Genomic DNA, 57,671 nt, shown 5'->3' on the forward strand with positions numbered 1-57,671 from the left:
GAGTCTGGGAGCGTTCACTCTGGCACTGAACTACAATCCCACTTGGCAAGTGGGTAATTCTAATAGCAGAATCCGTCTTATTAACGTGCTGTCCGCCTGCCCCGCCTGATCGATAGGTATCTACCCTTAGATCTTCAGCGTCAATAGCTATCTCCTCATTATCCTCAGCAACTTCAGGAATTACATCCACAGAGGCAAAAGAGGTATGGCGGCGACCAGAGGCGTCAAAGGGCGAAATCCTGACTAAACGATGTACGCCCTTTTCAGATTTAGAATACCCATAAGCATTTTCCCCGCTGAAAGACAGGGTTGCGCTTTTAATCCCAGCTTCTTCACCAATTAAAAGGTCTAGGGTTTCCACCTTGAACCCATGACGCTCTGCCCAACGTACATACATACGGTAAAGCATTTGCACCCAATCTTGAGCTTCCGTTCCCCCCGCTCCGGCATGAAGTGTTAAAATGGCATTGTTCCGATCGTATTGCCCGGAAAGCAATAACTCCAGTTCCAAAGCTTCAAACTTTTGGAGAAGAGTTTTTATCCCTTGCTCAATCTCTGACTCCAAACTTATATCGTCTTCCTCTGTAGCCAGTTGCCATAGAGTAGTCGTTTCCTCGAGTTCTTGCTCAAGGCCTTCATACAGTTTAACCTTATTCTGATGTAAGGACAGTTCCTGCATGATTTTCTGAGCATTTACCGGATCATCCCATAAATCCGGTCGGTGGAATTCTGTTTCTAGAGCACTAATCTTGTCACAACGTTGATCAACGTCAAAGAGAAACCCTCAAATCTGCCAAAGACATTGATAATGTTTCCAGATCCTTTTTCCAATCAGAAAGCACCCTATTCACCCTTTCCAAAATCCATTAGCCTTCCAAGCTATGGTCTGTTTTACTTCTTTTTCTTGGCTCCGCAACACTTCTTATATTTCAGCCCACTTCCACAGTTACAAAGGTCATTGCGCCCAATCTGTTCTTCATTGTGAACAGGTTTACTTGGTTCGCCTTCATAGCGGTTTTCTGTAACATTACGAGGCTGTTCAGCTACTTCTTCTCGAACCTGTGGACTCACTCTCATAATATAGCGGATAATATCATCTTGTATGGATTCAATCATCGCTTGGAACATCTCATAACCTTCACGTCTATATTCAACGAGGGGGTTTTTCTGTCCATAGGCACGCAGTCCAATTCCCTCTCTCAGCATATCCATAGCGTCAAGATGATCCATCCATTTACTATCAACCACTTGCAGCATCACTGCTCGCTCAACTTCTCGCATTAAATCGGATCCAAATAACTCTTCCCTGCTCTTGTAAAGAGCTTTTGCTTTGTCTTCCAGCATCTCTTCAATTTCTTCCGCGGAAAGATCAGCTAACTCCTCAGGAGATAAGTGAATTCCCGGCAGAAAGAAACCTTCTGCATATTCAACTAAGCTGGTTAAATCCCACTCTTCGGGAAATGTACTTTCACCGCTAAACATAGTGATAGTATTAGAAGCCGCCTTCTCTATCATATCCATAATATTGTCATGCAGATTTTCTCCCATGAGTACAGCACGCCGCTGGGCATAAATGACCTCCCGCTGCTGATTCATGACATCATCATAATCCAATACATGTTTCCGAATTTCAAAGTTTCGATTCTCAACTCGACGTTGAGCTGTTTCAATGGAGCGTGAGATCATTTTGGATGTAATAGGTACGGAGTCATCCATCCCTAGTTTATCCATGATTCCCATGATATTATCTGCACCAAACAGCCGCATTAAGTCATCTTCTAATGAAATGAAGAACTGGGTTGAGCCGGGGTCACCTTGACGTCCCGCACGTCCTCTCAATTGGTTGTCGATCCGTCTGGACTCGTGGCGCTCTGTCCCGATTATATGCAAACCACCTAAGTCACTCACTCCATCACCAAGAATAATATCTGTTCCGCGACCAGCCATGTTAGTAGCGATAGTTACCATTCCTGCCTGCCCGGCCTGAGCAACGATTTCAGCTTCTTTTTCATGGAATTTAGCGTTAAGAACCTGGTGAGGCACCCCACGTCTGCCCAGCATTGTACTTAAATGTTCAGATTTTTCAACAGATACAGTTCCTACCAACAGTGGTTGTCCCTTAGCATGGCGTTCAATGATATCCTCAACAACCGCTAAGAACTTCCCTTCCTCCGTTCGATAAATGACATCAGAATCGTCTTTACGCAGCAAAGGCCTGTTTGTAGGGATTTCTACAACGTCCAGTTTATATATCTTGCGGAATTCCGGTTCTTCTGTCATTGCAGTTCCTGTCATACCAGATAGTTTTTCATACATTCTAAAGTAATTCTGGAAAGTGATGGTGGCTAACGTCTGAGATTCCTTTTCAATCTTTACGCCCTCTTTAGCCTCTATAGCTTGATGCAGTCCTTCACTATAGCGGCGCCCAAACATTAAGCGTCCGGTAAACTCATCGACAATAATAACTTCTCCATCTTTGACGACGTAATCACGATCTCGTTTAAACAGCATATGTGCTTTCAAAGCCTGGTTGACATGATGAGCCAACTCTGTATGAATGTCTTCATACAGATTGTCAACGCCTAACATACTTTCAACTCTGCTGACGCCTTTTTCTGTGAGAGTTACAACCCGTTCTTTTTCAATGATTTTATAGTCATCCTCGTTCTTTAAGCGTGGAATAATCATGGCTACCCTGAAATATAGCTCAGTAGGCTTGTCTGCTTCACCGGAAATAATCAGAGGGGTGCGGGCCTCATCTATAAGAATCGAATCCACTTCATCCACAATGGCATAATGTAGATGACGCTGGACTAAGGCTTCGGGCCTTGTCACCATATTATCTCTAAGATAGTCAAAGCCAAATTCATTGTTGGTTCCGTAGGTAATATCTGCGGCGTAACTGTCCCGGCGTTGCTCATAGTTCAGGCCATGGACTATGAGTCCCACGGATAAACCTAAAAACTTATAAATCTGACCCATCATTTCACTGTCACGACGAGCTAAGTAGTCATTGACAGTAATAACGTGAACCCCTTTTCCGGTCAAGGCATTCAAATAGGCCGGCAAAGTAGCTACGAGGGTTTTTCCTTCCCCTGTACGCATCTCAGCAATCCGGCCGTCATTGAGAACCATTCCCCCAATTAACTGAACATCATAGTGGCGCTGATTAAGAACTCTTCGGCCAGCCTCTCGTACAACCGCAAAGGCCTCTGGCAATAAGCTGTTGAGACTTTCTCCTCGTTCCAAACGGCCTCGAAATTCTGCAGTCTTACCAGTCAATTCATCATCGCTCAATGCTTGGATTGCTGGTTCAAAGCTATTAATCACTGCAACACGTTTTTGATACTTTCGTATTTCGCGTGCATTATCATCAAAAAAATCTAAAAGCCCCATTATGTCCACCTTTCTCAATTTTATATATTCATTAATTCTAACATCCTTGGCATACGTCTGCAACCAAGCATGCCGAATTAGCCATGGGATATTTTTCCTATGTATTTTTGAAAAACCGTATAAGACCGATCTTTGCCTCGTATAAGCACATAGAGAGGCCCGCCTAAGCGGGCCTCTCGCTTGAATATCAAAAGCGACAGATCTCTCCGGGTACAATATCCGATTACCCGGCTTCTCTTATTATGTCTGAGGTTGCAGCAATCCATAATCTCCATTGTTACGCAGGTAGACAACATTCATTTCTTGGCTTTCCGAATTTGTAAACACAAAGAATGAATGCCCTACCAGATTCATTTGCATAATAGCTTCTTCTACAGACATTGGCTTTGCTGAAAACTTCTTATGACGAACAATCTCTTCACGCGGTTCTTCCGCGGCTGTCGACTGCTTAGGATCATGATCCTTCAATACTTTTGTGCGCATCCGCCTATTAATGCGAGTCCGATATTTATCAATTTGACGTTCTAACTTCTCAACGACCATGTCAATAGACGAATACATGTCTTCAGTCTCTTCTTCGCCTCGTAAAATTATGCCATTGAGCAGAGCTGTAACTTCCACCCGATGACGGTCGCGCTCCACAAGTAGGGTTACTTGAACGTCCATAAACTCATCCGAGTATTTGGCCAATTTACCCACACGTTTCATTACGTACTCTTTAAGGGCGTCTGTAAGTTCGATATGTTTTCCACGAATATTAATGTTCATTAATTCAACCCCCTTCTATGCTGGTATATAAGTAATATTCCCGATTTACATAAAAAATCCTGCTTAATATTAATATATTGTTTCTAACTTGATTTTTTTCTACGAATTCCCCAAAGAGAGAATCGCCGATTGCCATCAACGATTCTCTCTTAAACAAATATCCTCTTTATGGATTAGCGGACTGTTACATTAGATGCTTGTTCTCCACGCGGCCCTTGCATAACATCGAACTCCACATTTTGTCCCTCTTCAAGGGTACGAAATCCATCACCAACGACAGATTGAAAATGCACAAAAATATCTTGCCCATTTTCTTGCTCAATAAATCCGTAACCCTTTTGTTTACTAAACCATTTAACTTTACCTAACACTTAAAAAAACCCTCCTTGAATTGTCAAAGTTCAGAAGCTAACCGCCTCTGCTCGACTATTACAAAGAGGATACCCAACATTACCTAACTTTAAACCTGCAGTAAAGCTCCTTTTAATACACTTCAAAGAGTGTCAAAAGAACCGTCACCACAACACGACTCAACGTCTAACCATACCAACGTAACTCAGCCCAGAAGCGCCTTTCTACAAAGCTACTACAGTCTCTCTTATGCCAAAGGCCCAAGCCCAAGGAGCTTGTTAGTAATGACTTATTGACCCCCAACGGCCACCCCAGAGGAGCGGTTTCTGCTAAGCGGATGCTTTAGTGAAGCCGCGGTACTGACGAGCGCTGACGGTTCGCGCCCTCGTAGCGCGCCACTGGTTCACATTCATCGCGCCCTGAGGTTTGGTGCGCTCGCGAACCGTCCAGCTCGTCAGCGGCGTAACGAGCAGACGTGTGCAGAAACCGCTCCTCCCAAAAGCCGGGCATATAAAAAACGCTCCCCTTCCCCAAGAAAGAGAGCGCCAAAAACGCGTGTACAAAAAGCTTATAATATTTTACTTAAAAAGGCCTGTGTTCTTGGATTTTTTGGATTCTCAAACACCTCGTTCGGCTTTCCCTCTTCCATGATAATCCCTTCATCCATAAAAATCACTCTATCTCCTACTTCACGGGCAAATCCCATCTCATGTGTTACAACGACCATAGTCATTCCTTCCCGAGCTAGATCCTTCATAACGGATAAGACCTCTCCCACCATTTCCGGGTCAAGAGCAGAGGTAGCCTCATCGAAAAGCATAATCTTAGGTTTCATGGCTAGTGCTCGAGCAATAGCCACCCGTTGCTGCTGTCCGCCAGAAAGACGATCCGGATATTCGTTGGCTTTATCATACAAGCCCACTTTAGCTAAAAGTTCCATTCCATACTTTCGGGCTTCCGCTTTATTGGTTTTGCGTACGACTTCAGGCGCCAGAACAATATTTTCAAGGGCAGTCATATGGGGAAAGAGGTTAAAGCGTTGAAAAACCATGCCAACCTCCCGCCGAATTGCATTCACATTGACATCGGAGTTCAGTGGAATTCCATCTACGGTTATTTCCCCTCTGGTGGGCTCTTCTAATTTGTTTAAGCAACGTAAGAACGTACTCTTGCCAGAGCCACTGGGGCCAATGACGACGACAACTTCCTTTTCTTTGATATGGCAATTAATCCCTTTAAGAACTTCTAGCATCCCAAAATATTTGTGCAAATCCTTAACCAAGATCATTCTTACCCAACCTCCTCTCCATATAGGCAACCCATTGAGCAATTAACTGAGTCATTACCAGATAATACAAGGCTACCGCTAAATACATTGGAAGGGGTTGATAAGTTCGTCCAACGATAATCTTTCCCGTATAAAAAAGCTCTTGAATCGCTATTATGGATAATAGTGAAGAATCTTTAAGCAAAGCAATAAACTCATTGCCCAAAGGAGGAATTGTTCGTTTAAAAGCTTGGGGAAGAATAACATAACGCAATGCCTGAGCTTGTGTCATCCCTAAAGACCTGGCTGCCTCAGTTTGGCCCCGGTCAATAGACTGAATACCTGCTCTAAAAATTTCTGCAATATAGGCCCCTGAGTTAAGTCCCATCGCCAATATACCCGCGGTGTACTGATAGTTATCAGGCATCGTCTGCCATTTAAGGAGCATTGGGATTCCAAAATAAACCAAGAATATTTGAACCAATAAAGGAGTTCCTCGAAAGAAATCTATATAAGCAATTGCCCCCGCACGAACCACCTTTCGTTTGGATAGCCGTGCCAAAGCCATAAATAAACCAATGACAACCCCAATAGCAACCGCACCTGCCGTAAGCTCTAAAGTTAGCAGTGCCCCTTTAGCAAGAATAGGCATATTATCAACAACCACATGCCAGTTCATTCCCATATTATCCTCCTATCGATTAATCTATTTTTGCAACTATCATAAATGAAGTGAATAGCTTCATTTGAGACACCTTTTTGCCACTTCATATAACATCGCTAAAATTATATATTTTACTGCAATTTTTTACAAGTAGAAACATTTTAGTAATATCTATCAGAAAAGGCTTTTGTGTTGTTAGGGATGCTCCTCTGCCTCAGAAGTCCCTTACTAATTATTAAAAAAATTAATTTTTAGATTGAAGAAAAAAGTATAACTGCAATTCAGAAGCGAACCCTGCGTTTGGATGAACAAAAATTGATTATACCCATCATAAGAACAATAATCAAGAAGTAATTTATCCCTTGTTAGTAACGAATTTGCTTTAGGATGACAGCCTTAATAATATTTGAACCAACCATGTTACTCATAAACTAACTCCAAGAAAACTAAAGGAAGGCACTATATATTCAAGTGCCTTCCTTTAATTAAACAAACCAGTTAAAATTGATCCTTAAAATTTGGGAGCATCCTCTTTGAACCACTTCTTGTAAATCTCATTGTATTTACCGCTATCCATGAGTTTTTTCAATGAAGCATTCATTTTATCCGCTAATTCCTTATTGTCAAGCTTCATAGCTATACCATAATACTCTTCTCCTGAGTCTGCGTTTATAGATTGAATTTGGGCATTAGGGTTTTGAGCTTGGAACCAAAGTACAACCGGAGAATCAGCCACAACTGCATCAACACCACCGCTGATTAAGGCATTCATAGCGTCCGGGGTAGTGTCATATTTGTTAGTTTCCATACCTTTTTCTTCAACGGCATATTGTCCTGTAGTATTGAGTTGAACTCCAATTTTCTTTCCTTTTAGGTCATTCAAGGATTTGAAATTAGCACCCTTTTTCATAGCGATGTATTGGCCACTTAAAAAGTATTTGTTACTGAATTGGACACTTTTTGCTCGTTCCTCGGTAATTGTCATAGCAGAAATAACACAATCATACTTTCCTGCTTGTAAAGCCGGAATTAAGCCATCAAATGCAGCTGTCTCAATATTAACTTTTGTATAACCCATATCTGCGCCGAGAGCCTGGATAAGCTCAATATCAAATCCCGTAGCTTTTTGGCTTTCATCCATAAACTCAAAGGGTGCATAGGCGATATCGGATCCAACTCTTAAAACCTTTTCTTCGGGAGCAGGATTAGACGATGGAGCAGGTGTGCCGGTACTTCCGCAACCAGTGAGTGTCAAAAGACTTAAACTAAGTAGTCCCGTTAAAATAAAACGAAATTTTGACTTAAACATTTATATTCCCCCTCTTTTGGATGACCTAGCATACTCTCCTGAAAGCTTTTTCGAAAAGCTTTATTGTTATGCATCAGCTCGTCCTTCTTTCTTTCGATTATACTTATTTGCGAATAATTATACAACCCTTTTTTCGTCTTTATCTAAGATCCGATTATTTATCCAGTCACTTTATCCCCTTAAGTTACACACAGGCTCCTGTGGATAATGTGGATAAGTATTGTATTTTGCCTATTTGGCGGGAAAATCGGTGTGCATAACCCTGTTAATACTCAAATTAAATTTACGGTCTCTTATAATTATACTTATTTAATCTAACTCATGAAGAAGTATTGTGATTGAACGAATGCTATAGCTAAATTTGGCAGGTCAAGCTTATATATTTATTTTCCAATTATTTTCATCTATGCAACCTGAGCAAAAATATAATAAAAAGCACTGGCCGACTCATAGCCGACCAATGCTTGTCAATTCTAAGTATGAAATATTAATGCCTAAGATTAATATTGATCGCGAGCTGGACGATGATGCTGATAGCACTCACGGCAGTATACTGGACGATCAGATGTAGGTTGGAAAGGTACTTGTGTCTCAACTCCGCAGTCCCCACAAACAACCGTAAACATTTCACGTGATCTTCCTTCTTGGGAATTACGGTTTTGTTTGCGAATGTTGCGGCATTCACGGCAACGCTGAGGTTCATTTTCGAAACCTTTCTCAGCATAGAATTCTTGCTCCCCAACTGTGAAAATAAAAGTCACTCCGCAGTCTTTACACACTAGATCTTTGTCTTCAAAGGCCATGAAAGATATTCCCCTTACGTAAAAAAATGTAATAGGCGGTGCCCATCCATTTACAATTATAACTCTTATCATACAAAGGCACAAGTCTTTTTTCTAGCCCTTTTCAAGGCCTGCGGCCAAACACAAGCCATAGACAGCTTCCACTCCGCTTGTCCTTAAAACTTCTGCAACAGCTTCAAATGTTGCTCCTGTAGTGGTTACATCATCGATCAACCAAACACTTCGGCCTTTTAGGTACCCGGGGTTACTCACCACAAAAGTACCTTCTAAATTGCGCAGTCGTTCCTGACGAGAAAGCAATACTTGAGAAGATCTTTGTTCAATTCGTTCAACACCCCTAAGAATCGGTAAACCTAATTCCCAATGCAAGGCAGAAGCTATTACCTCCGCCTGATTGTAACCTCGTTCAGTTAATCGTGCCTTATGCATTGGTACTGCAACTAAACCATCCACTGCTGGAAGTTGTCTAATGGCCCATTCTGAAAAAGGGCGGGCAATCTTGCTAATAAGTCGAGGATGAGTATTGTATTTAACTGTGTGAATAAAATCCTTCAACCCTCCCGAATAATGCCCCCAAGCAGTAATTTGATCTAATTGTTTGGGGCCTCTGCCGGACACACAATCAGAGCAATAAGTCTTCTCAGTTAAAACCAGCTTTCCACACCCTCTACAACGTCCCAATTCAGGATGAAGGAGGTCTGCCCTGCAACTTGGGCAAATAGGGCCATGCTTATCTCCGCAGAAGACACAAATCTGTTCAGCTTCATACCATAGAGTTCGCGTGGCTTTAGCCAGTTCTTCGAATATGCTCTTCAATCCTTCTGCCTTCTTTCTTCGGTTTGATACACTGGTGTAAAGTACAGTAAGCCAAAAGAAATATCAAAGTTGGATCAACCTCAATTTTAAGGCTAATTTATTCTGTTCCTTAATCCAGCTCACCGCAGTCTTTATAGCCGGTGTCATGTTCTTTGATACAAAAACCGCTTCTCCGTCTGGATATTCTGCAGATCTCCCTACCCTTCCCGCCATCTGAACCAATGCTCGCTCATCAAAGACTGGATGGTCTGCCCCGAAAACTACCACTTGGATCCCGGGCAGGGTAATTCCTCTTTCTAAGATGGTTGTACTTACAAAAATATCATATTGGCCATTCTTCAAATTTTTAAGTTTTGGGCCACGCTCAGAATCCGAGCTGTAGCTTCCTTCAACACTCCAATATGGAAACTGTTTTTTCAAACTCTTAATCCAGGGAGCTACCCAGGAAATTTTGGGCACAAAAATAAGCAATGGGCCGCTTCTCCTTAATAATTCGAGCCTTTCTATTAGAAAACTTGTACACTCATTACGTTCAAAAGAACCACTGTACTTTGCCCAAATCGGAACAGGCAGAGGCTTTCTATGATGCCTAGCCGGTAGCCGAATAAGCAACATTTCACCTTTCCGAACAGATTCCAGGGCTTCAGTTGAGGGGGTTGCCGTCAGATATAGAAATTTACCACCTGGGCGCAGGGCATGGTTTAACCCCCAGTCTAATGCTCTATTTCCTCGATAGGGAAAGGCATCCATTTCATCAAGAAAAATAATATCAAAGCATTGCCAAAATCTTAGTACCTGATGGGTTGTTGCTAATACCATATTTCCTACCTGGAATCTATTTGAAGTGTTACCTGACAATACTTGAACTGGATAATCAGGAAAGTCTCTTTGGAATCTTGGCGCTATATCGTATATGACATCTTGTCGTGGTGCAGCGAAAAGGACGGATTTCCCCTGTTCTAAGGCTCCAGCAGCTGATGGGAAACAAACCTCTGTTTTACCCGCTCCACAGGCTGCCCATAAAAGTGCTTTATCAGAGGTTCCTCCAATGAATTCTGCTACCTGTTCACTAGCTATGTTTTGTGCCTCTGTCAGACTCCAACGAGGCTGAAATCGTACTTTAGCCGAGGTATTCAAAAGCAAACGCTGATCTCTATAAAGCACATCCAAAGATGTGCTCGGCCCAATACTCCCACAACTTCCACAGGTTGCGGCTAAGCCATAAAAGCTGGGCCACTCTTCTACATCTTTTTCTCCACACCGCTGACATTGCCATCCCTTTGAATTTCTCTTCACAGAGGGAACCCATTGCGCTGTTCCCTGGAGTACATTATTATGCACAAGATCTATGATTTCCCGATCTTTCAGGCTAAAATCTTTGGCCAAGGCTCGTAAATCCCTAACCGAAAGTTGCTTGCCGCTGACCAGTTGATTGATTGCATGCCAAGTTTCGTTACCGTTTCCAACCTCCTTTCCAAGCGTCATGGAGTCTTCAGCCGAGGAATATCTTTCCGGCACTTTCCATTTCAAATCTAAACCAGAGCTATACTCATTTAAGACTTTAGAGATACGTTTTTTCATGACCTCCAGATTCTCGCCGCAAAAATCCCTTGCTTGTCCCCTAGTCAATTGTTCAGCAGCCCATTGAATTATTGCTAACGGGAGAGGGGCACTGAGATAGCAAACTACTCTCGAATCAAAATTAGCACTTTCTTCAAAGGGCCTAAATCTCAGTATATACTTGTCTTCTATGGTCAGAAAAAAGAGCATATAATCCCTCTCACCCGCAAATATTAATATGCGTCATTTCAGCCATTCATTTAAACCTGTTATTCTAATGGATACCTAATAATCAAAATGTCCGAAAACCTATTTTGCAAGAATTTTATGTACTGTCGATTTTGCTTCATTGACCAATCCGAGCAAATCTTCACCTCTAAAAATATCGGAATTTGAAAGCGCTTCTGGAGCATGGGCAACACTCCCTTAAGAAGCCATAGGCGATTCTCAATCTCTGTGTTAAAAAAATCCATCTCCATCATCAAGGATACCGATTGATTTTTATTACCTAGCCGTTCCAGCCATGTACTTATTGACATCTGTAATTTCTCCGGCATAACCCACTCATAACGAGCACTGAATATCCACAAAAATACTGCCAGTAAAAGTATTACTCCTATCATTAATGTCATTTTATTCTCCCCCCTGCTTACAACTTATGTTTTGGCAGGAGTTGTGTGAGTTGTCTTTGTCGGGCGTTATCTGCCAGCATCTTTATATGTTCCGTTGGCAAAAAATCCTTGTGCCCTGGCCATAGCTTACGATCTAACTCGCTAAGTCTAGCTGCTCTTCTCTCAATAGTAAGGGGTACGCTCTCCACCCAACGATAAAGGGTTATGGACATTTCTGGTTGCGCCTCTCGATTAAGTTCGGCCGCCGCCCAAGCAACAGACTGAGCCCATTCATAGGCCATAATCTCAAATGGTTGCCATGAAATTACGCTATTTATGGTATCTAACCCAGAATCCAGATCCCCTTGTTTGAGTAAATGCTCGGCCAACTCTTGACGGATCTTAACTTGAGTTTGATCCCATTTTAAACTGGTGGTCCATAATTCTATACTTGTATTAGGATCCGACTTTTTACACTCCACAGCTTGCAAGTTCCATATTTGGTTTCTCTCTGCTAACTTAGGATCTAAAAGGATGCCGCCAAAAACCAGACAGAGGGTTATTCTTAAGCTAACTATTCCTATGGTTTTTAGATAGACAACGGATTTTTTCTGGGTTAGAAGCTGAGCTCTAACACTATTTTTTGAGTTATGGAGGGTTCCGACTAGCAACCAAAATAAAACACCTAAAGCGCCAAACGAAAAATCCGCATCTAACAAACTGTGCATAACTAAAAAAATCAAGGCCGTAACAATCTTGAATTTTACTATTAACCTTTCTAGCACTATCTCTGAAAGGGTGTTGAAATTACTTTTAACCCAAGTCTTACAAAGCGAAACCAGGGAAAACATCCCCCAAACCCCTATGCCGATAATTCCCAGGACTCCTTGGTTCAACAGTACATGAATGAAACTGGAATGTGGATCTGCTGTCCAATAGGGAAAATGCTGAACTGTTGGAAAAGCCCACCATCCCCCGGCTTGTGGAAGACCCCCAGTATTCCAGGCTAATAAAATTCCATCTTTAAAATAGACAATCCTTTCTTGCCAGCTCGAAGAAGTAAAACCCCAGGCGATTAAGTTTTCCCAGGCTGATTTATAATAGAGAGGAACAAAGAAAATTCCGGCAATCCCCAGTACCACAATCCATAATTCTTTAAAGTATCTATGAACTATTCCCAGTTTCTTAAAGTTATGGATTAAACCATTTCTGCTTAAAGTCTTGAGCCTTATCAAAATCTGCTGTAATCCGAAAACTAATAAGAACAATCCTACCCCAGCTCGTGAACCCGTCCCCAATAAGGATATAAATAAAAATAAAACAACTGGTTTCTTGTGCTGAGACATTAAGAGGACCGCCCCCAAAAATGCTGCAGTAGCGTTAGGGTAACCAAAGACTGAGCTCAGGCGCCCCCCTACTTTACTTACCCAGGGCAGCCAACCAATGAAGGCAACACCAACTGCAAGCCATTCAATATAGTTTAAAAGATGCTTTTTAGCGGTATCATCTAAAGCAATCCTCATTCCCAGCCGATAGCAGAGCCAGAGGACTGCCCAATGCAACCCTTCAAATATGCCCTCTAAAAATTTGACAGGATGCAGCAACCCCAATAATGAAAGGAGAACTAGTCCTAAAAGGATAGCATCCGTCCGGTTTGGGCTCAGGTACCGCTGAGCTATGTACTTACCTTTTCTATTTAATCTTTTAAATAGGTTATGTAGGGAAAGGATTAATCCCAATAAAAGCCATTCTTGAGGATAATAAAGGCCATGGGCAATTAAACTTAGTCCTAAAAAAAGAGCTAGGAAGCTTACTGTGTTGCTCCTAGCTCTGATGTCTTGTTGTAAAGATGCACCAATCACTGATTCGAAGTCTTCTTCTCGAGGAAGAATTTAAGAGTTCCTTCTGCCGCCAATTCATCTCCTACATAGGCAACGCCCTTAGCAACCCCATATGTCTTCCTCAACTTGATAAGCTCAACCACCAAACGCAGTTGATCTCCTGGTATGACTTGTCTCTTAAACTTAACATCATCTAACCCGGCGAATAAGCCTAAGTAACCTTCATACTCCGGCTTTTTGAGAATAGCTACAGTTCCAACTTGTGCGAGTGCTTCTATGATCAAAACTCCGGGCATAATAGGATGCCCGGGAAAATGCCCCTGAAAGAAGGAGTCATTTATGGTGACATTCTTAATTCCTACAGCCTTTTTTCCTTCTTCTAATTCAATGATCCGATCAACCAGAAGAAAGGGGTAACGATGTGGAATAATCTTCTGGATTTCTTGGCTTTCTAACACTGAAATTCCTCCTACTTTTCGAACGTTAAACATCAAGGTTGACTTGCAGTTATCTCCCATGATGTCATATGATTAAGGTAATCCTACAAGAATTTTACTGCATGCAAACAGTATAACCAAGTTTAGGCCTGAAGGGAAGACGCAAGGGTATGAAAAAAAAGTCCAAGATTCTACATATTATTGGTGGCGGAGAAGTAGGCGGAGCGGAGAAGCATGTATTGTCCGTACTCCAAAACTTAGATCGAACTCGTTTTGATCCTCACCTTATCTGCCTTACTAATGGCCCTTTTTCAGACATTGTCAAAGAAAATCATATCCCCGTATCTACTTTCCCAATGCGCTTCCCAATTGATCTTACCCCTTTGCCTTCCTTAATCAATTGGATAAATAGGCAATCTATCGACCTAATTCATACCCATGGTTCTCGGGCTAATCTTCTGGGACGCCTTAGTGCTAAATGGTTAAGTCTTCCCTGCCTGACCACCATTCACAGCTCCCTAGCTCACGACTATCTCTCTCCCTGGTCTGCACGGATAGCTCTTGGCCTTGATCGCTTAACTCTGCCTCTAACATCAGCAATCATTACTGTTTCCGACTATCTAGGAAGAGAAGTTAAATTACGGGGCGGACGAAATCTAAAAACTATTTATAATGGTTATTCATCTATTTCCTTCAATAAGCCAGAATCAGATCGTCTTAACTTTCGTAAGAAATGGGGGATCCCTAAGGATGCTCTTGTTCTCGGAACAATCGGTCGTCTTCATCCGACAAAAGGACAAATTTATCTAATTCAGGCAGCTACTCAACTACTTTTGAAATTTCCAAACTTGCACCTATTAATTATTGGAGACGGACCTTTAAGAGGAGATCTGGCTTCAGAGCTTCAGCGACATACTATTCCCCACACCTTTACCGGCTATCTGCCGACAGCATATCAAGCTCTTCCGGCTATGGATTTATTTGTCCTCCCCTCTATCAGTGAGGGCATGGGGCTGGTTCTGCTGGAAGCAATGCAAGCTGGGATCCCAATTGTAGCGAGTGCCGTCGGGGGGATCCCCGAAGTCATCCGCAACGGCAAAGAAGGACTGCTCTTTTCCGCTGGGAATGTAACAGATTTAACAAGCAAATGCTTAACAATTTTCGAAAGTCAAGCTTTAGCCCAATCCCTAGTTCAAGCAGGTCAGAACCGCTGGCCCATGTTTTCCATAGATAGTATGATCAAAGAAACCGAACAAGTATACATTAGTGTCTTAAACCAAGCAAACACGTCCACTATGGCTTAACTTTTCAGGTATGCCATAATCGAAAGAACAGCATTGTCGGGATCACAAAACACAATGAGATCTAATAAATACCTAAAAGGTTGAGCTTATGAGCTCAACCTTTTAGGTGCAATCACCTATTACCATTACTATCTAAATTACCCTTTTCTTGTTGGTCCGCTTTTTTATTGATACTTTGATAGTTTCTTTTTACATTGGAAGATAATGATGAGTCTTCTTTTTCTTTACTCTTATCATAATTATTCTTTGTCCCATGTTCCCCAATATCTTTCTCTAACTCTTTTTCTTTACCTTTATCATTAATACCTCTGCCTTGATTAATTATATCTCCGCCAGCTTGATTCTTCTTATTCTCTTCAGTCTTATCATTTAAGTTATTATTCAGGTTTTCGGTATTGTTCTTTGGTTGATTATTCTTTGCATCTTCTTTATTGCTCTTGTCAGGCATACTACCCTTAATTGATGATGCTGATTGCTGATCCTTCTTACTCTCATTTACTTGTACCTGAACTTTGGGATTTTCCAGCAAATTAACTCGTTCTCTTGTATCCCTTAATTTCTCAGCAGGTGTAACAACTCCCGCCTTTATAGCGTTCTGCCAAAGGGCATATTCTCCTAGTGTAAGATTTTCCTTTTGGGCTAGCTCACGATCTTCAGCAGTTACTGCAAAGACAGCAACTTGTGGAGTAAACCCTTTTTCTTCAAAATCAGATCTGAGCCTGGACATAATTCGCTCTTCGTTTAACTTCTCTTCCACTTCTACAGAGGGGTTGGTTGAGAGTGGCGAATAACCTACAACTACCCAAGACTGTTCAGGCTTTAGAAAGTTTTGATTATAAGCCTCAATGACAAACTCTTCTAAAATACTATCCAACGGTCTTCCCTCAAAATCGATATTTTTAAGTAAACCTTCGGCATCCTCATTTTTAGAGTTTATGTTGAGTAAGTTCCCTTGGTCATCGATAGTAAATTGTACGCTAGGATTAATATCAACGGAGAGTAAGGCGACGGCAGTCGGTGCCTGGTATAAGTTCCAAGCAAAGATCGTTGTTAAAACTAAAAAGAATAATGCCGCTACTCCTGCCCATGCCCTTAACTCTCCAAACCACTGTATTGAAGGCACTTGAATTTCTATTTCTTCACCTATCTCAGCGGTTTGACGTCTATGAATATGGCGAAAGGCTCCATCCTTATCAAGAACCGTATAGCGAAATCCAGACTTTTCTAAAACAACCGCCTTTATCTTATTCATCCTTTCGCCCCCCTTTCCCGCGGGAGAACATACTCCCGTAGATATACATAGTCGTTTTGGTTTGCTAAAAGCATGGCAACTGCAAGAATATACTTTCTTCCTCGCTCTAAAACCTTTGCATGGATTTGTGTTTTTATTCCTAAAGCTTGCATGGGTATTTTCCCTTTGCGTTCAACTTGCTGCCACAACTCAGGATCAAAGGCCAACTCTTGAGCAGCTCGGAGTAAAGTTTCTCGAGAATCTCGATGTTTAGGGGATACTTCTACCAAGTCCTGAAAAGTCAGTTTAAAGGTCAACAATGCTTTAGAGAATTGCCGAATTTCTTCTGCCCTTTCAAGGTTTTGTTCTTGCTCCCGAAAATCATCCAGACCAAGATGGACATCAATACGTCGTCCCAGGTCGTCTTGATCTATAGATATTGACTGACGCAATCGCTGTTTGCGATGATAATCAATCAATCTTCTTTTTATTAACACACGGGCATAAGCCAAAAAAGGTACTCCTTTATCCTCTACAAACAGGTCTATGGCTTCATTAAAAGCAATCAAAGCCTCAGATAGCTCGTCATCTCTACCCCATTCCAAAGAGCGAAAACAAGCTTGGCTTGCCACATGACGAATAAACGTTTGAGACTCTGCCAAAAAGCTCTCTCGAGCTGTTAAGTCGTCCTTCAAACGCTGCCAAGAATATTGTTTTTCCCATTCTGGCATGCTTTCTTCCTCCTAATTTCTAATACGAAGCCGGCTCTCGCTATTAGGGGGTTTATGTAATTATTTTTTGCCAAAGCACTTTTATCACAAAACGAGGCAAAACAGTTTGACGTTTCCAACGCCAAGGTTCTTTCCAAAGTCGATAAAGCCACTCTAATTTTAACTCTTGGATACGTTGGGGTGCTCGATCAACGATTCCAGCAAGGGCGTCAAAGCTGCCACCAACCCCTATACTCACCCTTGCTAATTCAGGATGCTCTGCATTCCAATATTCTTGGCGGGGAGCCCCAAGCCCGACAAGGAGAATATCCGGCTGAAAGGTAATGATCTTCTCTAGAAGATCTACCTCTTCTTCCTCATTAAAGTAACCATGGGATTCCCCCCAAACTATTCCAGGATATTTCAAAGCAACCTGTCTAGCTGCCTGAAGAGCTACACCCGGTTTCCCTCCTAAGAAAAAAATTCGCCATCTCTGTTGGTCTGCCACAGGAAATAAAGATTGAACCAAGTCAATCCCAGTTACGCGTTCCTGAACTGGAGTCCCTAGTCGTGCAGCAGCCCAAACAACTCCAATGCCATCAGGGGTTACTAAATCTGCGGAATTAATCAACTCACGCAGCCGAGGGTTTTTTCTGGATTCATAGATCATTTCCGGATTAGCCGTAACCACACGCAGACTTAACTGATCTTCTATGGCTTTTCTTATTTCAGCAACCGCCTCTTGCATAGAGTAAGAATCAATGGTAATCCCAAGCACATTAACTCGCATAAACAACCATTCCTTTGTAACCAAAAGATAACTCCAAGAACTCAAACTTTTGTCCCAGTAGAATATGGAACACCCACTTTGAGAGTGGGTGCTTATCTTGGATTAGTTCTTAATTTTACAGATAATTATCCTCGTATCCTAAATCCTATGGACTTAATTCAAGTATTAGAACTTTCCGGTTAACACCTTACCTGTTCCTAAAGCTACACAAGAAATAGGATCCTCAGCTAAGCTCACCGGCAGGCCCGTTTCTCTGGCCAAACGAGTATCAAAGCCATACATCATAGCTCCCCCACCAGTCATAATAATTCCTTTATCCAGGATATCTGAGGATAATTCAGGAGGGGTACGTTCTAGAACCTCCTTAACTCCGGCTACAATTGCATCAATAGATTCCTCAAGTGCAACAAAACACTCTTGAGAATTGACATTAATCGTTTTAGGTAACCCTGTAATTAAATCTCGTCCTCGAACATCAATGAAGGCCGAAGGTTTGCCCTCAACAACTGCTGAACCAACAGCAATCTTGATTTCTTCAGCTGTACGTTCTCCGATCATCAGGTTATGCTCGCGACGAATGTACCGACTTATTGCTTCATCGAACTTATCTCCGCCCACACGCAGACTTCTTTTCGCGACAATACCATTAAGAGACAGAACCGCAATATCCGTTGTCCCTCCACCTATGTCAACGACCATACTCCCAGTCGGCCCAGAAATATCTAACCCTGCTCCTAAGGCTGCGGCATACGGCTCTTCTACCACTTTGACATGCTTTGCTCCGGCTTGGTATGCTGCCTGTTTAACTGCCCTTTGTTCTACTTCGGTAACTCCTGAAGGAATACAGACAACTACTCGAGTTCTAAAGAAAGGCCATCTTTTGGCGCCTGCTTTCTCTAAGAAGTACTTCAACATAAGTTCTGTCGTTTGATAATCTGCAATTACACCATCGCGCATAGGACGTACTGCAACGATATTTCCGGGGGTACGACCGATCATCAGTCTAGCTTCCTCACCCACTGCAATTCGTTTATTTGAGTTTCGATCAATTGCTATTACTGAGGGTTCGTGCAAGACGATTCCTTTTCCTTTAGCATAGACCAAAACACTCGCAGTACCTAAATCAATTCCTAAATCTATCCCAAAATCAATTCCAAACATTATCGGAGATACCCCTTTCGTTACTCAATAGCTTGTCCATCTCATTAATACTATAAACAAATAGCATAATCTCCCTCTCGGGAGATTCGCTATTATTGTCTTGATAAGAAATTATTCGTGATAAAATCGCTAATCCCTTTTGATATCTCAGTTTTTTTCAAATTCCCCTCAACTTCGCCCTTCTTCAACCATTTTTACCGACCTCTAGTTTTCTTGGTATTTTTTTCTGGTAGCCTCTCCGCCTCTTATGTGGCGCTCTGCTTTATTGGTTTCAAGAATATGCTTTACCTCCATTGATAACTTTTCATTCACTAATGGCAAGCGTTCCGTAACATCCTTATGAACTGTACTTTTAGATACTCCGAAGACATCAGCCGTTTGACGAACGGTTGCACTCGATTCTAATATGTAGGTTCCAATATCGAGCACCCGTTTTCGTATATATTCTTGCACGCATAGCCCTCCTTCGTCCACGAGTTTAGTACATTTATATGCGTGCTCAACAAAAAAAGACATCCGTAAAAGGATGTCCTCTGCTGGTAAATACTGTGTTCTTTATTATTGTTCACTCATCTTACAATTGGGTTATTTTTTGCCAAGCTTTTAGGCCGCAGTATCAACGTTCTATACCCTTAAAATCTATCCTTTGAACCTGTCCATTATGCCATACCTCATAATGCAGCTGTGGTTGTCCATTTCCTTCAGATCCGGAAAACAATCCTACTTGCCCTAATGCCCCTTGGGCCTCGATATCCTTGCCTTCCTGAACACGCAGGTTGTCTAGTCCTCCATAGGTAACTAACCAGCCTTCCCCACAATCTAAGGTCACCTTCTGGCCTAAGATCGGATCTTGTCCGGCCTTAATTACTTTGCCGCCGTGGGTTGCACGAATTACGGTTCCTTCCGCCAACGCATAGTCTATACCTGCATGATAACTGTAGCTTCCATACTCCTCAGAATAATAATTGCCTATATTTCTAATAGGCTCTCCATTAACCGGACTTGGGAAATCCTCTAATCTCAGCTTATCCTCGACTAATCCAAAGACTAATTTTAGTTCTTCTTTAAAATCTTCATCTACTTTTGTTTCTATTACTATCTGTTCCGTCGAAGGCTCAATTTGGTTACTCGTTGAACTTACTCTTAAGCTTGTATTCTTTAAAGAAGTATCCACCGTAGCCTGAGTTGCCTCATTAGAGATCTCGTTTGGCCTTACCGTGGAATTATCGGTTTCAATATTGATATAGCCAATTGCAATAATCAGTCCACTAATTAAAAAGGTAACCCCCCATACTAAAATCCAGTCTTTAGATAGTTTATATCCTTTCATTCGACTCACCTCTAGATCTATTTTTGCCGAATGCTACTTCTTTTAGACAAGATTTTGATACGCAGGATTCGCTGCTAAATTTTTATCCGATGACTACCAGCCGTAAGACTCCCATCTTCTATAAGTGGGAGATAACGGCTGCTACGTCCCTGGATAAGTTCTTCTAAGCTTCAGATGGAGTAAGTATTCCTCTTAGGCAAACTCCATCTGAAGCTAAGAATCACTTGATTCCACCAATCTTTGTTCCGGGAAAATAATGGTTTAAAATTTCTTCAGCCTTATAACTCTTTTTTGCTAAATCATTGGCTCCCCATTGGGACATTCCTACGGCATGGCCATTCCCATAAGAAGTTATCGTCAGTCGATCTGCTTGAATGCTGTATTCGATGTCAGTTGAAGAAAAACCCAACAGAGAGCGCAGTTCGGTTGCCGGATACATTTTACCTAATACACGAAGGTTCTTAGCTCTTCCCACTGAGGTTCTATCCGTTATTTGAAAATCACTCGAGTTTAAAGATCTCGATAACTCTTTTAGACCCAGCTTTTTACATAGTTCTTGTGTTGTATAAACGTATTTCTTAACATATCGTTGTTGGTTCTCCTCTCCCGAATTCACATTTTGTAAATAGGGTCTTGAAGAACTCCATACTTCCTCTGATCGTTCAGTTGCCTTTCTTCCACTACTGCTATGATATAGAGCTTCGATATATTGTCCATTGAATGTTAGTATGAGTCCTCTGGTTTCCTGGACTGCTTTTTCTATTTTATTTCTATAACGCCAATAATTAAATAATCCCCAATTTTCTTTCAGCTTTGCATCTGATAACCACGCTTGAGTTTGGACTGTGGTGTCAACATCATACCCTACATCCGCAGAATTTTTTTGCTCCAGTCTCTTTGCTGCATAAGTACGTGCTGCAACTGCCTGAGCCTTTAAAGCCTCTAACTCAAACTCTGCAGGCATTTCTGCCGCAACTACTCCTACTAAGTACTTTTCAAGGGGCAATCTTACAATTTTCTTATCTGGCATTAAGACTCTAATTTCTTGATCATCAATAATCATTTTTTCCTTATGCCAACGAACGACGCTCCAAGGAATTACAAATACAATACAAAGTGATAATGCAATGAGCCATATCCAATCTTTTTTCATTGAACCCTCCTGCAGTACAAGCATTTTGCTTAAATCTATGCAGTGACCTTGGAGAATATGGCTTAACAACGCAAAAAGAACAAGAGCGATCTGATCAACTCTTGTTCCTAGTTACAACATTTCATTTCTATAAATGATAAGACCCCTTTTATGACACTTCTTCTTCCTCACGAATTATATTGGCACCTATGCGAGACAGTTTCTTCTCTATCATTTCATACCCTCTGTCAATGTGATGAATTCCTCGGACACTTGTGGTACCTTCTGAGGTCAGTGCTGCAAGGATTAGAGCTGCTCCCGCACGCAAATCTGTTGCCGTCACCGGTGCAGCATTTAAGCGATTTATTCCTTGGATGATAGCACTTCGCCCTTCAATTTTTATATCTGCGCCCATACGTTTGAGTTCATCAACGTGCATAAAGCGATTTTCAAAGACGGTTTCAGTTATTAAACCCGTACCCTTGGCTCGAGTCAGAAAAGCCATAAATGGAGCCTGAAGGTCAGTTGGAAATCCCGGGTGAACTTGAGTCTTAACATCAACAGCATTATAAATGCCGTTTCCACTTACTCTGATTCCATCATCCTCTTCAAGCATATGTATTCCTGCCTCTTCCATTTTGGCAATCAATGGCTTTAAATGATCTGAAATAACATTCTGAACTAAAACATCTCCTCCTGTTGCCGCCGCCAAAAGCAGATAGCTTCCTGCCTCTATACGGTCAGGAATTACAGTATGCACTGTACCATGGAATTCTGGAACACCCTCAATATAGATTATACTAGTTCCTGCACCTCGAACTTTACCACCCATTTCATTTAAGAAAGTAGCTAAGTCAACGATTTCCGGCTCTTGCGCTGCATTTTCTATAAGTGTAGTTCCCTGGGCCATCGATGCTGCCATCATAATATTTTCTGTAGCACCAACACTTGGGTAATCTAAGTAAATGCGTGCTCCTTTCAATCCCTTTGTTGACACATCTAAAAACCCATGATCCATTTTAACTTCTGCACCTAATGCTTCTAGTCCTTTTAGGTGCCAATTAATTGGGCGTGATCCAATGGCACACCCACCGGGATGAGAAATTCGAACGTGACCTTTTCGAGCAAGTAAAGGGCCCATGGTGACTATAGATGCTCTCATTTGAGAAACTAAATCGTATGGGGCTTCAATACAATCTATGTCACGAGCTTGGATACTCAGAGTTGAACCGTTGCGTTCCACTCTCGCACCCAACGCCGAAATAACCCTATTCATTACATTAACATCTAGTAAGTCTGGAGCGTCGTCTAGTTGTATCGGCTCTTTACATAACAAACTTGCTGCTATAATCGGAAGAACAGCATTTTTGGCCCCACTTACTGTAATTGTCCCTTCTAATGGTTTACCACCTGTAACTGTAAGCTTACTCAAAATTCTGAAGACACCCCCTATCCAAGGTTTGCAATAGTAGCTGACTTGATAATATTCTCGTTGAGCTGGTAGTTTTCCTGCATAAATTCGACTTTTTTCTTAACATATTACTAAAACTCTTTTAGCAAAACAGGAATAGCCAAAACCGAACGTCCGTCTGATCCCTTCCCCCGACTCAATATTTGTATGTTGACCTGATCCTGACCAGCCATGACAGTTGTTTCAATATTTTTCTGATAAGCTGCGCTAGATATCATATTATCTATGAGCATCCACTGCATCGGATCCGCATTAGTCTGGCTCAGATAAGCAGATATATCAATAGCTTCAGGTGTACGTTCATCCAAATAAATCTTACCGCCGGCTTTTTCAATCAGCGGAACCATATTAGTATACCATGCAAATAGTTTTATTTCCTCTTCCTTGTTTAATATATCTTGTCCGGTAAGCATTCTTGCTACTTTTCCATTTTTCATCTCTAATTCTTTATAGTTCCATTTCCAATTTTCTGTTGGCATATTACCCAAAATCAATGTTGGAAGCTCAGTATTTTCAATCCACAGGATAAGGGTTGCCTCAGCTTCATTGCCCTCTAAAAACCCCGAATTAAGGAGCAAGGGCGTCTTTTTATTTGATGCATCTATGTTTTTATGGTTATGGGTTAATACGTAATTACCGATCCCAAAGCTAATCATTATTAGCCCGGCAAAGCAGCAGACCAGTATTATTTTTCGGTATAAAATCAGCATACCTTTTGTCTTCATAATTGATCTCAACATATTATAACCTCTTCCTCATCTTCTGGCTCCTATTCTAGTTTTGCCAAATAGTGAGAAAGCTAATATACCTCTTATAAATATATAGATCTTTTTATGTATCGAAACAAGAAAAAAGCCCTCAATACTGAGGGCCTTTCACCAATACAGAATAATTCATTAGCTATTTTTTGTCGCCATAGGCACTGATCCGTGCAGCAGCTCTGCGCAGAGCTAGCTCAGCTCGTCGAACATCAATTTCATTTGTCCGAGCTGACAAGCGTTTTAATGCCCGTTCCTTAGCTTCCATTGCACGCTTAACATCAATTTGTCCACCAAGTTCTGCAGTGTCTGCCAGAACAATGGCTGAATTATCAACAACTTCGACAAAGCCGCCGGCTATTGCTGCATGTTTAACAGTACCATTGAGAGTATAACGAATAACGCCTATATCCAGGCCAGCAATTAAGGGCGCGTGATTTGGCAATATACCTAACTCACCCATTGCGCCGGGAAAAACAACAAACTCAACATTTTCTTTCAATAAGTCCCCTTCTGGAGAGACAATGCGTAGAGAGAATGTTCCTGCCATGGCTTACGCCCCCATTTTCTTGGCTTTTTCAACGACCTCTTCAATGGGGCCCACCATAAGGAAGGCTGCCTCTGAAATGTCATCGTATTTCCCATCCGCAATTTCTTTAAAGCCACGAATTGTGTCTTTCAAGGGTACATACTTTCCTGGAGTCCCTGTAAATACTTCAGCAACGCTGAAGGGTTGAGACAAGAAACGTTGGATTTTACGAGCTCGCGCTACGATAAGTTTTTCCTCTTCAGAAAGCTCATCCATACCTAGAATTGCAATGATATCTTGCAACTCTTTGTACTTTTGCAGAATTTGCTGAACTTGACGTGCAACAGCATAATGCTCTTCACCAAGTACTAACGGTGAAAGAATCCGTGAAGTGGAGTCCAAGGGATCCACAGCAGGGTAGATTCCAATCTCAGTGATGGCACGAGACAAAACTGTTGTAGCATCCAAGTGAGCAAATGCTGTAGCAGGAGCAGGGTCTGTCAAGTCGTCAGCAGGCACGTAAATGGCTTGAACAGATGTAATAGATCCTTTACGAGTAGAGGTAATCCGCTCTTGCAATTGACCCATTTCTGTTGCCAGTGTCGGTTGATAACCAACTGCCGAAGGCATCCGGCCAAGCAGAGCCGAAACCTCAGATCCAGCTTGTGTGAAGCGGAAGATGTTGTCAATAAAGAGCAACACGTCCTGACCTTGTTCATCACGGAAATACTCAGCCATGGTTAATCCTGTCAGACCGACACGGAGACGAGCTCCAGGTGGTTCGTTCATTTGACCGAACACCATAGCGGTCTTATCAATAACGCCTGACTCTTTCATTTCGTGATATAGGTCATTTCCTTCACGAGTCCGCTCACCAACACCAGCGAATACAGAGATACCACCGTGTTGTTTAGCAATATTGTTAATAAGTTCCATGATCAATACTGTCTTACCAACCCCTGCACCACCGAAGAGTCCGATCTTTCCACCCTTAGAATAAGGTGCCAGTAGGTCAATAACTTTGATACCGGTCTCCAACATACGGGTCGAAGGCTCTTGATCTTCAAAAGCCGGAGCCGGACGGTGAATAGGATAACTGGTATCGGAATTAACATCTCCTGCATTATCAATTGGCTCTCCCAAGACACTAACCATCCGTCCAAGGGTCGCCGATCCGACAGGTACTGTAATTGGAGCACCAGTGTTTATAGCCTCAATGCCTCTTTGCAGACCATCCGTCGAGGACATAGCTACACAACGTACGGTGTCATTTCCGAGATGTTGTGCTACTTCTAAGGTAATGTTAATATTCTTCTCGGGAACAATAACTTTAATAGCAGTATATATCGCCGGCAGTTCATCGGGCGCAAACGCAACGTCAACTACCGGTCCCAAAACTTGCAAAACCTTGCCGTTTTTCACAGGCGAGAAACCTCCTTATTGGGTATTTCCGGCAGCTTTAATCTAAGGCAGCTGCTCCCCCGACAATTTCAGATATTTCCTTAGTAATCGCCGCTTGTCGGGCTCTGTTCATGGCCAGCGACAATCGATCAATCATATCCTTAGCATTATCCGTTGCTGAGCTCATAGCTGACATCCTGGCCCCTTGCTCACTTGCTTTTCCTTCAAGTATTGAACGATAGACCTGTGTCTCAACATACTTTGGCAACAGACTTGCGAGGATCTCATCAGGCGACGGTTCAAAAATATATTGTTTACTTTGTTTACCTTCAGGCTTTTCGATGGGAAGTAGTTTGATTTGCGTAGGTCTCGAGTTAATTGCGCTTACGAATTCGGTATACATGAGATAAACCTCATCCGCTTCGCCCTGCTCATAAATTCTCACTACTTCCTGAGCTATTTCTTTCGCTTGACTATAACTTGGTTCATCTCCAAGTGCTACAAACTCAGCCAAAAACTCAATTTTTCCGCGTCGGAAGAAATCCCGACCCTTGCGGCCCACCGTTACCAGCTTAACGTCTTGCGGCGTTTCGGCAATCAAGGTAGCGGTCTTCCGAATGAGGTTCGCATTGTACCCTCCGCAAAGACCACGGTCTGACGTAATTAACACATAAACCACCTTTTGAACAGGCCGCTTTACTAGAAGCGGGTGAACTGTATCTCCAGGAGCCTGTGCCAGTCGTTCCAGAACCCCTTGTAATTGGTTGGCATATGGACGGGCTGCGCTTAGTTTTTGTTGGGCTTTTCTGAGTTTGGCCGCGGAAACCATTTTCATCGCTTTGGTGATCTGCTGCATATTGCGTACACTGCGGATCCGGCGACGAATATCGCGTACTCCTGCCACCTCATTCACCTACTCCTTTTTAATCTAGGCCACAAACCCCTGTTTGAATTCGTTAATTGCTTTTTCCAGATCGGCGATCATATCATTGGAGAGCGCCTTCTCAGTGCGAATTTTAGCCAACAGGTCGGCCTTCACGGAGCGCATGAAGCGCAGGTATTCTTGCTCAAATTTCCCAATTTTGTCAGCATCAATATCATCAGTGAAGCCTTTAACTGCCGCATAAATAACGACAACTTCTTCTTCAACGGGCATTGTTGCATATTGATTTTGTTTAAGAATTTCCATGGTTCGTTTTCCACGGTTGAGTCGCATTTGCGTAACTTTATCCAAGTCAGATCCAAATTGAGCAAATGCTGCTAATTCACGATAGCTGGCGAGATCCAAACGGAGCTGTCCTGCAACTTGTTTCATAGCTTTGATCTGGGCGCTACCACCTACCCGGGAAACGGAAAGACCAACGTTGATGGCTGGACGGAATCCGGCATTAAAGAGGTCTGATTCCAAAAAGATCTGTCCATCAGTAATGGAAATAACGTTCGTAGGAATATAGGCGGAAACGTCACCAGCTTGAGTCTCAATAATCGGAAGTGCTGTCATTGAACCTCCGCCTAGGGCATCGGACAACTTCGCTGCACGCTCCAACAAACGAGAGTGGAGGTAGAAAACGTCTCCAGGATATGCTTCACGTCCTGGTGGGCGTTTAAGAAGCAAGGAAAGTTCACGGTAAGCTACCGCTTGTTTGGAAAGGTCATCGTAAATGATCAGGACATGCTTGCCATTATACATGAACTCTTCACCCATAGCAGCACCAGAATAAGGTGCGATAAAGACCATTGGAGAAGGCTCAGAGGCAGTAGCACATACAATAATTGTGTATTTCATTGCATCGTTTTCTTCTAATTTCTGAACAACGCTGGCAACTGTCGATGCTTTTTGTCCGACAGCTACGTAAATACAAATCATGTCTTGACCTTTTTGGTTAATAATCGCATCGATAGCTACTGCAGTTTTACCAGTTTGACGGTCACCGATAATTAATTCCCGCTGACCACGACCAATAGGAACCATAGCATCAATAGATTTTAGACCAGTTAGCATCGGTTCACTGACGGATTTACGTGCAATAACACCTGATGCAGGGGACTCAATCGGACGGAACTTGTCTGTCACAATTTCCCCTTTGCCATCAATGGGCTGACCAAGAGCATTAACAACGCGGCCAATCAAAGCCTCGCCGACTGGGACTTCCACGATCCGTCCGGTTCTCTTGACCTGATCGCCTTCTTTAATCCCTGTGAAGGGTCCCAGAATAACACAACCAATATTATCTTCTTCAAGATTCATCGCCATACCGTAAACATTTCCTGGGAACTCCAGAAGCTCACCTGCCATAGCCTTTTCCAGACCATAAACACGAGCAATTCCGTCTCCAACCTGGATAACTGTCCCAACGTCTACGATATCAACAGCAGTATCGTATCGTTCGATTTGCTGCTTAATAATGGAACTTATTTCTTCTGGACGCAAGTTCATTCTGTTATTTCACCCCTACTTCCTGAGGTTTATCCGAGTTTCTTCGTAAATTCTCACGCATCTTTTCAAGTGAATGGGCTACAGTCCCATCAAGTACACGATCTCCGATCTGAATCAGTACTCCACCAATGAGCTCGGCTCGGACTTCGCTTACAAGGCGAACCTCTTTCCCAGTCATACGTACAATAGCTTTTTTCAGTTCATCAAGCTGGGTCGCACTTAGTTCAATAGCACTTGCTACTTTGGCTTCCACCACTTGACGTGCCTCATCCGCTAATCTGGTAAACTCACGTTGAATAGCAGGTAAAAGATCGGCTCTTCTACGGTCAATCAAAAGATAAAGAAAACGTCTTGTTATATCCCCAAAGCTATCTCCCATCAACTTGTCCATAATGGACTTTTTATCACTTAAGGAGATGTGGGGATGTAACAGGGTGTCTTTAACCTCTCCATTTTCCTCCACCATCTTAGTTAGTTCACTTAAATCAGCATCAATTTGATCTAGGCCTGTCTCAGAGGCAATTTCAAACAAGGCTTGGGAGTATCTACGCGCAAGTGATCCATTTATCATTGCATTTCTCCTACCTCTTGAATAAACTGCTCGATGAGTTTTCCTTGACCCTTAATGTCAAGTTTTTGTTTAATAATTTTCTCTGCAACGGAAACTGAAAGATCAGCAACTTGTGCTTTAACATCGGAGATTGCCCGATCTCGTTCACGTGCGATATCAACAAGGGCAGATTTTTTAATCTTCTCAGATTCTTCATGTGCAGCAGCCAGAATCTCGGCAGAACGAGCTTCACTTACCTTAGTAGCCTTTGCAATTACTTCTTGGGCTTCCTGGCGAGCCTTACGCATTTCTTCTTGGTATTCACGCTTTATTTTATCTGCCTGTTGGCGCTCGTCTTCTGCCTGCTTAAGCATGGATTCAATATTAGTCCGCCGTTCTTCCATCATTTTCATTAGCGGTTTCCAAGCATATTTGCTGAGAAGCCAAACGAGCAACAGGAAAGATAAAACCGTAGCCGGTACAGTATAGTCAAATTGAATAGGATTCCCACCCAATGGTCTACCCCCCTCTCGAGTCTAATTGACGTCGGGATGATTTTTTTCAAGGGAGAACTTACGTTCCCCCTTGAATTAAGATGGGCTTACTCTCTGCCCATCATACGAGCTTACTTTGTAAACATGAGCAGCAGGGCGAGTACCCAGCTAAGGAGTGGCAAAGCCTCAATCAAACCGACACCAATAAACATGGTAGCTTGTAATGTTGCTTTAGCCTCCGGTTGACGACCAATACCCTCCACCGTTTTACTAATTACATTACCATTACCAATTGATGCCCCAAGAGCTGCCAAGCCAGCAGCAATTCCTGCACCAAGTGCAGCAGCAGCAGACACGTCCATGAGATTTCCTCCTTTCTTGATTCCGATAATTAAATTATTATTCCCTCAGTGGTGGCGAGCATCACTGAAAACCAGCACAACAAGTGCTTGCACTAACAAGTGCTTAATGGGCGTCTGAGGTAACAGCCTGCGAAACATAAGCAGTTGTCAAAACCACAAACACGTAAGACTGGATAGCTCCAATGAAAATACTGAAAGCTAACCAAATTGTTGTTGGTAAAATCCCCGGAAGAACCCAAATGCCAGGTAACATTAAAATAACTCCCAATAATATTTCGCCTGCAAAGATGTTTCCAAACAAACGAAAGGCTAGTGTCATTGGCTTAGCGAGTAAATCAATGGCGTGGATAATCACAAACACTGGATTTGGCTCAACAAAATGATGGAAATAATGTGCCCCTTTATGCTTGATACCTAAAGAGACAACTAGAATAATCGTTAATAGAGCTAAGGAAAGAGTCGTGTTAATATCGGCCGTTGGTGACATCATTGACGGCCCACTGAAAATGTGACCTAATTGGGCAAAATGAACGTCATGCAATAGATTAAACGTGAAGTTTGGGATAAGGCCAAGCATATTGGAAAAGAAAACAAACATGAACAACGTCACCAAATAGCTCAGCAATGGACGTCCCTTTTCATACTCCATGTTATCATTGATGATCCCACGGACGAAATCTATGATCCACTCTAAAACGTTTTGCATTTTACCAGGTTTTCCACTGGTTAAATTGCGTACTCCTGCGAAAACGAAAATCATAACAAGAGCCATCGAAATCCAGGTCATGATTAAGGTTTTACCATGAAATGTCATACTCCCCAAATGCCACAATACTGTTTCATGCACTTCTTTTATCACCCCTTTCTCCATAGTTTTTTTGCATTGCCACAATGATAAAGGATATTATCACCCCTGTAACAATCCCTAACGCTAAACTAAACAGCCAACCGGCTTGGAAACGAGCAATGAAAACGATAATCAGTGTGATCATTCCCAGGCGAGCAATTAGATTTCTACGCATCCTTTTGATCGCTGACTGAATGTCCATTTCTGAACTTAGTAATACCTCTTTATAAAACCACAAAGTATAACCAAACCCTGCCCAATACCCCAGCAAGCTACCAAAGAGAGCCTGTTTGCCGGTTAAGGCTATACTGAATAATATACACGCAGTCCCACTTAATAATGCAATAAAGCTACTTCTTATCATCGGATGCTCCAAACTCTTTTAAAGTAATTACTAAATAGCTCCCTCCCAGTGCTAGTCCTATCAGCATACAACTGATTGTGAACAAAGGCTTCGTCATCCATTGAGTGTCGAGGTATCTACCTAGGAAGTATCCTCCGCCAACTAATATAGCTAGGGAAGTTGATATGTTAGACCCGACTACTAAGGCCTTTTGCCAAGATTTTAATTCCATAGCTTTATTCATTTCCTTATGTATTGATTTGTCATGTTATTATGCAACATTTCAACAAATCTTACGCTATGTAATATATTAACATACTTCAAGGGGACTTTGTGCTTTTTTTTACAGCATTGAAGAATTTTATGTCCACCCCAGCTTTTCTTCCACTATTTGGGCTATTCTAATGGCTGCCGTGCCATCTCCATAGGGATTACTGGCCATTGTCATTTTTTCATACGCCGACCGATCCCCTAAAAGATTTTTCAATTCTAAAAACACGTTTTCGTATTCCGTCCCTACCAAAGCCACAGTGCCTGCATCTACTGCCTCGGGGCGTTCCGTCGTATCTCTGACAACCAATACTGGCTTGCCCAAGGAGGGTGCCTCTTCCTGTATCCCCCCTGAATCGGTCAAAATCAGATGGGCCCGTGCCATTAGATTGGCAAAGGGCTCATAATCCATCGGTTCGATAAGGTTAACCCGCGGGTGAGACCCCAAAACCTCACTGACTACCGTTCTAACGATAGGATTTTTATGAACGGGAAAAATTATGTAGGTATCCGGAAACTCCTCCAGGGTATCCCTTAAGGCCTGATATATTTGGCGCATGGGCTCACCAAGGTTTTCCCTGCGATGTGTGGTTACGAGAATCATTCTCGACCCTTGCCCTTTATTGATTATCTCTTGGATTTGACTGTCGAAAAAACTATATTCAGGGTTTACTGTAGCCAGCAAAGCATCTATTACCGTATTGCCGGTAATAAAGATTTTTTCCGAGGAAATCCCTTCTCTTTCAAGATTCAGCTTTGCCGTATTTGTTGGAGCAAAGTGATAATCCGTTAAAACGCCTGCAAGTTTTCGGTTCATTTCTTCCGGAAAGGGAGAATATTTGTTTCCTGTTCGCAATCCAGCTTCAACATGTCCGACTGGAATTTGAGCATAAAAAGCGGCCAAAGCAGCCACAAATGTTGTGGTTGTGTCCCCATGAACCAACACTAAGTCAGGTTGCTCACTTTGGAAAACTTCTTTCAAGCCATTTAATACCCTAGTTGTAATATCAGTTAGGGTTTGACCCGGTTGCATAAGGTTTAGATCAAAATCAGGATCGATTTTAAATAGCTTTAGTACCTGATCCAGCATCTCACGGTGCTGAGCTGTTACAATAACTTGACAGTTGATAGAGTCCTTCTGACGAAGTGCTTGAATCACAGGAGCCATTTTTATGGCCTCCGGACGTGTCCCAAACACAATCATAACATTTTTTTGCTTATTCACTCGGATTACTCCCTTCGATAATCATCAATCGTTAATCCGATAGCTATCCGGGGATCTTTGTAAGGTTCAAATCACTTGCCAGCCAAACATTCATACTTTTGCTATAATATTATTAAATATCAGATTTTATAAATTTTCTGATACTACAAGCCAAGAATTGAATTCCAAGCTTACTCTGCAACAAATACAATTCGGCTAAGAGATATCCTCTCCAAATTTAACCAGTTTCAATCCTGCCTCATCAGCCATCTGGACAGCAAGCTTATCCGGGTAAGCATAGGTATAGACTACTCGAATTATTCCTGCATTGATCAACAATTTTGTACACAAAACGCAAGGCTGATGAGTTGTGTATAGGTCTGCACCAGTAATAGCGACCCCATGCTTTGCTGCTTGAACCAAAGCATTTTGTTCTGCATGCACAGCACGGCAGATCTCATGGCGTTCCCCTGAGGGAACACCTAAGCTCTGCCGTAAACAGCCAACCTCAGCACAATGCCGGAGCCCCGAAGGGCTCCCATTATATCCGGTACTTAGTATTTGTTTATCCTTTACCATCACTGCCCCAACTTGACGGCGCAAGCAAGTTGATCGTTCGGCAACTACTTGGGCCATTTGCATAAAATAGCTATCCCAACTAGGACGTTTTCCATGCATCATCATTTTGTTCCAAACAACCTATCCCCTGCGTCTCCAAGACCGGGAACAATATAACCATGGTCATTTAAGCGTTCATCAACTGATGCAACAAAAATGTCGACATCATCATGGGCGCTTTGCACGGCGGCAATCCCCTCTGGGGCAGCAATTAGGCACATCAGTTTTATATTCTTCGCACCACGTTCTTTTAAAAACGTTATCGCCGCTGTAGCTGAGCCCCCTGTTGCCAGCATTGGATCAATAACTATGAGATCCCGCTCCGCGATATCTGAAGGCAGCTTGCAATAATATTCCACAGGCATTAGAGTTTCAGGATCCCTATAGAGTCCAACATGTCCCACTTTTGCAGCGGGAATTAAGCGGAGCATCCCATCAACCATCCCTAAACCTGCTCGCAGAATGGGAACTAAGCCAACTTTGCGTCCGGCAATAACCTTAGACTTAGCTATTGCTACAGGTGTTTTTACTTCGATCTCTTGTAAGGGAAAATCACGAGTTACCTCGTAGGCCATTAACATCGAGACTTCCTCGACTAGTGCCCTAAATTCCTTTGATCCCGTTTCCTCATCCCGGATCAGCGATAACTTATGTTGGATTAGAGGATGATCAAGTACTTGAAGCTTTGGCATAAGTTTCAGTCTCCTAATCTAAATTAGTATATAAGGGAAATTCGGCGCACAATGAATTCACAATTTCCCGCGCCTGTGACAGTTTATCAGGTTCATGATGTGAGGTCAAGGCAAGATCAATCGCCTCAGCTATACGTTTCATAGCCTCGGTATTCATGCCCCGTGTAGTAACTGCAGGGGTGCCAAGACGAATCCCGCTAGTTACAAAAGGACTTGCCGTATCAAAAGGAATTGTATTTTTATTGACCGTAATCCCCACTTCATGTAAGATACTTTCCGCTTCCTTACCTGTTAGATTCTTAGTTCTTACATCAACAAGCATTACATGGTTGTCCGTTCCACCTGAAACAAGGCGGAATCCACGCTCCATTAGACCTTGAGCCAGAGCCTTGGCATTATCAACGATATTCTTCTGATACGTTTTAAATTCGGGCTGAAGGGCTTCCCCAAAAGCAACCGCTTTAGCTGCAATGACATGCATTAATGGCCCGCCTTGAATTCCTGGGAAAATCGCTTTATCAATAGCTTGGGCATATTCAGCCTTACAGAGAATTAAGCCGCCCCTGGGGCCCCTTAAAGTCTTATGAGTTGTGGAAGTAACAAAGTCAGCATAAGGGACTGGCGATGGGTGTAGCCCTGCCGCCACTAACCCGGCGAAATGTGCCATATCAACCATCAGTAAAGCACCTGCTTCATCGGCAATTTCACGCATTTTTATAAAATCTATAACTCGCGGATAGGCACTTGCTCCGGCAACAATCATTTTAGGATGATGTTCTTTGGCCAGCTGACGTATTTGATCATAATCAATGGTTTCAGTCTTTTCATCGACACCATAAGGAACTACATTAAAATACACTCCCGAGATGTTTACCGGACTCCCATGAGTCAAGTGACCTCCATGGGATAAATTCATTCCCAGTATTGTATCCCCTGGCTTGAGAAAGGCAAAATACACGGCCATATTGGCCTGAGAGCCGGAATGTGGCTGCACGTTAGCATGCTCTGCCCCAAAAATCTTCTTAACTCGCTCGCGAGCAAGATCTTCCACAACATCTACATACTCACATCCGCCATAATACCGTTTTCCGGGATACCCTTCGGCATACTTGTTAGTCAAAGCTGACCCTTGGGCGGCCATCACTGCTCGACTGACAAAGTTTTCAGAGGCAATAAGTTCAATACTGTTGCTTTGACGTTTCTCTTCTTGTTCAATGGCTTTTGCAACTTCGGGGTCATTATTTTTCACCCATTGGTTAATATAGTCCATCCTAGTTCACTCCTGTCAATATTTTTATGAAAGTGGGATTGATTGAACTACCCAATTCTCCTAATTATGCCGGCCTTAGAACCGTCTAGGCATACGCTGCCCGTGGGCCACCAATAAGGCGTGGTCTTGTGCGCGCCATGGTTAAGTGGGCCTGACCCAGTTCTTTAACATGTATACGTATTGGGATTACTACGGGCCTTAAGTGCATTCCGATAAATGTATCTCCGACATCTATCCCTGCATGCCCTTGAATTCGCTCTACCATAACAGGGGAAGAAAAGCTTTCCCAGGCTTTTACAGTCATAGCTCCTCCGGCGTGAAGCGCAGGAAGTACAGTTACTTCTTCCAATCTGTAATGTTCTACGCAAGCTCGTTCTAGCACCAGCGCGCGATTAATATGTTCGCAACCTTGAACTGCTAAAAAAACTCCCTCTTGCTTTGCTCGATCTAAGAGAGGAGGAAGTAACACTTCTGCGACTTCCAAACTGCTTCCCTGCCCAATATGGTGGCCTATAACTTCACTCGTACTGCAACCTAAGACAAGAATTTGTCGAGACTGTAAGCCAGCCTTTAGGAAAAAGGCATCCAGTACTTCATTCCAAGTTCTAGCTATTTCCTGCAAGCTTTCTTTGATCTGTTTATCCTCAAGCAAGGCACTCCTCCTCCTTTCAAATTAAAATTAGAGGGAGACTAAATCATCTCGCCTCTTTCAATGTTAGAAATCAGATCTACTCTAAGGGCATGTCTTCCACCTGAAAACTCGGTTTTCAAAAAAATGTCCACAATATCCAGAGCAAGCCCTCCCCCTATTACCCGAGCACCTAATGCTAAAACATTGGCATTATTATGTTCTCTTGCCATTCGGGCTGAAAAGGTCTCAGAGCAAAGGGCAGCACGGATTCCGGGTATTTTATTTGCGGCCATAGAAATTCCTAGTCCGGTGCCACAAACCACAATCCCCAAATCTGCTTCCCCTTTAATGATTGCACTTCCAACTGCAAAACCGTACTTTGGATAATCTACGGAATCATTGGAATGGGTTCCGAAATCAATAACTTCGATTTCCTGTGCTTGTAAATGCTTGCGAATAGCTTCTTTTAGTTCATATCCACCATGATCAGCACCCAGCGCAACTTTCACTCTTTAAATCCTCCCTCTTTAATTCACTACTTTATTCTCTAGATAGTTTAAAAGTCCTGCTAAAACACCTAAAGAAAACTTTGCCGGCCCAGCCTTCCAGCCGGGCGGAGCCTTAGTTATGCTTAGCAACTATATGACATAAGTTTTACTTTCATCAGTGATCCTGCACAAAGGCATGGGGGTCCGATGCGATAAACAAGTTTCACCGTTTTTCTGACTGCAAATAAAGCGACGTTTCACGCCGCTAGTGTAGACATTTTTTCTACTTATTATGCTTATTTAGTGCTAATTACCCTAGATTTACTTGGTTTTTTAAAATACTTAACAAGTCTGTGATTTCCAACGCTGTCTGGCGATAGACTTCCAGAGAACCCATCCATGGATCAATTATGTCTCGGTTTTCTCCTCCCCAGTTTCCCAAACGTCGGATTTTGTGAATCCAATGAGGGAACCGACGTTTTAAGCCTTCTTCTTGAGCCAATGTCATAGGGATAACCCAATCCGCATCAGCCATCAGCTCCTCAGTAATTCTTCTAGCACGATGCTGAGAAAGATCAATTTCCTGTTCTTTAAGAATCTCTACCACATGAGGACTAACCTGATCTCCATCCCAGGCAGCCAATCCAGCCGAATTTACTTGAACCAAATCACCGAACATAGACCGGCCAATCCCTTCAGCCAGTGGACTGCGGCAGGTATTTCCCGTACAAACAAATAAAAGTTTTAACATTATAAAACTCACCTCAATTGAAGAAAAAAATGGGTTACATTAAATAACAGTAGCGACAATTGTCTAAATCGTTAAAATAAGCTAAAAAAGAAGTTTGATACCAATTAATAGCAACGCCAATCCGCCGAATAATTCCGCCCTATCTCCCAACCTTGTCCCCATTACTCGTCCTAAAACCAAACCGATTCCAGTCATCAATCCCGCAATCATGCCCATAATCAGGACTGTCATAAGGATATCTGCTCGAATAGTCCCAAGTGAAAACCCGACACTTAAGGCATCTAAACTTACACTTGCAGCCAAAAGATAAATACCGTATCCTTCCAGAGAGCTTTGATTGGTAATATTCCCAGCAAAAAAGGCCTGTCTAGCTTCTCCAAAGGGCAAACTTTGCTTTGCCGGCCAATAAATCTTATAGAGCATTCTGACTCCTAAAACAATTAGAACGAAAGCTCCAGCCAAACTTGCAAATTGCCCCAAAATTGAGCCCAAAGCTTGACCGAGCATCATGCCGCCAAGAGGCATAAACACGTGAAATACAGCTACCACTAAAGCTAACCTGACCATCATGCTCTTTCTAATACCGGCTAACCCAATTGCGAGAGCTAAGGAAAATGCATCCGCTCCCAAAGCAGTTGCAACAGCCACAACCCATAAGAAATTCATACCCTTCCCCTCCGTTCCCCTATGTATATGCAATGGAAAGGGATGATTAGACGAATTACTTTCTAAATGTGTTGAGTTCGCTTTCCCGCTGCTTTTTCTAAGCGGTTCATCACCGCGCTCCCTAAGCCACCTTCTTCAATACCTTCAACCAAAATTAAATCCATTTTCCTTTCATCACACAATCTTAATCCTTCAAATATATTCCTTGCCACTTCCGAAGGTTGATCTTTTGAACCTAGAACAAACAAAAGATCAGGATGCCGGTCATGCAAATAGGATGCACTTTCCAATGTACACAGTACTCCCACTTTTTTAAACCTGGAATGTCCTCTGATGATTTCTTGAACCATTCGTTGTACGACTCTTTCCCGATGCCCGCTCACCAAAATTAATTCGCCCTGAGGCGCGTAATGCCTGTATTTCATTCCAGGAGCTCTGGGAGCTTGATTTTCGGAACAAGAATCTGTATAAACGTCCCCTAATACCGCTTCTAACTGTTCCCTGGTAATCCCACCCGGACGAAGAATAGTGGGAACCTCCCCACTCACATCAAGCACTGTTGATTCCAAACCAACTTCACAAGCTCCTGCATCAAGAATTAGGGGGATCTTCCCTTTCATATCCCGCCAGACATGACCGCCTCTGGTTGGACTAGGCTTTCCGGAAAGATTAGCACTAGGTGCGGCAATCGGAACCCCTGCCTCCTCGATTAAGCGTAGGGCAACGGGATGACTGGGCATACGAACAGCAACATTATCTAGGCAGGCAGTTACAATATCCGGAATTAAGCTGGTTTTTGGCAAGATTAAGGTTAATGGACCCGGCCAAAAATTCTTAACACATAACTCTGCTGAAGACGTCCAATTATTTACGCAAGAGTTGGCCATAGCAAGACTGGAAACGTGCACAATTAACGGATTATCTTGAGGTCTTCCCTTGGCAGCAAAGATCTTAGCACATGCTGAAGCATCTAAAGCATTTGCTCCCAGCCCGTAAACTGTTTCTGTTGGAAAGGCTACTAACTCGCCTGCTCTTAGCCACTCCGCGCCCTCTTTAATTAGTTCGGCTTCGGGATTGACTCTATCAACAGATCTTCTTTTTGTTTCCATTTTCATTCACCTCGCCAAGATCACTCGGTCACGTCCAGCCAAATCCGAAAAGACTTCGGTTTTAAGGCCATTTAAATTAAATAGCTTGCAAACAGCTTCTGCCTGATTCCAGCCAATCTCCATCAGCACTTTCCCTTGAGGATTCAATAAGGGTCGTATCCCACTCGCTAAACGTCGATAAAAATCCAATCCATCCGTTCCACCTAAAAAGGCCATAGCCGGCTCATGGAAAATCTCAGGTGCGCACTGGCGATAGTCTTCAGGAGAAACATAGGGAGGGTTTGTAATCACATAATCCCAAGACTCTCCCCGAATGGAATCTAAAAAATCCCCTTCACGCCATTGTACCGCAACCCCTAACTGTTCGGCATTTTTCCGAGCCACCTCTAGTGCTCCTGGAGAAAGATCAACTCCAAGCACTTCTGCTATCGGAAAAAAATGCGCTAGAGAAATTGCCAAGGCACCACTGCCTGTGCAAAGGTCTACAACTTTAACAGGCCGGCCCGACCCTTCTTTATGGTCTTGCCGTAAAACATCTAAGCATTTCTCGATTAAAACCTCGCTGTCGGCACGGGGAATAAGTACTCTTTCATCAACATAAAAAGAAAGCCCCATAAATTCTTGTCGACCTAAGATATACTGCAGCGGGACGTTCTCAGAGCGTCGTTGTATGAGTTTCCGATAATGTTCCGACTCTTGCTCCGATAAAATTCGATCCCAATCCAAGTATAGACGATCTCTTGTCACCTTTAGAACTTCAGCTAATAACAAGTCTGCGTCAAAGCGAGAATTATCAATTCCTTTTTTTAGAAGTTCACTCTCGCCCCAACGCATTCCATCAATTACTTTCAAACCTGCAAACCCCTTACTCGATGTTCGAGACTCGCTACTCGTAAGTTCGAATCTCATTTAACAATTACTGTATTTCTGCTTTTAGCCGTTCTGCCTGATCAGAAGAGTTAAGGGCTTCAATAATCTCACCCAAATCCCCCGTCAAGATCGTATCCAAGCGGTGCAGAGTAAGGTTTATTCGATGATCCGTCACACGCCCCTGAGGAAAATTGAAGGTTCGTATTCTCTCACTTCGGTCTCCGGTACCTACTTGATTCTTGCGTTCAGAAGCTTGTTCACCCATGGCTTCTTCTTGTGCTTTCTCTAAAATTCGAGCACGTAAGACCCGCAAAGCTTTCTCTTTATTCTTAAGCTGTGATTTTTCATCCTGGCAAGAAGCAATAATTCCAGTCGGTATATGGGTAACACGAACCGCTGATTGGGTTGTATTTACACACTGTCCCCCCGGTCCACTGGAGCAATAAACATCAATCCGCAGATCATTCGGGTTAATAGAGACTTCGACTTCCTCTGCTTCAGGAAGAACCGCTACTGTGGCAGTCGAAGTATGAATTCTACCGGAAGATTCTGTGGCTGGAATCCGCTGAACACGATGTACGCCACTTTCAAATTTCAATTTACTGTAAGCCCCGTGGCCTTCTATCAGGAAAATAATCTCCTTATAGCCCCCAGCATCAGAATAACTAACACTGAGAACTTCAACCTTCCAGCCCTGACCTTCTGCATAGCGTGTGTACATACGATGAAGGTCACCTGCAAACAATGATGCCTCATCTCCTCCGGCTCCTGCGCGGATCTCCATAATGACATTTTTCTCATCCAAGGGATCCTTTGGCAAAAGCAGAATTCGAATTTGTTCTTCTAATTCCTCGGATTTTAATAATAAGTTTTCTTTTTCTTGCTCAGCCATCTCCTGCATTTCGGGATCCAACTTTTCTCGTAGCAGGGTCTCGGTCTCATCTAACTCCCGCTTCACTTCTTGATATTCCCTAAACACTGTGACGAGATTTGTCATCCCCGCCTGAGCTTTAGCATATTTTTGCCATTCGCTCTGGTTAGAGATAATTTCCGGATCACTAAGGAGTTCTGTTAATTCATCATATTTCCGTTCAATTTCATAAAGTTTCTCTAACATTTTTACACCTCAAAAATTACGAAAGTTCTTGACCTGAATCTAATACGCCCTTTAAAGCTGCTAGGGCAACTTCCAACTGAGCATCATCCGGTTCTCGTGTTGTTAATTTTTGCAATAACAAGCCAGGAACTACAAACCAATACAACCATGGAGACTCCAGATTTCGCGAGGAAAACTTTAAGACCTCGTAGGCAATCCCAGCCACCAGGGGCATGAGCAACATACGAGAAAGCAACCGCCACCACAAGGGATATAGCCCCACAAAAGCAAATACAAAAACACTTACAATAACAACTATAAGTAGAAAACTAGTCCCACAGCGAGGATGGAGCCTTGAAAAAGAACGTGCATTATCTACAGTAAGATCTTTCCCTGCTTCATACGTAAATATTGCTTTATGCTCTGCTCCATGATATTGAAAAACTCTTTGAATGTCTTTAAGTCGAGATATTAGCAGTATATACAAAAAGAAGATTACGAGTCTTATTGCCCCCTCTAAGATATTCTGCCCTACCGGGCCAACCACCCTTGCTTGAAATAAGTGTGCTGCTCCGGTGGGCAATCCGACAAAAAGTAAAAGACCTAAGGCAAAGGCAACGCCTATTGTAAAGGTCATTTCCCAAAAACCAAGTTCTTTTCCATCCTTTTCTTCTCCCATAGAACGATTGGCGGAAAATGTCAAGGAGCGAGTTCCAAGGACCAAGGAATCAACAAGTGCAACAAAACCTCGAATCAAGGGTAATTTCAGGATCGATTTTGATGACCATGTATTGAGCTTACTGTGAGTAACTTCAATCTCTCCATTGGGCAGCCTTACCGCAATAGCACTCTCCTGGGGCCCGCGCATCATTACACCTTCGATGACCGCTTGCCCGCCATATTGAACCGGTCTGCTCATCCCTTCGTCCTCCTCTATTATATGGAGGCGCAGTGCGCGAAGTTCTGGGCTCGAAGGTGAACTATCGCCCTTCGCACCGCGTACTCGCGCATCACTTTAAGTAATTACGCAAAAAGCAGAGCTTGCGCTCTGCTTTTCCACCAGCAACGACCGCAGGCCGTTGTTTACATCCCATATTTCTTTTTAAACCGATCAACCCGTCCGCCAGCATCGACAAACCGCTGTACCCCGGTATAGAAGGGATGGCATTTTGAACAAATTTCCACTTTAATGTTCATTTTTGTACTTCCGGTTGGGATAACTTCTCCACAAGCACATGTAACAGTGGTTTGTTCATATTTTGGGTGAATTTTTTCTTTCATGTCTTCACCTTCTTTCCCATTTGGATCGAGGCGCTTTTTTGTCGCACCTTAAAAAACAATTCCAGTCAACTCTTACTATTCTAGCACAAGGAGTATTAAACGGTCAAGGATTGTCTTTCTAAGTTTTAACAACCCTTCATAGCATAGCGTGGCTTTTTATCAAAACTATGACTTGCTTCAATAAAGCGAACGGTTCCGGTCTTACCGCGAGCCACAACAGTATGAGTCAGGGCACCCTTCGCAGTAAAGGTAACCCCCCGTACTAAAGGACCTTCTGTTATTCCTGTGGCAGCAAAAAAGACATCATCGCCCTTTACCAAATCATCCATTGTTAACAATTTATGAACATCCGTAATCCCCAGAGCCTTAGCACGAGCTATATCTTCATCGTTTTCCGGCCATAAACGCCCTTGCATCTCTCCACCAATACAGCGGAGGGCCGCCGCAGCGAGAACCCCTTCCGGGGCTCCACCGACCCCCATCATCATATCCACCCCAGTATCTTCAAAACCACAAGCCACCGCCGGAGATACATCTCCATCAGTAATGAGACGAATTCTCGCCCCACAAGCACGCACATCTTTAATCAGCTTATGATGTCTTGGCCGATCCATAATTACAACCGTGATATCTTCCATACTCTTACCTAATGCTTTGGCAACATTGGCAACATTCTCCGCTACTGGGGCATCAAGATTTATCCGTCCAACAGCGGCAGGTCCTACAGCAATTTTATCCATATACATGTCCGGAGCATGAAGCAGGCAGCCTTTCTTAGCGATTGCTACAACCGCTATTGCTCCGGCCATACCTTTGGCCACAATATTTGTTCCCTCGAGTGGGTCAACAGCCACGTCTAACTGAGGTTTTTCTCCGTTGCCAACTCGTTCTCCAATGTATAGCATCGGAGCTTCGTCCATTTCCCCCTCTCCAATAACCACTGTCCCATCCATATGAATAGTATCAAAAACCGCTCGCATCGCTTCCACTGCGGCGTTATCTGCAGCATCTTTATTTCCGAGACCTACCCAACGCGCCGAGGCTAAGGCCGCAGCCTCTGTCACTCTGGCAAATTCCATTGTAAGTTCTCTCTCCAATTTCAATTCCCCCTTAAATCTTAACCCAACCTTAAAGAATTATTCCATTGATTGTGAAACAGAATGAAACCACTTTTAAAATCTCTATCTTATTGTGACACGCTTTTATTTGTTTTTCAACCAAGTTTCATAGGTACTCTATATAAACATAAAAATTTGGCATTACCTTATCTATTCAGATAGGCCAATGCCAATTTTTCTATAAAAGCAGTTCTATCGTTTTTTCCAATCCGCCAAAAACTTTTCGATGCCGGCATCTGTTAATGGATGGCGGAAAAGTTGCCTCAGTACCCCAAAAGGAACCGTTGCAAAATCCGCTCCTATTTTTGCCGATTCAGTCACATGGACTGGATTTCGTATACTTGCAGCAATAGTTTTGGTTGAGATGCCATGAGCCTGATAGATCTCGCAGATATCAGCTAACAGATTTAGTCCGTTTTCCCCGATATCATCCAGCCGACCAAGAAAAGGACTAACATAGGATGCACCGGCCCTAGCTGCCAGTAAGGCCTGGTTAGCTGTAAAGATAAGTGTAACGTTTGTTTTTATCCCCTTGCTGCTTAATACTTTTACAGTTTTGAGACCCTCTTCTGTCATCGGAATCTTAATTACAATGTTTGGATGAATAGCAGCCAGTACATGTGCCTCCTGCAACATCCCTTCATGATCAAGGGCTATTACTTCTGCACTAATCGGGCCATCAACAATCCCAATCACTGTGTTAAGAAGTTCATGGAAGTCCTTTCCTTCTTTAGCAACTAAACTGGGATTTGTAGTAAGCCCACCGATTACTCCCATATTCCAAGCTTGCTTAATCTCTTCGATATTTGCAGAGTCTAAGAAAAACTGCATTCAGCTACCTTCTTTCTAAAGTGCATTCTTTCTAGTGGGTGAGTTATGCCTTTCCAGTGCTCCCAAAAATCCGAATTTTTTCTTGAATTATCTTTGTAGCTGCTTCTCGAGCGGGCCCTAACATTTTTCGAGGATCAATTTCCTTCGGATTTCCTTCAAGGGCTTGACGGGCAGCAAAAACAAATGCCTCCCGGATATTTGTATCGATATTAACTTTACAGACACCTCGTGAAATAGCTTCACGTAACGCATCCTCCGGCACTCCTGAAGAACCGTGTAATACCAAGGGTGTGGAGACTCTTTCTCTAATCTGAGTTAAACGATCAAAATCAAGTTTGGGAGTACCCTTGTATTGCCCATGGGCTGTTCCTATAGCAATTGCTAAAGCATCTACTTGAGTTTTCTGTACAAAATACTCAGCTTCTTCAGGGTCAGTAAACAAGGCCTCCCGTTCACTGACCGTAATGTCATCCTCTGTCCCACCGATTTTCCCTAATTCTGCTTCAACGGAAATACCCAAATGCCGTACGGCTTCAATTACTTTGTTCGTTAAAGCAATATTATCTTCAAGAGGATGCTTGGATCCATCAATCATTACTGAAGAAAACCCATGGCGTGCGCATTGCATTACTTGAGCGAAACTTGTGCCATGATCTAAGTGTAATGCAATTGGCACACTTGCTTTTTCGGCCGCTAACTTCGTTAAGGTCGTAATGTACTCAATTCCTGCATATTTTATTGCACCTTGACTTGCTTGGATGATTACAGGGGCTTTTTCCGCCTCTGCTGCAGCCACTATCGCCTGGACGATCTCCATATTATTACAATTAAAGGCACCCACTGCATATTTTCCTTTTTGCGCCTTATCTAATAATTCGACCATCGATACTAACGCCATTTTTTTTCCTCCTCCATTGATCTCGAGACATGTTGACCCCGCAACGGACTATTGATAAGCCAAGTCTTATTCTCTTCCAAATAAACAGATTTTATTCCTTCAATTTGGCGGACATTATCTGAGCTATCCGCGTAAATAATTCCTACCGCTTCACAGCATTCACAATAAAGCTCGACACGGTCTGGCAACAGTTCAAAGGTTAACTGGTGATTGCCACAAGCACACCCTAAATCTCCTTGCCTAGCTAAGCTGCGAAGATAATCTAAAACCCAAAGCATTACTTCAGGATTTTCAAACTCTTCCTCGTACCCTAACTCTAATGCCAATTCCCCGAGGGATTTTTCACGTTCACGACAAGCCTGTGTAACTTTTTGCTTTGATCCGATATAACCCACCGAAGCTCCCACATCAGGGCAAGTAAGAGGCAGAGCTTCTTTGCCCCAGATTGCATGATGGTTTAATTTTAAATAATGGGTCTCCCCACAGTAAGCACAAGCATAGGCGACGTTAAACTGTCTCCGATTTCTGCTGGTTACCGACATCAGTTGACGTCCACAACCACAATGGAGATTCTTACGTCCTTGCCGAGAAAATGCAAAGAGAGAGAGGGCATGAAATTCTAGCTCTCCACATTGGGAACACTGTATAGCTATCGTAGTATTTGTCGTTAGAATCATAATTCCCACCTCTTCCTACAGCTTATACTTCGTCATGCAAGAAGATTTTCCTGCCTTTGCTATAAAAGAAAACTAGGTCAGTCAGGAGGGAACCACTTTCTAGGACTTAAGCCTTAATTAATATCTCTCTTACCCGTTCTCTCAATTCAAATAAATCAAAAGGCTTGCCCAGATAATGGAGAATTCCAAGTTCCTTAGCTTGCTCCATATTTTGAGCATCGCCATAGGCTGTCATCATAATCACGCCGACTTGAAGGTCTAAAGAACGAATTTGCCTTAAAGTTTCAATCCCGTTCATCCCCGGCATCTTCATGTCCATTAAAATAAGATTAGGCTTAAATGATTTCAATAATTCAACAGCCTCTTCTCCATTCGCAGCCATCTCAACCTCGTGCTGATCCTCTCGGAAGGTCTCAAAGAGTAGGCGACGCACACCAAGTTGGTCATCTACTACAAGAATCTTAGCCACTCCCCACATCCCTTTCCTTTATGAAATCTAACGTGAATATTCTGTATTTGTGGTTGAAAGTCCTTCTTCAATAGTTCTTTCTGACAAAATTCGTCCGCCTTGTTTATATTTTCTATGTATCCGTGGATTCGCTAATGTCCTTCGCAATGGGATTCTAACCTCATCTCCTAACGTACAATCTTGCATTCCAACGTCAAGTACTGTAAGCTGCATTCCGATTTTCCCGGCAACACGAACAGTCCGTCCCCCTAATTCTACTCGTTCTTGACCAAGAAAAATACCTATTAAGGCAGCAAAATTTTTTATGACTATTTTTATAAAATCCACCCATCCTTGCGGAACAAAATGAGGGGCCACTCCTAGGCCATCAGCATATCCTACCGGTATTACCGCCAGCTGAGTAACTGACTTAGTACGATAAATACTTTGATACCCTACATATGTCCCTTTTGGAACTTGGCGCAAGTGAACAATTCGGCTCTTAGCAATCCAAGGGTCTTCTAATGATAATTTCCCACTAAAGCCCGGCCCCGGGTAATGACCAATTAGGAGGGTACCAATGCGCACAAAGTCAAGGTGCCACTCAGGATAATCCAGATAAGCAGCACTGTTACAAACATGTTTCCATTCAGGATCAATACCTAATTCCTCCAAGCGAGTAATTAAGGCTTTAAACGTTGCATATTGTTCCGAAGTATAGCGTTTATCCCTCTGGGCAGCCCGAGCAAAATGAGTATATACTCCCCTGACCTTTAAACGATCAGCATTCCCTAGTAATTTAGATAGTTCACCAAGCTCGGCCGACCGAAAGCCGGTTCTGCCCATACCTGTTTCCAGTTTTAGCTGTACATGGACATCCTGATGCAAGCCGAGACAGACCTCATTCAGTTTCGGAATGAGTGATAACTCTGTGATCGTTAATTGTAATTGTGATTTAATGGCCTCCGGCCATTCTTCTTGGGTGGTTGGCCCAAGCACTAAGATGAGTCCCTTTATCCCACTTTTACGTAAGATTAGACCCTCTTCAACCTTGGTAACCGCAAAAGCCTCACATCCTGCTTGCTCTAAGGCAAGTGCTACTTGAACCGCACCTAACCCATAGGCATCAGCCTTTACAACTGCCATACATCTTGCTTTAGGATGGAGGCGCTTAATTATTTCTTGATAATTATTTACTATGGCATCCAAGTCCACTTCGATCCATGTTCCAGACATGGTGTCATCTCCTCCGCACTCGCCGTAATTTAGCGATTACTCCCTTTAAAACATCGGAATAAAGCGGTTCCAAATGATTCCAGAGGAAATACGTAATAGGCCTGTACACCAAATCCCATTCTCCGATGAATTCTGTATACTCGCCATTAAACCCCTTCTTAAAGCGATAAAGGCCATAAAGGGGATTCTCTTCCGTCAAATGCCCGGGCACCCCTCGAAAATCATACAGGGTGCATCCTAGTGACTTAGCCCAACGTATCATTTCCCATTGAATTAGGTAGTTAGGCATAACATTGCGATGAGCATTAGAGGAAGCCCCATATATATACCAAGCTTTATTTCCAATGACAAAGGCCAATGTGCCGGAAATAATATTTCCCTCATACTCAGCAATAAATAATTCTCCTAACCCCACAGGAACCAGCGAGTCATAGAGATCTTCAAAATAAGAATAAGCTCGTACTAAAAAGCGGTCACGTTCAGTAGTCTCTTTGAGAACACGATAGAACTCCGGCAAATCCTCACGAGTTCCTTTGCGGATTTGAACCCCTTTCTTCTGGGCCAAACGAATATTATACCGGGTTTTTTGCTGCATATTATTAAGAAGAGTCTGCTCGTCCGGGGAAATATCTAAGCGAAACACATACTTAGGCTGAACTCCTTCAAAACCCTTCCCACTCTCAGCCGACTTAAAACCTCTGGATATTAAGTACTGTTCTAACTCTTTTTCTGAAGATGGCAAATCAGGATCGACCTTTAAGAAAATCGCGCCGCGTTTTTTAGCTAGCTTTTTAATCTCAGCTAAAACCAAATCAAACAACTCAGTATTCTTCCAATCCACCACCGGACCTCTGGAAGCATAAAAAATAGGAATTCCCACCACGGGGATCTTTCTTTCAAGTATTGAGATTGCTGCCACAATTTCTTGGTTCTTTTCAATAATTAATCGCCAAGGAAGCCATCCCGTCCTGCTTTTGATTTCCCCCCACTCCCAAGTTTGAAGCACATGTCCTTTGGGGTGTTTTGCCAAAAACTCATTAAAGCGTGTATGCTCACTTTTATCGATCCACCTAGCAATATAGGTCATCGGTTCAATCCCCTTTCCTCTAACCATTCTTCCCATGGTTCGATTCCTCTAATCAATTCATTCTGCCTTATTATACAGGAAGAGTCCATACCATACCCTCTTAAAAGGGGTTAGCAGAACTCTTCCTGTCGGGGTTCGAAGCGAGAAGCGCGAGGTTCTCAATAATGAACCTCGCGCTAGTTCGCAAGCCATAACCTCCTAGGCTGGCAGCTTTGTGCCTCAAGCAACAATTATTTCGAAAGCGTCGCCCGTATAAACTCCCTAAACAGCGGGTGTGCTCTATTCGGTCGTGATTTAAACTCTGGATGGAACTGAGAAGCGACAAACCAAGGATGATCGAGGAACTCTGAAATTTCAACTAACCGTCCATCGAGAGACGTTCCTGAAAACCTTAATCCTACCTTCTCTAACTCTGCTCGGAACTGGTTGTTAACCTCATACCGATGACGATGACGTTCATAAACAACTTGGTCTTGATAAGCTTGATAGGCTTTACTGCCCTCTACCAGTTTCGCAGGAGAAATTCCTAAACGCATGGTGCCACCCTTGTCTTCTATGTCCTTTTGCTCCGGAAGAATATCAATGACTGGGTAAGGTGTATCTGCATCAAACTCTGTGCTGTTAGCTCGTTCCATACCGCACAGATTACGGGCGATTTCTATGATTGCTGTTTGCATTCCTAAGCAAATACCTAAAAAGGGAATTTTACCTTCTCTTGCATAGCGAATTGCTTCAATTTTTCCTTCAATCCCTCGGTTTCCAAAACCTCCTGGAACCAGGATTCCATCCACGCCTGCTAAGTACTTTTCAGCCGATTCTTCTTCAATGTTCTCAGAATCAATCCAACGAATTTTGATTTTAGCACCATGCTCAGTTCCCGCAGACCGCAAAGCTTCTGCTACGCTTAGATAAGCATCTGGAAGTGCAACATATTTACCTACAATTGCAATCTCGATCTCACGAGTTGGAGATTTAATCTTATCAACCATATTTTTCCACTCGGTCATGTCGGCTGCAGGGGCTTCAAGACCTGCACTGCGCAGGACAATATCATCAAAGCCTTCCGCTTGAAGCATAAGGGGAACTTCGTAAATGGTTGAGGCATCCAGACACTGTACAACTGCTTCTAAATCCACGTCACATAGCAACGCTAACTTTTCCTTCATCTCTTTAGAAAGGGCCTTTTCTGTTCGACAAACAATTATTGAAGGCTGAATACCAATTCCACGCAATTCTTTAACAGAGTGCTGAGTTGGTTTTGTCTTCAATTCACCAGACATAGCCAAGTATGGCACTAGGGTGACATGAATATAAATAACATTTTCTCGTCCAATGTCATTTTTCATTTGGCGGATAGCTTCCAGAAACGGCAAAGACTCAATGTCTCCAACGGTACCACCAATTTCAGTAATTACAAAGTCAGGATGACTCTCTCGAGCAACTCGATAAACCCGCTCTTTAATCTCATTGGTGATATGAGGAATAACTTGAACTGTTCCTCCTAAATAATCCCCTTTACGCTCTTTTCGTATAACCGACCAGTAGACCTTACCCGTTGTAACATTACTGTTCTTCGAGACCGGCACATCGATGAAGCGCTCATAGTGGCCTAGGTCTAAATCTGTCTCTGCCCCATCATCCGTAACAAACACTTCACCGTGTTGGTATGGACTCATTGTCCCGGGGTCAATGTTAATATAGGGGTCAAACTTTTGAATTGCCACTTTAAAACCCCTATTTTTCAGAAGACAACCCAGGGATGCGGCAGCGATTCCTTTGCCAAGGGAAGACACCACTCCGCCAGTTACGAAAATAAATTTTGTCATGAGCTTTACCATTTCCTTTCAGAGCTTAAATATTGGGCCAAAACACATAAATAAAGCTAGTTTCGCACTAGCTTTATTCTACCAGTCAAATTGACTATGTTTATTTTGCATAAGTAGTCCAGCTATTCCCGATCAAGAATATTATCCTTACCCTTATTTTAGCTACACTTCTAAAGGATGTCAAGGTGACTTGCATCCTTTAGAAGTGTCTTTATTATAATCTGACTACCACTTTTCTCCACGTTGACCTTCATCCGCTTCATCAAAAACTTCATCCGTTTCGGAAATATCCTCGTCCAAGGATTCATCCTCTAAATCCTCCGAATCAGATTTATCATCTTCATCCAAAGAACCCTTGTTTATCAGAGTTACCGCCGGTGCCCGACGCGAGGTTTTTGCAGGCTCCCAAACCTTTAATCCCCATTCGCCCTTTCCGAGGAATGTAAATCTTGTGTCTAGATTAATCTGGGTGAGCGCCGCAGCTACCCGTATAGCCTCTGGAGAAATTCCTAAACGTTGAAGCACTACTTCGATTAGATTTTGATAATGCATCGGATTACCCTGGGTTTTCAGAACCTCATATGCAATATCTGCTTCCGTTGGTTTGTCTTTTCTACTTAAAGAGTGGGTCAAAAAACTCCACCGCCCTTCGTCGTTTTGAATATCACTATATTCGGCCCACCCCTAAATATTTCCTGCTAATCCCTGATCTAAACATTATAAATTTACATTCTTTCTGGGGCTGATACGCCTAGTATATTTAATACATTACCTACAATTTGCTTTACAGCTCTAACCAAGCTCAAACGTGCTCTTCGCAAAGCTTCATCTTCAACAAGTACACGCTGACTATTATAAAAAGTATGAAAGAGTCCTGCTAAATCAAGGACATAACGGGCAAGTCTATGGGGTTCCATTAAACGTGCCGCGACGATGATTTCACTTGGGTAATCCGCCATCTTTTTCAGCAATTCCCGTTCCTCAGTGCTGTTTAAGCACAAAAGTTCCTCTTCTGTAGGAGGAATATTCAAGGTGCCTAACTCCTCAGCTTGGCGCAAAATACTGCATAGGCGGGCAAATGCATACTGAACATAATAAACCGGGTTATCCGATGACTGTGATTTAGCTAGATCCATATCAAACTCCACGGTAGAATCAGGATCCCTTAGAATAAAGAAAAACCGCGCAGCATCTTTTCCGACTTCGTCCATCAATTCCCGCAATGTAATGTACTGACCGGAACGTTTAGACATTTTTACTACTTCACCATTTTGGATAAGACGGACTAGTTGCATAAGAATTATTTGCAGATTTTCGGAATCATACCCTAAAGCAGACATGGCACCTTTCATTCGCGCGACATGCCCATGGTGATCTGCCCCCCAAATGTTGATGACTTTGTTAAACCCGCGGTCAAACTTATTGCGATGATAAGCAATATCAGCAGCAAAATAAGTTGGGGAACCATTACTTCTAATGACTACCTCATCTTTTTCATCACCAAATTGTGTGGACTTAAGCCAGTGAGCGCCTTCCTTTTCGTAAATGTAACCTTTATTCTCCAGGTCTTCCATCGTTGAACGAACTGCTCCTGAATCATGCAGAGATTGTTCGTTAAACCACACATCATAGGTGACTCCGAAGTCCTCTAAGGTTTCTCGAATATTCCTCATTTTTTCATCTAAGGCATAGCGAACCATCAACTCTCTTCTTAGTCCCGGTTCAACGGATAAGTACTTATCCCCTACTTTAGCAATCAAACCCTTGATTGTGTCAATCAGGTCTTCGCCGTGATAACCACCTTCCGGAAAAGGGACATCCTCACCGAGTTGCTGCAAATACCTGGATTCCAGGGATAAACCAAAATTATGTATTTGGTTTCCAGCATCATTGATATAGAATTCTCGGGTAACCTCGTACCCGGCCTTTGACAGTAATGAAGCCAAACTGTCGCCCAAGGCTGCCCCTCGGGCATTACCCATATGCAGTAATCCAGTAGGATTAGCGCTAACAAACTCTACTTGTAACTTTTGGCCCTTTCCAATATCCCCTTCTCCGTAACTTTCCCCAGCTTTTAACACCTCTGTAATAACCCCGGTGAGCCAGGCAGGGTTTAAGCGAAAGTTAATAAAACCAGCTCCTGCAATTTCAGAGGATTCTATCCACGTTCCGCTAGTTTCCATATGCTTAATAAGTGCAGCCGCAATATCTCGAGGAGAACGCTTTGCTTGCTTAGCCAACACCATAGCTAGATTCGAGGCCAAGTCTCCCCGTTGCTTTTCTCTTGGTTCCTCTAAAACGAAACTTGGCAATTCCTCAAAATTCAATTCCCCAACTGCTTTGGCCTTATTTGCAGCTTCAACTAAATGGTTTGTAATCTTTGTCTTTATATTCTCGTAGAGACTCATTAAGGGATATCCTCCTTTACGTTTACCGACAGACCATTGTGACTTACCAACTTATCATCGACAAAAAGGTCATATTCTAGACTAATACGTCCCCCATGGACTGTCAAGTCAGACTCTACTTTGTGGGGTAAGACGCTTAACCATAGTTTCCCGTAGCAGGTAGTATAAATACTGTTGTTAAGTATTCCCTTCCTAAATTCTTGGGTCAAATCCACGGCACCCTTGCGATTTAAGATAACGGCTCCTGCTTTTATCGTTATAAATGTTGTCACCTCACCCAGATCCGTAGTATTCTTTCCCTCTTCCTTATATACTACATAAAAGACTCCGTTTCGTTCATAAAACTTCCCAAAGGTCAGCAATTCCTGTTGATCTTCTTGCCCTTCTGGATATTTTTGTGTTCCTTTGATTTGAACTGTTGCATTTTTTTGCATAGAAATCGCTCCTTCCTTATGAAAAGTCATGATGAATGAATTATAACTTATAATTTGTATAAGTGCCTATTCTCGTAAATTTAAAAAAATCCTTTATTGTTTGTCAATAAATTTAAAACTAATATGTATAAAACTTTGGATTTCCTGTAGAAAAAAGATTAGAAAAAAAAATTTTAACTCAACTTAACATAGAAAGCACTAATTGCGAGAGGGAGATTTCCCTCTCGCTTATCATTGTCAGTGAATCTTTTACTTAAGGTATTCTCCTCGCGGAGTCTTAATAATCCGTTGGATTTTCTCCTCCGAACCATTCGTTGCATTTAAATATATAAGGTATTCTTCCCCCTGATAACGACCTCGAAACTCATAACTGTAAATTTCCTGATTCCCTCTTTTAGGAATGACGGCTAAGCGGCTCTCTAATACCTGGAAATTCGGTCGCAACTTACGTACAGCCTGTTCCATTGAAAGTTTTGTCGGAAATGTTCGTGCATGATGAAATGCATAATAAGGTACAGCATCATATCCTACCAGCTGACCATTATCCAAAGAGATCATTAGCCTTACCTTGTCGGGGTAAATCCTCACCCCATCCTTTTCATACACTGCATCAAATTGAACATAGGATCCAAACTCTTCACTTGACGTTATCACTACTTGTTGCCAACCTAAAGCTTGTAAAACAGCCTTGGCTTTACTGGCTGCAGCATCTATGCTAAGTGTCCTAGGTTCAATCGCTCTTTGATCGCGATAGAGTGTAATAACCCCACCTTGACGACTAACTTCCAAATAAGATTCTTTGTAATTGAAAATATAACAGGCAAGCTCAGTTTGCGATTCTCCGGAAAACTCCGGTGTTGCATCAGCATACCCAATTTTATTTAAGAAATCCCTGGCCTTGTCAAGGGCTTGATCTTTTGTTACTTCCCCTGCAGGGAGACCCAATGGTTTTGCAACAACTCTAGTAGCATACTCTCCCGTATACGAAAACGGAGGAAGCTTTTGCAATTCCGCATCCAGCTGATCTAAACCAGAGCGTACTGATTTTGAAGGAGCTTCTGAGCCATCGGCTGAAGCCTCAGCAACTTTAGTGCCTAGTCCAAGACGTTGCCTCCAGGATGGATCAGGGTCTGTCCAAACTAACCTTTCTGTATCCATTCTAAGAATTAATTCTTGAACTTGTTGATTAACTGGCATCAAACGTTCATGCATATCTTTCAGGGTTGTCTCTTCTTCAGAAGTAATCGTTCCTCCCCCAGCAACTCTTTGAGCTAAAATTCGAGCAAATTCACCTGATTGTGTTAAGAATTGCCCTACATAACTCAGCCCTGTCTGCTGGGCAGGGATTTGGGCAAAATCCTTGAGGGCTGCTTCACTTTTGCTAGAGACTTGGCTTAAGTAAAGAATCTTTTGGGCCGGGGTATTAGCTACATTTCCTTTCGCTAAATCAGTCTCCAACAGATCCAGGTGGCTTGCAAAATCGTTAAGAGCCCTTCGGTTATTATTTTCTGCTGCAAGCCGGTATTCCCCCGCTAATCGATATTCATTCCAACCCCAGCCCAGTGAAATTAACAAGGCTAATGCCATAGCACCTATCCAAAGCTTTCTGTGCATGCTTGTCCCCCTACTTCGTAAATATATGATTTCCTATTTGTTTAATCTGTGGCCGTGACCAAATGTATTTATTTGAGGTTTTCGCCGGATTAAAAAAGAAAAGTGCTCCACCAGAGGGGTCTGAGCCATTTACTGCTTCTTGTGCTGCACGGATCGCTGATGCTGAAGGAGCTAAGTTGATTTGACCATCATCTACACTTGAGAAGGCTCTCGGTTGATAGACAATATCTGCAACTGTTTTGGGAAAGGCAGGATCCGCAATCCGATTCAGGATCACCGCAGCAACTGCCACTTGTCCAATGTATGGTTCTCCCCTCGCCTCAGCATTTACAGTTCGAGCCAACAGATTAGTGTCAATGTTTTTATAACCTACAGCCTTTCCTGATGCATTAGTGCTTTGCCCAGTTAAGCGAATAAGCTCCTTTATAGTCTGTGTTCCAGCTAATCCATCGACTCTCAGCCCATGCTCCTTTTGAAAGCGTTGTATCGCTGCTTCAGTTTTGGATCCGTATTTACCATCAACGGTTCCAACAACATAACCTAACTGAACCAACCTTTTTTGCAACTCCGTTACTTCAGACCCCTTACTCCCTCTGCCTAGTAACCGATCACCTAAAGCTGCGTAGGCAAAACCAGACAGAGTTATGCTAAGTAATAATCCGATGGTAATAACCATCCTCCAATGCCTAATGTGTACTTTCATACCCTCACCTCACTTTGTTGATAGTCTTTAGTGTGGCAAAGTTCGGAAGAAATTATCCAGCTATAACCTATAAATGCCAATAAAATATTTTATTTAGATTCTATGAAGTTACTATGCACAAAAAAAGCAAATAACCATAGGTGTTTAACCTATGGCTATTTGTTTGTTGCCCTCTTTTTATGGACGAGATACCTTAAATGGATGCAATGCTCTTGGTTTTCCTAGAACTTCTGCCCAAACAATTCCCCGTATGAGGTTCTTTTCTTCGAGAGAGAAAGTCAGACCGTTTGCAATTTTTTCTCTCTCAGGCATCCTGGCATCGAGGTTTTCTTCCAGATCACGGTAGGTTTCTACTTCATAATTTCCTTTGTAGCTGCTGGTTCCTTCAATCCCCGGGGTTCCTTCAACTCCTTGTGTACCCTCAACTCCTTGTGTCCCTTCAGTTTGAACAAATCCATCCATAAAACTTCTTGGCTCAATTACTTCTATGGATTCTGCCCGAACCGGCTCTTCTGCTAATTGACGTGAGCTTTGAGTAAATGCTTGTTGCATCTGTTCCTGCCAAGATCCTTTGGCTGGTTCCTTCAGAACCTCTCTTATACTCTTCGGCAATTTAGAGGGATGAGAGAAATTTCTCGGAGTTTGCTGCTTACCCTTCTTGATAAGCGAGCCAACTAGTTGAAAAATTACCCAAATGACAATTACAACAGTGAAGACCGACATGATTTCACCTACTTCTTGGTTGTGCTATCATTGCCTGAGTCAGATTTACCCGCTTGAGCAATGGTTCCTCTCATTTGGGTGTCCGAAATAATATTTTGCATATTGTAATAATCCATTACACCAAGCTTGCCATCTCTTAAAGCTTGGGCCATAGCTTTTGGTACTTCAGATTCTGCTTCAACAACCTTTGCCCGCATTTCTTCAACTGATGCTCTCATTTCTTGTTCTTTCGCAACAGCCATAGCACGACGTTCCTCAGCTTTTGCCTGAGCAATACGTTTGTCTGCTTCAGCCTGATCCATCTGGAGTTGTGCCCCAATATTCTTTCCTACATCAACATCCGCCATATCAATGGATAGGATTTCAAAAGCCGTTCCCGCATCAAGTCCCTTTGCCAAAACTGTTTGAGAAATCAGCTCCGGCCTTTCTAATACGGCTTTATGGGATTCGGATGAACCAATACTGGTTACGATACCTTCCCCAACCCGTGCAATAATTGTTTCTTCACCGGCACCACCGACAAGTCTATCGATATTAGCTCTCACGGTTACTTTTGCCCTAACTCTAAGTTCAATTCCGTTTTGAGCAACCGCAGATACAACAGGGGTCTCAATTACTTTTGGATTAACTGACATTTGTACAGCCTGCAGAACATCCCGTCCTGCTAAATCGATAGCTGCCGCACGTTCGAAAAGCAGCGGAATAGCTGCTCTTTCCGCAGCAATCAAAGCATTTACGACTCTATCTACATTTCCGCCTGCCAAGTAGTGCGCTTCAAGTTGATCTGTAGTAACCGTCAAGCCGGCTTTATGCCCTTTAATCATCGGACTTACAATTTTAGACGGGACTACTCTTCTTAATCGCATACCAATCAAATTGAAAATTCCAACATTAACTCCTGCCGCCAATGCGGATATCCAGAGCCCAACAGGGATGAAGGTTAAAATAACACTTAAGACAATAAAACCCAGAAAAAACATAGCCAGAGTTATATATAATGGATTCATTCATTGCCCGACCGCAGTCGAGCTTCACCTCCCTATAATTTTTCTTCCCGAACAATGATTCGAGATCCCTCGACTCCGATAATCTTAATAGTTGTTCCTAATCCTATAAAGCCCCCTTCCGTGACAACGTCTAACTTAACACCATCAAAATCACCTGTTCCCGCTGGGCGTAATTGAGTTAGAGCTATCCCGACTTGACCTAGGTACATTTCATACTGAGGTTTTGGGGCAACATACCCTTCCTTTGGCGTTTGACGAGTACTTAAAGAGAACTTCTTCCACAACCTCTGAGTTCTGGGTGATTTAAAACTTAGGTAAATGAGAATGCCCAAAACGATCAGCGCTCCAGCAGTGAATAACAATCCTTCTAAAAAAGAATCTGTCACTAAAAATATGCCCGAGATTAATGCAGCTATCCCCAAAATACCACTGACTCCAAACCCGGGAATAACAAAAATCTCAATTGCCAACAAAGCGATTCCTAGTAGAATCAGCGCAATAATAATACTCTGCGACACTCCCTTCTCCTCCTTTCTGTTGGCTAAGCGTATATCCTCTAAGTTTCTAAACTATTCAACCATCGCTTAGCAATTTGTTTATATAAATTGGCTCTCGCCAATAGATTTAGAATAACCAGCGTTGTCTCAACCTTTTCTCGGTCCTCGTCCTGCATTTCATCTTCCGCCAGTGTTTGCTGGACTTCTTTCTCTAATTCTTGAAGGGATTTCTCCCAGTCCATCTGGGTACAGTCAAAAGTTTCGCTATAATACCGGTAAAGTTTAGTAGGATTAATTCTGTCATCCGAGGTATCTAAAAGGCTTTGATTAACATAACCAAGTAATTGAGAGACTTCTTCAAGGGATAAAATATCTCGCAAATCATTAATGAGCAGAATGTTCGCAACCTGTTCCCGGCTATACTTTCTTTTCAAGGGATTAGGAAGATATTTGCGTCTAACCCAATTTTGTACATGAGTAGGATTAATATCATTTTGGCTAACTCGCTTAGCCACTTCAACAACTTGCGCCAACATCATTGAATC

Annotated in this window: 63 protein-coding genes (2 of these 63 only partly in view); 1 reads left to right on the forward strand and 62 read right to left on the reverse strand. The window is 42.7% G+C overall.

Annotated elements, in window-relative coordinates; translation table 11 throughout:
* The 13 genes from prfB to fabZ all read right to left on the reverse strand — a co-directional run.
* A protein-coding gene (prfB, locus tag DESMER_RS21825) for a peptide chain release factor 2 (protein WP_193787719.1) occupies positions 1-842 on the reverse strand; the annotation gives its coding sequence in 2 pieces (ribosomal slippage) (positions 1-772 and positions 774-842; 1,107 coding nt in all); it reaches 266 nt to the left of the window's first position.
* A 49-nt stretch (positions 843-891) separates the two neighbouring features.
* A complete protein-coding gene (gene secA, locus DESMER_RS21830; RefSeq protein WP_014905242.1) occupies positions 892-3,396 on the reverse strand; it encodes a preprotein translocase subunit SecA in 2,505 nt (834 codons plus the stop codon).
* Between the two features lie 240 nt (positions 3,397-3,636).
* On the reverse strand, positions 3,637-4,164 hold the full coding sequence (gene hpf, locus DESMER_RS21835) for a ribosome hibernation-promoting factor, HPF/YfiA family (RefSeq protein ID WP_014905243.1): 528 nt from the start codon (positions 4,162-4,164) through the stop codon (positions 3,637-3,639).
* A gap of 173 nt (positions 4,165-4,337) precedes the next feature.
* The gene (locus DESMER_RS21840; protein WP_014905244.1) at positions 4,338-4,535 is read right to left on the reverse strand and encodes a cold-shock protein; all 198 of its coding nucleotides are present in this window, start codon (positions 4,533-4,535) and stop codon (positions 4,338-4,340) included.
* A 548-nt stretch (positions 4,536-5,083) separates the two neighbouring features.
* Positions 5,084-5,803 (reverse strand): amino acid ABC transporter ATP-binding protein, encoded by a 720-nt coding sequence (locus tag DESMER_RS21845; RefSeq protein WP_014905246.1) that lies wholly within the window; start codon positions 5,801-5,803, stop codon positions 5,084-5,086.
* Positions 5,790-6,467 carry an amino acid ABC transporter permease gene (locus DESMER_RS21850; protein WP_014905247.1) on the reverse strand — a complete coding sequence of 226 codons (678 nt, stop codon included), beginning with the start codon at positions 6,465-6,467 and terminating at the stop codon, positions 5,790-5,792. The genes DESMER_RS21845 and DESMER_RS21850 overlap by 14 nt, the downstream gene beginning before the upstream one ends.
* Positions 6,468-6,957: 490 nt before the next feature.
* Positions 6,958-7,755 carry a basic amino acid ABC transporter substrate-binding protein gene (locus DESMER_RS21855; protein WP_014905248.1) on the reverse strand — a complete coding sequence of 266 codons (798 nt, stop codon included), beginning with the start codon at positions 7,753-7,755 and terminating at the stop codon, positions 6,958-6,960.
* A 500-nt stretch (positions 7,756-8,255) separates the two neighbouring features.
* Positions 8,256-8,558, reverse strand: a complete 303-nt coding sequence (locus tag DESMER_RS21860) for a zinc-ribbon domain containing protein (RefSeq protein ID WP_014905249.1) — start codon at positions 8,556-8,558, stop codon at positions 8,256-8,258.
* Between the two features lie 93 nt (positions 8,559-8,651).
* Positions 8,652-9,374, reverse strand: coding sequence for a ComF family protein (locus tag DESMER_RS21865; protein ID WP_014905250.1), 723 nt, complete (start codon positions 9,372-9,374; stop codon positions 8,652-8,654).
* A 63-nt stretch (positions 9,375-9,437) separates the two neighbouring features.
* On the reverse strand, positions 9,438-11,144 hold the full coding sequence (locus tag DESMER_RS21870; RefSeq protein ID WP_014905251.1) for a helicase-related protein: 1,707 nt from the start codon (positions 11,142-11,144) through the stop codon (positions 9,438-9,440).
* A gap of 59 nt (positions 11,145-11,203) precedes the next feature.
* Positions 11,204-11,566 carry a hypothetical protein gene (locus DESMER_RS21875; RefSeq protein WP_014905252.1) on the reverse strand — a complete coding sequence of 121 codons (363 nt, stop codon included), beginning with the start codon at positions 11,564-11,566 and terminating at the stop codon, positions 11,204-11,206.
* 17 nt (positions 11,567-11,583) lie between these two features.
* The gene (locus DESMER_RS21880; RefSeq protein ID WP_014905253.1) at positions 11,584-13,407 is read right to left on the reverse strand and encodes an O-antigen ligase family protein; all 1,824 of its coding nucleotides are present in this window, start codon (positions 13,405-13,407) and stop codon (positions 11,584-11,586) included.
* Positions 13,404-13,844, reverse strand: a complete 441-nt coding sequence (fabZ, locus tag DESMER_RS21885) for a 3-hydroxyacyl-ACP dehydratase FabZ (RefSeq protein WP_014905254.1) — start codon at positions 13,842-13,844, stop codon at positions 13,404-13,406. Before fabZ ends, DESMER_RS21880 begins: the two co-directional genes overlap by 4 nt.
* Positions 13,845-13,993: 149 nt before the next feature.
* Here fabZ and DESMER_RS21890 point away from each other — a divergent pair, with 149 nt between their 5' ends.
* Positions 13,994-15,127, forward strand: coding sequence for a glycosyltransferase (locus DESMER_RS21890; protein ID WP_014905255.1), 1,134 nt, complete (start codon positions 13,994-13,996; stop codon positions 15,125-15,127).
* Between the two features lie 112 nt (positions 15,128-15,239).
* Here the strand turns inward: DESMER_RS21890 and DESMER_RS21895 are convergent, their stop codons facing one another.
* From DESMER_RS21895 to DESMER_RS22135, 49 genes are all read right to left on the reverse strand, one after another.
* Positions 15,240-16,379 (reverse strand): anti-sigma factor domain-containing protein, encoded by a 1,140-nt coding sequence (locus tag DESMER_RS21895; protein WP_014905256.1) that lies wholly within the window; start codon positions 16,377-16,379, stop codon positions 15,240-15,242.
* Positions 16,376-17,089: an RNA polymerase sigma-I factor gene (sigI, locus tag DESMER_RS21900; protein ID WP_014905257.1), complete on the reverse strand. Its 714-nt coding sequence runs from the start codon at positions 17,087-17,089 to the stop codon at positions 16,376-16,378. Before sigI ends, DESMER_RS21895 begins: the two co-directional genes overlap by 4 nt.
* Positions 17,090-17,141: 52 nt before the next feature.
* Positions 17,142-17,858, reverse strand: coding sequence for a WecB/TagA/CpsF family glycosyltransferase (locus DESMER_RS21905; protein WP_014905258.1), 717 nt, complete (start codon positions 17,856-17,858; stop codon positions 17,142-17,144).
* Between the two features lie 165 nt (positions 17,859-18,023).
* On the reverse strand, positions 18,024-19,019 hold the full coding sequence (gene mreB / locus DESMER_RS21910) for a rod shape-determining protein MreB (protein WP_014905259.1): 996 nt from the start codon (positions 19,017-19,019) through the stop codon (positions 18,024-18,026).
* Positions 19,020-19,223: 204 nt separating this feature from the next.
* On the reverse strand, positions 19,224-19,472 hold the full coding sequence (gene spoIIID, locus DESMER_RS21915) for a sporulation transcriptional regulator SpoIIID (RefSeq protein ID WP_009619498.1): 249 nt from the start codon (positions 19,470-19,472) through the stop codon (positions 19,224-19,226).
* Positions 19,473-19,635: 163 nt separating this feature from the next.
* Entirely contained in the window at positions 19,636-20,349 is a 714-nt protein-coding gene (locus DESMER_RS21920; protein WP_014905260.1) for a M23 family metallopeptidase, read from the reverse strand.
* A gap of 220 nt (positions 20,350-20,569) precedes the next feature.
* The gene (gene spoIID / locus DESMER_RS21925) at positions 20,570-21,502 is read right to left on the reverse strand and encodes a stage II sporulation protein D (RefSeq protein WP_014905261.1); all 933 of its coding nucleotides are present in this window, start codon (positions 21,500-21,502) and stop codon (positions 20,570-20,572) included.
* Between the two features lie 148 nt (positions 21,503-21,650).
* Positions 21,651-22,913, reverse strand: coding sequence for a UDP-N-acetylglucosamine 1-carboxyvinyltransferase (gene murA, locus DESMER_RS21930; RefSeq protein WP_014905262.1), 1,263 nt, complete (start codon positions 22,911-22,913; stop codon positions 21,651-21,653).
* 110 nt (positions 22,914-23,023) lie between these two features.
* A complete protein-coding gene (locus tag DESMER_RS21935; protein ID WP_014905263.1) occupies positions 23,024-23,692 on the reverse strand; it encodes a hypothetical protein in 669 nt (222 codons plus the stop codon).
* A gap of 160 nt (positions 23,693-23,852) precedes the next feature.
* The gene (locus DESMER_RS21940) at positions 23,853-24,260 is read right to left on the reverse strand and encodes a F0F1 ATP synthase subunit epsilon (protein ID WP_014905264.1); all 408 of its coding nucleotides are present in this window, start codon (positions 24,258-24,260) and stop codon (positions 23,853-23,855) included.
* 3 nt (positions 24,261-24,263) lie between these two features.
* Positions 24,264-25,661, reverse strand: coding sequence for a F0F1 ATP synthase subunit beta (gene atpD / locus DESMER_RS21945; RefSeq protein WP_014905265.1), 1,398 nt, complete (start codon positions 25,659-25,661; stop codon positions 24,264-24,266).
* Between the two features lie 37 nt (positions 25,662-25,698).
* Entirely contained in the window at positions 25,699-26,544 is an 846-nt protein-coding gene (atpG, locus tag DESMER_RS21950) for an ATP synthase F1 subunit gamma (protein WP_014905266.1), read from the reverse strand.
* A gap of 24 nt (positions 26,545-26,568) precedes the next feature.
* On the reverse strand, positions 26,569-28,077 hold the full coding sequence (gene atpA, locus DESMER_RS21955) for a F0F1 ATP synthase subunit alpha (RefSeq protein WP_014905267.1): 1,509 nt from the start codon (positions 28,075-28,077) through the stop codon (positions 26,569-26,571).
* A gap of 4 nt (positions 28,078-28,081) precedes the next feature.
* A complete protein-coding gene (gene atpH / locus DESMER_RS21960; protein WP_014905268.1) occupies positions 28,082-28,648 on the reverse strand; it encodes an ATP synthase F1 subunit delta in 567 nt (188 codons plus the stop codon).
* Positions 28,645-29,142 carry a F0F1 ATP synthase subunit B gene (gene atpF / locus DESMER_RS21965; protein ID WP_014905269.1) on the reverse strand — a complete coding sequence of 166 codons (498 nt, stop codon included), beginning with the start codon at positions 29,140-29,142 and terminating at the stop codon, positions 28,645-28,647. Before atpF ends, atpH begins: the two co-directional genes overlap by 4 nt.
* Positions 29,143-29,252: 110 nt before the next feature.
* A complete protein-coding gene (gene atpE / locus DESMER_RS21970; RefSeq protein ID WP_007787575.1) occupies positions 29,253-29,483 on the reverse strand; it encodes a F0F1 ATP synthase subunit C in 231 nt (76 codons plus the stop codon).
* Between the two features lie 103 nt (positions 29,484-29,586).
* Positions 29,587-30,330, reverse strand: a complete 744-nt coding sequence (gene atpB / locus DESMER_RS21975; RefSeq protein WP_042334889.1) for a F0F1 ATP synthase subunit A — start codon at positions 30,328-30,330, stop codon at positions 29,587-29,589.
* Positions 30,323-30,694: a hypothetical protein gene (locus DESMER_RS21980; RefSeq protein ID WP_014905271.1), complete on the reverse strand. Its 372-nt coding sequence runs from the start codon at positions 30,692-30,694 to the stop codon at positions 30,323-30,325. Before DESMER_RS21980 ends, atpB begins: the two co-directional genes overlap by 8 nt.
* Complete coding sequence (locus DESMER_RS21985) at positions 30,681-30,905, reverse strand: AtpZ/AtpI family protein (protein ID WP_014905272.1); 225 nt, start codon at positions 30,903-30,905, stop codon at positions 30,681-30,683. The genes DESMER_RS21980 and DESMER_RS21985 overlap by 14 nt, the downstream gene beginning before the upstream one ends.
* Before the next feature lie 129 nt (positions 30,906-31,034).
* The gene (gene wecB, locus DESMER_RS21990) at positions 31,035-32,147 is read right to left on the reverse strand and encodes a non-hydrolyzing UDP-N-acetylglucosamine 2-epimerase (RefSeq protein ID WP_085931690.1); all 1,113 of its coding nucleotides are present in this window, start codon (positions 32,145-32,147) and stop codon (positions 31,035-31,037) included.
* Between the two features lie 216 nt (positions 32,148-32,363).
* Complete coding sequence (locus tag DESMER_RS21995; RefSeq protein ID WP_052314873.1) at positions 32,364-32,828, reverse strand: deoxycytidylate deaminase; 465 nt, start codon at positions 32,826-32,828, stop codon at positions 32,364-32,366.
* Positions 32,828-33,457, reverse strand: a complete 630-nt coding sequence (gene upp / locus DESMER_RS22000; RefSeq protein WP_014905275.1) for a uracil phosphoribosyltransferase — start codon at positions 33,455-33,457, stop codon at positions 32,828-32,830. The genes DESMER_RS21995 and upp overlap by 1 nt, the downstream gene beginning before the upstream one ends.
* Before the next feature lie 13 nt (positions 33,458-33,470).
* Positions 33,471-34,727: a serine hydroxymethyltransferase gene (locus DESMER_RS22005; protein ID WP_014905276.1), complete on the reverse strand. Its 1,257-nt coding sequence runs from the start codon at positions 34,725-34,727 to the stop codon at positions 33,471-33,473.
* An 85-nt stretch (positions 34,728-34,812) separates the two neighbouring features.
* A complete protein-coding gene (locus DESMER_RS22010; RefSeq protein WP_014905277.1) occupies positions 34,813-35,379 on the reverse strand; it encodes a TIGR01440 family protein in 567 nt (188 codons plus the stop codon).
* Between the two features lie 38 nt (positions 35,380-35,417).
* A complete protein-coding gene (rpiB, locus tag DESMER_RS22015; RefSeq protein WP_014905278.1) occupies positions 35,418-35,867 on the reverse strand; it encodes a ribose 5-phosphate isomerase B in 450 nt (149 codons plus the stop codon).
* A gap of 289 nt (positions 35,868-36,156) precedes the next feature.
* Complete coding sequence (locus DESMER_RS22020) at positions 36,157-36,597, reverse strand: low molecular weight protein arginine phosphatase (RefSeq protein WP_014905279.1); 441 nt, start codon at positions 36,595-36,597, stop codon at positions 36,157-36,159.
* Between the two features lie 81 nt (positions 36,598-36,678).
* Positions 36,679-37,263 (reverse strand): manganese efflux pump MntP, encoded by a 585-nt coding sequence (locus DESMER_RS22025; RefSeq protein ID WP_014905280.1) that lies wholly within the window; start codon positions 37,261-37,263, stop codon positions 36,679-36,681.
* A gap of 62 nt (positions 37,264-37,325) precedes the next feature.
* A complete protein-coding gene (locus DESMER_RS22030; protein WP_014905281.1) occupies positions 37,326-38,372 on the reverse strand; it encodes an L-threonylcarbamoyladenylate synthase in 1,047 nt (348 codons plus the stop codon).
* Positions 38,373-38,378: 6 nt separating this feature from the next.
* Positions 38,379-39,224, reverse strand: a complete 846-nt coding sequence (gene prmC, locus DESMER_RS22035) for a peptide chain release factor N(5)-glutamine methyltransferase (protein ID WP_042334130.1) — start codon at positions 39,222-39,224, stop codon at positions 38,379-38,381.
* A 64-nt stretch (positions 39,225-39,288) separates the two neighbouring features.
* The gene (gene prfA, locus DESMER_RS22040; protein ID WP_014905283.1) at positions 39,289-40,359 is read right to left on the reverse strand and encodes a peptide chain release factor 1; all 1,071 of its coding nucleotides are present in this window, start codon (positions 40,357-40,359) and stop codon (positions 39,289-39,291) included.
* 16 nt (positions 40,360-40,375) lie between these two features.
* A complete protein-coding gene (locus DESMER_RS22045; protein WP_014905284.1) occupies positions 40,376-41,257 on the reverse strand; it encodes a DUF1385 domain-containing protein in 882 nt (293 codons plus the stop codon).
* A 164-nt stretch (positions 41,258-41,421) separates the two neighbouring features.
* Positions 41,422-41,619, reverse strand: coding sequence for a 50S ribosomal protein L31 (gene rpmE, locus DESMER_RS22050; RefSeq protein ID WP_014905285.1), 198 nt, complete (start codon positions 41,617-41,619; stop codon positions 41,422-41,424).
* 125 nt (positions 41,620-41,744) lie between these two features.
* Positions 41,745-42,716 carry a class II fructose-bisphosphatase gene (gene glpX / locus DESMER_RS22055; protein WP_014905286.1) on the reverse strand — a complete coding sequence of 324 codons (972 nt, stop codon included), beginning with the start codon at positions 42,714-42,716 and terminating at the stop codon, positions 41,745-41,747.
* A 213-nt stretch (positions 42,717-42,929) separates the two neighbouring features.
* Positions 42,930-43,568: a fructose-6-phosphate aldolase gene (gene fsa, locus DESMER_RS22060; RefSeq protein ID WP_014905287.1), complete on the reverse strand. Its 639-nt coding sequence runs from the start codon at positions 43,566-43,568 to the stop codon at positions 42,930-42,932.
* Between the two features lie 43 nt (positions 43,569-43,611).
* On the reverse strand, positions 43,612-44,466 hold the full coding sequence (locus tag DESMER_RS22065; RefSeq protein ID WP_014905288.1) for a class II fructose-1,6-bisphosphate aldolase: 855 nt from the start codon (positions 44,464-44,466) through the stop codon (positions 43,612-43,614).
* Entirely contained in the window at positions 44,457-45,143 is a 687-nt protein-coding gene (locus tag DESMER_RS22070; RefSeq protein WP_014905289.1) for a hypothetical protein, read from the reverse strand. Before DESMER_RS22070 ends, DESMER_RS22065 begins: the two co-directional genes overlap by 10 nt.
* 106 nt (positions 45,144-45,249) lie before the next feature.
* On the reverse strand, positions 45,250-45,621 hold the full coding sequence (locus DESMER_RS22075; protein WP_014905290.1) for a response regulator: 372 nt from the start codon (positions 45,619-45,621) through the stop codon (positions 45,250-45,252).
* A gap of 18 nt (positions 45,622-45,639) precedes the next feature.
* Positions 45,640-46,827 (reverse strand): alanine racemase, encoded by a 1,188-nt coding sequence (alr, locus tag DESMER_RS22080; protein WP_014905291.1) that lies wholly within the window; start codon positions 46,825-46,827, stop codon positions 45,640-45,642.
* A 4-nt stretch (positions 46,828-46,831) separates the two neighbouring features.
* On the reverse strand, positions 46,832-47,914 hold the full coding sequence (locus DESMER_RS22085) for a lipid II:glycine glycyltransferase FemX (protein ID WP_042334893.1): 1,083 nt from the start codon (positions 47,912-47,914) through the stop codon (positions 46,832-46,834).
* A 230-nt stretch (positions 47,915-48,144) separates the two neighbouring features.
* On the reverse strand, positions 48,145-49,740 hold the full coding sequence (pyrG, locus tag DESMER_RS22090) for a CTP synthase (protein ID WP_014905293.1): 1,596 nt from the start codon (positions 49,738-49,740) through the stop codon (positions 48,145-48,147).
* A 225-nt stretch (positions 49,741-49,965) separates the two neighbouring features.
* Positions 49,966-50,373, reverse strand: coding sequence for a DNA-directed RNA polymerase subunit delta (gene rpoE / locus DESMER_RS22095; protein ID WP_014905294.1), 408 nt, complete (start codon positions 50,371-50,373; stop codon positions 49,966-49,968).
* A gap of 92 nt (positions 50,374-50,465) precedes the next feature.
* The gene (gene argS, locus DESMER_RS22100) at positions 50,466-52,148 is read right to left on the reverse strand and encodes an arginine--tRNA ligase (protein WP_014905295.1); all 1,683 of its coding nucleotides are present in this window, start codon (positions 52,146-52,148) and stop codon (positions 50,466-50,468) included.
* The gene (locus DESMER_RS22105; RefSeq protein ID WP_014905296.1) at positions 52,148-52,582 is read right to left on the reverse strand and encodes a YwiB family protein; all 435 of its coding nucleotides are present in this window, start codon (positions 52,580-52,582) and stop codon (positions 52,148-52,150) included. The genes argS and DESMER_RS22105 overlap by 1 nt, the downstream gene beginning before the upstream one ends.
* Positions 52,583-52,831: 249 nt before the next feature.
* Positions 52,832-54,196, reverse strand: a complete 1,365-nt coding sequence (locus DESMER_RS22110; protein WP_014905297.1) for a PepSY1/2 domain-containing protein — start codon at positions 54,194-54,196, stop codon at positions 52,832-52,834.
* A 10-nt stretch (positions 54,197-54,206) separates the two neighbouring features.
* The gene (sleB, locus tag DESMER_RS22115; RefSeq protein ID WP_014905298.1) at positions 54,207-54,899 is read right to left on the reverse strand and encodes a spore cortex-lytic enzyme; all 693 of its coding nucleotides are present in this window, start codon (positions 54,897-54,899) and stop codon (positions 54,207-54,209) included.
* Positions 54,900-55,076: 177 nt separating this feature from the next.
* Complete coding sequence (locus DESMER_RS22730) at positions 55,077-55,622, reverse strand: hypothetical protein (RefSeq protein WP_014905299.1); 546 nt, start codon at positions 55,620-55,622, stop codon at positions 55,077-55,079.
* Between the two features lie 8 nt (positions 55,623-55,630).
* Complete coding sequence (gene floA / locus DESMER_RS22125; protein WP_014905300.1) at positions 55,631-56,629, reverse strand: flotillin-like protein FloA; 999 nt, start codon at positions 56,627-56,629, stop codon at positions 55,631-55,633.
* Between the two features lie 32 nt (positions 56,630-56,661).
* Positions 56,662-57,147: an NfeD family protein gene (locus DESMER_RS22130; RefSeq protein WP_014905301.1), complete on the reverse strand. Its 486-nt coding sequence runs from the start codon at positions 57,145-57,147 to the stop codon at positions 56,662-56,664.
* 38 nt (positions 57,148-57,185) lie between these two features.
* Positions 57,186-57,671, reverse strand: the 3' portion of a protein-coding gene (locus DESMER_RS22135; protein ID WP_014905302.1) for a DUF1836 domain-containing protein. 84 nt of this gene lie beyond the right edge of the window; the window shows 486 of its 570 coding nt (coding positions 85-570); its start codon lies off the right edge, out of view — the gene reads right to left on this strand; its stop codon occupies positions 57,186-57,188.

This window comes from Desulfosporosinus meridiei DSM 13257 (genome assembly GCF_000231385.2).
Taxonomy (GTDB): Bacteria; Bacillota; Desulfitobacteriia; order Desulfitobacteriales; family Desulfitobacteriaceae; genus Desulfosporosinus; species Desulfosporosinus meridiei.

Coding starts and splice junctions, on each gene's coding strand:
- secA (WP_014905242.1), bottom strand. CDS start 3,396: ATGGGGCTTTTAGATTTTTTTGATGATAATGCACGCGAAATACGAAAG.
- hpf (WP_014905243.1), bottom strand. CDS start 4,164: ATGAACATTAATATTCGTGGAAAACATATCGAACTTACAGACGCCCTT.
- DESMER_RS21845 (WP_014905246.1), bottom strand. CDS start 5,803: ATGATCTTGGTTAAGGATTTGCACAAATATTTTGGGATGCTAGAAGTT.
- DESMER_RS21850 (WP_014905247.1), bottom strand. CDS start 6,467: ATGGGAATGAACTGGCATGTGGTTGTTGATAATATGCCTATTCTTGCT.
- DESMER_RS21855 (WP_014905248.1), bottom strand. CDS start 7,755: ATGTTTAAGTCAAAATTTCGTTTTATTTTAACGGGACTACTTAGTTTA.
- DESMER_RS21860 (WP_014905249.1), bottom strand. CDS start 8,558: ATGGCCTTTGAAGACAAAGATCTAGTGTGTAAAGACTGCGGAGTGACT.
- DESMER_RS21870 (WP_014905251.1), bottom strand. CDS start 11,144: ATGCTCTTTTTTCTGACCATAGAAGACAAGTATATACTGAGATTTAGG.
- DESMER_RS21875 (WP_014905252.1), bottom strand. CDS start 11,566: ATGACATTAATGATAGGAGTAATACTTTTACTGGCAGTATTTTTGTGG.
- DESMER_RS21890 (WP_014905255.1), top strand. CDS start 13,994: ATGAAAAAAAAGTCCAAGATTCTACATATTATTGGTGGCGGAGAAGTA.
- DESMER_RS21895 (WP_014905256.1), bottom strand. CDS start 16,379: ATGAATAAGATAAAGGCGGTTGTTTTAGAAAAGTCTGGATTTCGCTAT.
- sigI (WP_014905257.1), bottom strand. CDS start 17,089: ATGCCAGAATGGGAAAAACAATATTCTTGGCAGCGTTTGAAGGACGAC.
- DESMER_RS21905 (WP_014905258.1), bottom strand. CDS start 17,858: ATGCGAGTTAATGTGCTTGGGATTACCATTGATTCTTACTCTATGCAA.
- mreB (WP_014905259.1), bottom strand. CDS start 19,019: ATGTTTGGAATTGATTTTGGGATAGATTTAGGAATTGATTTAGGTACT.
- DESMER_RS21920 (WP_014905260.1), bottom strand. CDS start 20,349: ATGAAAGGATATAAACTATCTAAAGACTGGATTTTAGTATGGGGGGTT.
- spoIID (WP_014905261.1), bottom strand. CDS start 21,502: ATGAAAAAAGATTGGATATGGCTCATTGCATTATCACTTTGTATTGTA.
- DESMER_RS21935 (WP_014905263.1), bottom strand. CDS start 23,692: ATGTTGAGATCAATTATGAAGACAAAAGGTATGCTGATTTTATACCGA.
- DESMER_RS21940 (WP_014905264.1), bottom strand. CDS start 24,260: ATGGCAGGAACATTCTCTCTACGCATTGTCTCTCCAGAAGGGGACTTA.
- atpA (WP_014905267.1), bottom strand. CDS start 28,077: ATGAACTTGCGTCCAGAAGAAATAAGTTCCATTATTAAGCAGCAAATC.
- atpH (WP_014905268.1), bottom strand. CDS start 28,648: ATGATAAATGGATCACTTGCGCGTAGATACTCCCAAGCCTTGTTTGAA.
- atpE (WP_007787575.1), bottom strand. CDS start 29,483: ATGGACGTGTCTGCTGCTGCTGCACTTGGTGCAGGAATTGCTGCTGGC.
- DESMER_RS21980 (WP_014905271.1), bottom strand. CDS start 30,694: ATGATAAGAAGTAGCTTTATTGCATTATTAAGTGGGACTGCGTGTATA.
- DESMER_RS21985 (WP_014905272.1), bottom strand. CDS start 30,905: ATGGAATTAAAATCTTGGCAAAAGGCCTTAGTAGTCGGGTCTAACATA.
- wecB (WP_085931690.1), bottom strand. CDS start 32,147: ATGATTGTGTTTGGGACACGTCCGGAGGCCATAAAAATGGCTCCTGTG.
- DESMER_RS21995 (WP_052314873.1), bottom strand. CDS start 32,828: ATGATGCATGGAAAACGTCCTAGTTGGGATAGCTATTTTATGCAAATG.
- upp (WP_014905275.1), bottom strand. CDS start 33,457: ATGCCAAAGCTTCAAGTACTTGATCATCCTCTAATCCAACATAAGTTA.
- DESMER_RS22005 (WP_014905276.1), bottom strand. CDS start 34,727: ATGGACTATATTAACCAATGGGTGAAAAATAATGACCCCGAAGTTGCA.
- DESMER_RS22020 (WP_014905279.1), bottom strand. CDS start 36,597: ATGTTAAAACTTTTATTTGTTTGTACGGGAAATACCTGCCGCAGTCCA.
- DESMER_RS22025 (WP_014905280.1), bottom strand. CDS start 37,263: ATGAATTTCTTATGGGTTGTGGCTGTTGCAACTGCTTTGGGAGCGGAT.
- DESMER_RS22030 (WP_014905281.1), bottom strand. CDS start 38,372: ATGGAAACAAAAAGAAGATCTGTTGATAGAGTCAATCCCGAAGCCGAA.
- prfA (WP_014905283.1), bottom strand. CDS start 40,359: ATGTTAGAGAAACTTTATGAAATTGAACGGAAATATGATGAATTAACA.
- DESMER_RS22045 (WP_014905284.1), bottom strand. CDS start 41,257: ATGAGCAGACCGGTTCAATATGGCGGGCAAGCGGTCATCGAAGGTGTA.
- rpmE (WP_014905285.1), bottom strand. CDS start 41,619: ATGAAAGAAAAAATTCACCCAAAATATGAACAAACCACTGTTACATGT.
- fsa (WP_014905287.1), bottom strand. CDS start 43,568: ATGCAGTTTTTCTTAGACTCTGCAAATATCGAAGAGATTAAGCAAGCT.
- DESMER_RS22065 (WP_014905288.1), bottom strand. CDS start 44,466: ATGGCGTTAGTATCGATGGTCGAATTATTAGATAAGGCGCAAAAAGGA.
- DESMER_RS22070 (WP_014905289.1), bottom strand. CDS start 45,143: ATGATTCTAACGACAAATACTACGATAGCTATACAGTGTTCCCAATGT.
- DESMER_RS22075 (WP_014905290.1), bottom strand. CDS start 45,621: ATGTGGGGAGTGGCTAAGATTCTTGTAGTAGATGACCAACTTGGTGTG.
- alr (WP_014905291.1), bottom strand. CDS start 46,827: ATGTCTGGAACATGGATCGAAGTGGACTTGGATGCCATAGTAAATAAT.
- DESMER_RS22085 (WP_042334893.1), bottom strand. CDS start 47,914: ATGACCTATATTGCTAGGTGGATCGATAAAAGTGAGCATACACGCTTT.
- pyrG (WP_014905293.1), bottom strand. CDS start 49,740: ATGACAAAATTTATTTTCGTAACTGGCGGAGTGGTGTCTTCCCTTGGC.
- argS (WP_014905295.1), bottom strand. CDS start 52,148: ATGAGTCTCTACGAGAATATAAAGACAAAGATTACAAACCATTTAGTT.
- DESMER_RS22105 (WP_014905296.1), bottom strand. CDS start 52,582: ATGCAAAAAAATGCAACAGTTCAAATCAAAGGAACACAAAAATATCCA.
- DESMER_RS22110 (WP_014905297.1), bottom strand. CDS start 54,196: ATGCACAGAAAGCTTTGGATAGGTGCTATGGCATTAGCCTTGTTAATT.
- sleB (WP_014905298.1), bottom strand. CDS start 54,899: ATGAAAGTACACATTAGGCATTGGAGGATGGTTATTACCATCGGATTA.
- DESMER_RS22730 (WP_014905299.1), bottom strand. CDS start 55,622: ATGTCGGTCTTCACTGTTGTAATTGTCATTTGGGTAATTTTTCAACTA.
- floA (WP_014905300.1), bottom strand. CDS start 56,629: ATGAATCCATTATATATAACTCTGGCTATGTTTTTTCTGGGTTTTATT.